Origin of the sequence: Synechococcus sp. R55.4, assembly GCF_047461935.1 — a bacterium.
GTDB lineage: Bacteria > Cyanobacteriota > Cyanobacteriia > Thermostichales > Thermostichaceae > Thermostichus.
Genome location: NZ_JANSIF010000009.1, coordinates 1 through 56707, shown reverse-complemented (window position 1 = coordinate 56707; position 56707 = coordinate 1). Strand labels below are relative to the sequence as shown.

Annotated in this window: 54 protein-coding genes, 1 tRNA gene and 1 riboswitch (1 of these 56 cut by a window edge); of the genes, 32 read left to right on the top strand and 23 right to left on the bottom strand. The window is 58.8% G+C overall.

All coding sequences use genetic code 11. The annotated features are described in order from the left end of the window. Window positions 1–844 carry the beginning of a diguanylate cyclase domain-containing protein gene (locus tag NW842_RS03750; RefSeq protein WP_414417504.1) on the bottom strand. It extends 1172 nt beyond the left edge of the window, so 844 of the gene's 2016 nt are visible here — the first part of the coding sequence; it begins with the start codon at window positions 842–844; its stop codon lies beyond the left edge, outside the window. Between the two features lie 675 nt (window positions 845–1519). Here NW842_RS03750 and NW842_RS03745 point away from each other — a divergent pair. The 4 genes from NW842_RS03745 to NW842_RS03730 all read left to right on the top strand — a co-directional run bounded on the left by NW842_RS03745 (window position 1520) and on the right by NW842_RS03730 (window position 5553). Further along, window positions 1520–1879, top strand: a complete 360-nt coding sequence (locus tag NW842_RS03745; RefSeq protein WP_011433745.1) for a hypothetical protein — start codon at window positions 1520–1522, stop codon at window positions 1877–1879. Between the two features lie 259 nt (window positions 1880–2138). After that, window positions 2139–3059 (top strand): L-lactate dehydrogenase, encoded by a 921-nt coding sequence (locus NW842_RS03740; protein WP_011433746.1) that lies wholly within the window; start codon window positions 2139–2141, stop codon window positions 3057–3059. A 92-nt stretch (window positions 3060–3151) separates the two neighbouring features. Next, window positions 3152–3871: a tRNA (guanosine(46)-N7)-methyltransferase TrmB gene (gene trmB, locus NW842_RS03735; protein WP_414417503.1), complete on the top strand. Its 720-nt coding sequence runs from the start codon at window positions 3152–3154 to the stop codon at window positions 3869–3871. A gap of 98 nt (window positions 3872–3969) precedes the next feature. Beyond that, window positions 3970–5553 (top strand): type II CAAX prenyl endopeptidase Rce1 family protein, encoded by a 1584-nt coding sequence (locus NW842_RS03730; RefSeq protein ID WP_414417502.1) that lies wholly within the window; start codon window positions 3970–3972, stop codon window positions 5551–5553. 12 nt (window positions 5554–5565) lie between these two features. Here the strand turns inward: NW842_RS03730 and NW842_RS03725 are convergent, their stop codons facing one another. The 3 genes from NW842_RS03725 to NW842_RS03715 all read right to left on the bottom strand — a co-directional run bounded on the left by NW842_RS03725 (window position 5566) and on the right by NW842_RS03715 (window position 8473). Further along, window positions 5566–6627 (bottom strand): DnaJ domain-containing protein, encoded by a 1062-nt coding sequence (locus NW842_RS03725; RefSeq protein WP_414417501.1) that lies wholly within the window; start codon window positions 6625–6627, stop codon window positions 5566–5568. Continuing rightward, window positions 6585–7442, bottom strand: a complete 858-nt coding sequence (locus tag NW842_RS03720) for an ABC transporter substrate-binding protein (RefSeq protein WP_414374838.1) — start codon at window positions 7440–7442, stop codon at window positions 6585–6587. Before NW842_RS03720 ends, NW842_RS03725 begins: the two co-directional genes overlap by 43 nt. A 158-nt stretch (window positions 7443–7600) precedes the next feature. Then, window positions 7601–8473 carry an inositol monophosphatase family protein gene (locus NW842_RS03715; protein ID WP_414332096.1) on the bottom strand — a complete coding sequence of 291 codons (873 nt, stop codon included), beginning with the start codon at window positions 8471–8473 and terminating at the stop codon, window positions 7601–7603. Between the two features lie 276 nt (window positions 8474–8749). Here NW842_RS03715 and NW842_RS03710 point away from each other — a divergent pair, with 276 nt between their 5' ends. The 3 genes from NW842_RS03710 (at window position 8750) to NW842_RS03700 (ending at window position 11144) form a co-directional block, all read left to right on the top strand. Next, window positions 8750–9307: an FHA domain-containing protein gene (locus NW842_RS03710; protein WP_414356749.1), complete on the top strand. Its 558-nt coding sequence runs from the start codon at window positions 8750–8752 to the stop codon at window positions 9305–9307. 72 nt (window positions 9308–9379) lie between these two features. Further along, a tRNA-Gln gene (locus NW842_RS03705) sits at window positions 9380–9451 on the top strand. 217 nt (window positions 9452–9668) lie between these two features. After that, on the top strand, window positions 9669–11144 hold the full coding sequence (locus NW842_RS03700) for a cobyric acid synthase (protein WP_414356784.1): 1476 nt from the start codon (window positions 9669–9671) through the stop codon (window positions 11142–11144). 84 nt (window positions 11145–11228) lie between these two features. On the opposite strand, the gene NW842_RS03695 is transcribed toward NW842_RS03700, so the two are convergent. After that, on the bottom strand, window positions 11229–12605 hold the full coding sequence (locus NW842_RS03695; protein WP_414374836.1) for a (Fe-S)-binding protein: 1377 nt from the start codon (window positions 12603–12605) through the stop codon (window positions 11229–11231). Window positions 12606–12778: 173 nt separating this feature from the next. Between NW842_RS03695 and NW842_RS03690 the strand changes: the two genes are divergently transcribed. Then, entirely contained in the window at window positions 12779–13123 is a 345-nt protein-coding gene (locus NW842_RS03690; RefSeq protein ID WP_414356744.1) for a hypothetical protein, read from the top strand. Window positions 13124–13136: 13 nt separating this feature from the next. Here NW842_RS03690 and NW842_RS03685 read toward each other — a convergent pair whose 3' ends face one another. After that, a complete protein-coding gene (locus NW842_RS03685; RefSeq protein ID WP_414374835.1) occupies window positions 13137–15017 on the bottom strand; it encodes an AMP-dependent synthetase/ligase in 1881 nt (626 codons plus the stop codon). A 510-nt stretch (window positions 15018–15527) separates the two neighbouring features. On the opposite strand from NW842_RS03685, the gene NW842_RS03680 reads away from it, so the two are divergent. Next, entirely contained in the window at window positions 15528–16262 is a 735-nt protein-coding gene (locus tag NW842_RS03680) for a protein-L-isoaspartate(D-aspartate) O-methyltransferase (RefSeq protein WP_011433763.1), read from the top strand. Here NW842_RS03680 and NW842_RS03675 read toward each other — a convergent pair. Further along, complete coding sequence (locus tag NW842_RS03675; protein ID WP_414332228.1) at window positions 16259–16999, bottom strand: glycerophosphodiester phosphodiesterase; 741 nt, start codon at window positions 16997–16999, stop codon at window positions 16259–16261. The genes NW842_RS03680 and NW842_RS03675 overlap by 4 nt on opposite strands. Before the next feature lie 144 nt (window positions 17000–17143). Between NW842_RS03675 and NW842_RS03670 the strand changes: the two genes are divergently transcribed. Then, window positions 17144–17329, top strand: a complete 186-nt coding sequence (locus NW842_RS03670) for a hypothetical protein (protein ID WP_414344512.1) — start codon at window positions 17144–17146, stop codon at window positions 17327–17329. 4 nt (window positions 17330–17333) lie between these two features. On the opposite strand, the gene NW842_RS03665 is transcribed toward NW842_RS03670, so the two are convergent. From NW842_RS03665 to NW842_RS03645, 5 genes are all read right to left on the bottom strand, one after another. Further along, the gene (locus NW842_RS03665; RefSeq protein ID WP_414417500.1) at window positions 17334–17819 is read right to left on the bottom strand and encodes a peroxiredoxin; all 486 of its coding nucleotides are present in this window, start codon (window positions 17817–17819) and stop codon (window positions 17334–17336) included. A gap of 215 nt (window positions 17820–18034) precedes the next feature. Continuing rightward, entirely contained in the window at window positions 18035–18571 is a 537-nt protein-coding gene (locus NW842_RS03660) for an N-acetyltransferase family protein (RefSeq protein WP_414417499.1), read from the bottom strand. 246 nt (window positions 18572–18817) lie between these two features. Further along, window positions 18818–18976 carry a hypothetical protein gene (locus NW842_RS03655; protein ID WP_414329361.1) on the bottom strand — a complete coding sequence of 53 codons (159 nt, stop codon included), beginning with the start codon at window positions 18974–18976 and terminating at the stop codon, window positions 18818–18820. An 825-nt stretch (window positions 18977–19801) separates the two neighbouring features. Next, window positions 19802–20557: a precorrin-2 C(20)-methyltransferase gene (locus NW842_RS03650; protein WP_414417498.1), complete on the bottom strand. Its 756-nt coding sequence runs from the start codon at window positions 20555–20557 to the stop codon at window positions 19802–19804. Window positions 20558–20569: 12 nt separating this feature from the next. After that, the gene (locus NW842_RS03645) at window positions 20570–20983 is read right to left on the bottom strand and encodes an STAS domain-containing protein (RefSeq protein WP_011433770.1); all 414 of its coding nucleotides are present in this window, start codon (window positions 20981–20983) and stop codon (window positions 20570–20572) included. A 296-nt stretch (window positions 20984–21279) separates the two neighbouring features. Here NW842_RS03645 and NW842_RS03640 point away from each other — a divergent pair, with 296 nt between their 5' ends. Further along, entirely contained in the window at window positions 21280–26133 is a 4854-nt protein-coding gene (locus NW842_RS03640; protein ID WP_414417497.1) for a translocation/assembly module TamB domain-containing protein, read from the top strand. Here NW842_RS03640 and NW842_RS03635 read toward each other — a convergent pair. The 3 genes from NW842_RS03635 to cobU are packed head-to-tail and all read right to left on the bottom strand — an operon-like array spanning window position 26102 to window position 27766. After that, a complete protein-coding gene (locus NW842_RS03635) occupies window positions 26102–26695 on the bottom strand; it encodes a hypothetical protein (protein ID WP_414417496.1) in 594 nt (197 codons plus the stop codon). The two genes, NW842_RS03640 and NW842_RS03635, sit on opposite strands and share 32 nt — an antisense overlap. After that, complete coding sequence (locus tag NW842_RS03630) at window positions 26692–27171, bottom strand: CRR6 family NdhI maturation factor (protein ID WP_414417495.1); 480 nt, start codon at window positions 27169–27171, stop codon at window positions 26692–26694. Before NW842_RS03630 ends, NW842_RS03635 begins: the two co-directional genes overlap by 4 nt. 37 nt (window positions 27172–27208) lie before the next feature. Continuing rightward, on the bottom strand, window positions 27209–27766 hold the full coding sequence (gene cobU / locus NW842_RS03625) for a bifunctional adenosylcobinamide kinase/adenosylcobinamide-phosphate guanylyltransferase (RefSeq protein ID WP_414417494.1): 558 nt from the start codon (window positions 27764–27766) through the stop codon (window positions 27209–27211). 102 nt (window positions 27767–27868) lie between these two features. On the opposite strand from cobU, the gene NW842_RS03620 reads away from it, so the two are divergent. The 10 genes from NW842_RS03620 to NW842_RS03575 all read left to right on the top strand — a co-directional run bounded on the left by NW842_RS03620 (window position 27869) and on the right by NW842_RS03575 (window position 35194). Then, complete coding sequence (locus NW842_RS03620) at window positions 27869–28492, top strand: CatB-related O-acetyltransferase (RefSeq protein ID WP_414417493.1); 624 nt, start codon at window positions 27869–27871, stop codon at window positions 28490–28492. Window positions 28493–28593: 101 nt separating this feature from the next. Then, window positions 28594–28872 (top strand): hypothetical protein, encoded by a 279-nt coding sequence (locus tag NW842_RS03615; RefSeq protein ID WP_041436124.1) that lies wholly within the window; start codon window positions 28594–28596, stop codon window positions 28870–28872. A gap of 144 nt (window positions 28873–29016) precedes the next feature. Continuing rightward, window positions 29017–29721, top strand: coding sequence for a hypothetical protein (locus tag NW842_RS03610; protein WP_414417492.1), 705 nt, complete (start codon window positions 29017–29019; stop codon window positions 29719–29721). 106 nt (window positions 29722–29827) lie between these two features. Then, the gene (gene ubiE / locus NW842_RS03605) at window positions 29828–30553 is read left to right on the top strand and encodes a bifunctional demethylmenaquinone methyltransferase/2-methoxy-6-polyprenyl-1,4-benzoquinol methylase UbiE (RefSeq protein ID WP_414417491.1); all 726 of its coding nucleotides are present in this window, start codon (window positions 29828–29830) and stop codon (window positions 30551–30553) included. Window positions 30554–30657: 104 nt separating this feature from the next. Beyond that, window positions 30658–30996, top strand: coding sequence for a Grx4 family monothiol glutaredoxin (grxD, locus tag NW842_RS03600; protein WP_041437553.1), 339 nt, complete (start codon window positions 30658–30660; stop codon window positions 30994–30996). A gap of 29 nt (window positions 30997–31025) precedes the next feature. Next, entirely contained in the window at window positions 31026–31316 is a 291-nt protein-coding gene (locus NW842_RS03595; protein WP_414417490.1) for a BolA family protein, read from the top strand. Between the two features lie 44 nt (window positions 31317–31360). After that, on the top strand, window positions 31361–31717 hold the full coding sequence (locus NW842_RS03590) for a phage holin family protein (protein ID WP_414350501.1): 357 nt from the start codon (window positions 31361–31363) through the stop codon (window positions 31715–31717). A gap of 458 nt (window positions 31718–32175) precedes the next feature. After that, on the top strand, window positions 32176–33732 hold the full coding sequence (locus NW842_RS03585; protein ID WP_414417489.1) for a B12-binding domain-containing radical SAM protein: 1557 nt from the start codon (window positions 32176–32178) through the stop codon (window positions 33730–33732). A gap of 42 nt (window positions 33733–33774) precedes the next feature. Beyond that, window positions 33775–34944, top strand: coding sequence for a SpoIID/LytB domain-containing protein (locus NW842_RS03580; RefSeq protein WP_414417488.1), 1170 nt, complete (start codon window positions 33775–33777; stop codon window positions 34942–34944). Between the two features lie 37 nt (window positions 34945–34981). Next, window positions 34982–35194 carry a hypothetical protein gene (locus NW842_RS03575; protein ID WP_414417487.1) on the top strand — a complete coding sequence of 71 codons (213 nt, stop codon included), beginning with the start codon at window positions 34982–34984 and terminating at the stop codon, window positions 35192–35194. A 49-nt stretch (window positions 35195–35243) separates the two neighbouring features. On the opposite strand, the gene topA is transcribed toward NW842_RS03575, so the two are convergent. After that, a complete protein-coding gene (gene topA / locus NW842_RS03570) occupies window positions 35244–38045 on the bottom strand; it encodes a type I DNA topoisomerase (protein ID WP_414417486.1) in 2802 nt (933 codons plus the stop codon). A gap of 195 nt (window positions 38046–38240) precedes the next feature. On the opposite strand from topA, the gene NW842_RS03565 reads away from it, so the two are divergent. From NW842_RS03565 to NW842_RS03555, 3 genes are all read left to right on the top strand, one after another. Further along, window positions 38241–38690 (top strand): VOC family protein, encoded by a 450-nt coding sequence (locus tag NW842_RS03565; protein WP_414342591.1) that lies wholly within the window; start codon window positions 38241–38243, stop codon window positions 38688–38690. Between the two features lie 179 nt (window positions 38691–38869). Further along, complete coding sequence (locus NW842_RS03560; RefSeq protein ID WP_414417485.1) at window positions 38870–39838, top strand: CobW family GTP-binding protein; 969 nt, start codon at window positions 38870–38872, stop codon at window positions 39836–39838. Window positions 39839–39882: 44 nt separating this feature from the next. After that, window positions 39883–40755 (top strand): hypothetical protein, encoded by an 873-nt coding sequence (locus NW842_RS03555; RefSeq protein ID WP_414342595.1) that lies wholly within the window; start codon window positions 39883–39885, stop codon window positions 40753–40755. Window positions 40756–40965: 210 nt separating this feature from the next. Here the strand turns inward: NW842_RS03555 and NW842_RS03550 are convergent, their stop codons facing one another. Next, the gene (locus NW842_RS03550) at window positions 40966–41934 is read right to left on the bottom strand and encodes a 30S ribosomal protein S1 (RefSeq protein WP_414350512.1); all 969 of its coding nucleotides are present in this window, start codon (window positions 41932–41934) and stop codon (window positions 40966–40968) included. Window positions 41935–42129: 195 nt separating this feature from the next. Here NW842_RS03550 and obgE point away from each other — a divergent pair, with 195 nt between their 5' ends. Genes obgE through NW842_RS03530 form a run of 4 tightly spaced genes read left to right on the top strand, consistent with a single transcriptional unit; the run spans window position 42130 to window position 45013 of the window. Beyond that, on the top strand, window positions 42130–43173 hold the full coding sequence (obgE, locus tag NW842_RS03545; protein ID WP_414342608.1) for a GTPase ObgE: 1044 nt from the start codon (window positions 42130–42132) through the stop codon (window positions 43171–43173). Window positions 43174–43233: 60 nt separating this feature from the next. Continuing rightward, the gene (locus NW842_RS03540; RefSeq protein ID WP_414357583.1) at window positions 43234–43608 is read left to right on the top strand and encodes a hypothetical protein; all 375 of its coding nucleotides are present in this window, start codon (window positions 43234–43236) and stop codon (window positions 43606–43608) included. Between the two features lie 18 nt (window positions 43609–43626). Then, on the top strand, window positions 43627–44340 hold the full coding sequence (locus NW842_RS03535; protein ID WP_414374128.1) for an L-threonylcarbamoyladenylate synthase: 714 nt from the start codon (window positions 43627–43629) through the stop codon (window positions 44338–44340). 55 nt (window positions 44341–44395) lie between these two features. After that, the gene (locus NW842_RS03530) at window positions 44396–45013 is read left to right on the top strand and encodes a PAP/fibrillin family protein (RefSeq protein ID WP_414357585.1); all 618 of its coding nucleotides are present in this window, start codon (window positions 44396–44398) and stop codon (window positions 45011–45013) included. An 8-nt stretch (window positions 45014–45021) separates the two neighbouring features. Here NW842_RS03530 and NW842_RS03525 read toward each other — a convergent pair whose 3' ends face one another. From NW842_RS03525 to trpC, 6 genes are all read right to left on the bottom strand, one after another. Beyond that, window positions 45022–45918 carry a hypothetical protein gene (locus NW842_RS03525; protein WP_414374126.1) on the bottom strand — a complete coding sequence of 299 codons (897 nt, stop codon included), beginning with the start codon at window positions 45916–45918 and terminating at the stop codon, window positions 45022–45024. A gap of 97 nt (window positions 45919–46015) precedes the next feature. Further along, complete coding sequence (locus NW842_RS03520; protein WP_414374148.1) at window positions 46016–47056, bottom strand: sirohydrochlorin chelatase; 1041 nt, start codon at window positions 47054–47056, stop codon at window positions 46016–46018. 32 nt (window positions 47057–47088) lie between these two features. Beyond that, a riboswitch (cobalamin riboswitch) is annotated at window positions 47089–47225 on the bottom strand. 127 nt (window positions 47226–47352) lie between these two features. After that, window positions 47353–49668 (bottom strand): heavy metal translocating P-type ATPase, encoded by a 2316-nt coding sequence (locus tag NW842_RS03515; protein WP_414374124.1) that lies wholly within the window; start codon window positions 49666–49668, stop codon window positions 47353–47355. A gap of 112 nt (window positions 49669–49780) precedes the next feature. Beyond that, a complete protein-coding gene (locus NW842_RS03510) occupies window positions 49781–49975 on the bottom strand; it encodes a heavy-metal-associated domain-containing protein (RefSeq protein WP_414357588.1) in 195 nt (64 codons plus the stop codon). 64 nt (window positions 49976–50039) lie between these two features. Next, window positions 50040–50279 carry a DUF5340 domain-containing protein gene (locus tag NW842_RS03505; RefSeq protein WP_414357589.1) on the bottom strand — a complete coding sequence of 80 codons (240 nt, stop codon included), beginning with the start codon at window positions 50277–50279 and terminating at the stop codon, window positions 50040–50042. A gap of 65 nt (window positions 50280–50344) precedes the next feature. Further along, window positions 50345–51265, bottom strand: coding sequence for an indole-3-glycerol phosphate synthase TrpC (trpC, locus tag NW842_RS03500; RefSeq protein WP_414357590.1), 921 nt, complete (start codon window positions 51263–51265; stop codon window positions 50345–50347). Window positions 51266–51548: 283 nt separating this feature from the next. Here trpC and hmpF point away from each other — a divergent pair, with 283 nt between their 5' ends. From hmpF to fabD, 4 genes are all read left to right on the top strand, one after another. After that, window positions 51549–53282, top strand: a complete 1734-nt coding sequence (gene hmpF, locus NW842_RS03495) for a pilus motility taxis protein HmpF (protein WP_414374122.1) — start codon at window positions 51549–51551, stop codon at window positions 53280–53282. A gap of 360 nt (window positions 53283–53642) precedes the next feature. Next, a complete protein-coding gene (gene plsX, locus NW842_RS03490) occupies window positions 53643–54740 on the top strand; it encodes a phosphate acyltransferase PlsX (RefSeq protein WP_414357597.1) in 1098 nt (365 codons plus the stop codon). Next, entirely contained in the window at window positions 54740–55747 is a 1008-nt protein-coding gene (locus NW842_RS03485) for a beta-ketoacyl-ACP synthase III (protein ID WP_414374120.1), read from the top strand. Before plsX ends, NW842_RS03485 begins: the two co-directional genes overlap by 1 nt. A 4-nt stretch (window positions 55748–55751) precedes the next feature. Beyond that, window positions 55752–56618, top strand: coding sequence for an ACP S-malonyltransferase (gene fabD / locus NW842_RS03480; RefSeq protein WP_414342607.1), 867 nt, complete (start codon window positions 55752–55754; stop codon window positions 56616–56618). The last annotated feature ends 89 nt before the right edge of the window (window positions 56619–56707 follow it).

Genomic DNA, 56707 nt, shown 5'->3' with positions numbered 1-56707 from the left:
CAGCAATGGTGCGCTCTTGCTCCAGGGCTTGAAAATAACGGGGATAGTCTTTGGCCCAGATCTCCGCCCCTTGAGTATGGGATCCCTCGGGGTTGTCTGGGGTGATCTCGAATTGATTGATGCAGCGAATGCTGGAGCGCTCCGACGTGTAGAGCCAGACCCCCACCCGTGCCACCCCCAGGGTATGGGCGGCTGTAGTACAAATCTGTTGCAGAGCAGCTTGTAAGTCTCCTTGGCTGAGGGCTTTGTGCCGGGTGAGCTCCATCAGAGCCCGGTTGTGCTCCAACAGTTGCTTTTGGCTGCGCTGTAGCTGCCACTCCACTTGCTTGCGTGCTGTGATGTCCTGACAGGAGCCGACAATTCGGCTGATTGGCTTGTTCTCCTCAACTACTGGAGAAAGGGTAACGATTAGAACACGGGTCGACTCTGGGTCGGGAGCGGCAGAGGCCGTTAGGCTCAGCTCGAAGCTCACTTGCCGGCCATGGCTGAGGCAGTGTTCGGTGTGCAGTTGAATCTGCGCAGCCAGAGAAGGCGGTAGACAACTCTGGAGCTCTTCTCCCTCGATAGGTCGAGAGGAGAGAAAAAACATCCTGCAAAAAGCCGGGTTACCCACCAAAAACCGACAGCGCGGTTGAGGTGAGCCTCTTTCTGGCTCCGGGGGCAGACACTCAAGGACAAACAACCCATCGCTGACGCTCTCGAACATGGTGCGCAGCACAGCCCGTCCCCGAGCCTGTACCGGGCGCCCACGGTACATGACCTGGGGATTCCACAGATCGGCCCGCGTCAGCGCATCATAAACGCTGCCAGCCTGGTCTGGCCCAGCAGTCCCCCTTTCAACCATAGGCTAGGAACACCCAGTAGACGCTCGGGCAACGGGGAGGGCAAGCCGAAAAAAACAGCTATGAATTCACGCTGTCTCTGCCATTCTACGGTCATCCTATGGAATTGTTGGGGGAGTTTGTGTGTCTCTCGATACAAAAGATCCCCGGGCTGGCACGGGCTTTTGGGTGCTCCGGAGGGGATATTCTTTGAAGCAACTCTTGAGGTTAATTAAAAGAATTATTAAAAAGCCTGTCCTGCCGACGTGAAGGGCTATGCGTCGCCGTTTTCAAGGTTAAACCGCTTCTGGCTCCCGAACTTGTTCTACCCGTACATCGACACGCTTGGGAAGGAACCAGGCTCCTATTAGTTAGAACTGCTCTCATTAGAAAGAACCTCAGCTAGCCCTGGAAAAGGGATCCCTGCCAGACCCAGGATGGCTAATTCCGCGGGCGTGGGATCCCCGATGCATCCAAGGCAAGAGAGGAAGACTGATGGATACAACTCCACCACTCAACCGAGTAACAGCATAGCTCTATTGAGATTAGCTTTCAATAGCGTGCCGGCAAAGTAGGGATCCTCTTTGATAAAGACTTGCATTAAGCTTGAGGAGTCTGGTAGAGTGCTTACCCAAGTAGCAATTGCTAAAGATTTGCAGTTAAGTCTTCTCAGGAGAACAAGCTGCGGAGTGGCAAGCATGGCATGGCAACAGGTTCAGGCGGGGGTGTGGTGTAGGCAGTTGGGGCAATTGGCGCCTCAGTGGTGGTTGGGCTGGAGTCTGGAGCAGGGCTTTCGGCTCTACCGCAAAGAAGTTTCCTCTGCTCTGCCTTCTCTCTCTGCTTTGAGGATTCGCTACCAAGAGCGAGATGGCTGGCTGGACGTGTTTCTGGGAGAAGCGGAGCAATGTAACCGACGACGGCGCAGCCTTTTGGATCCGGCAGCGCGGGTAGCCTTGCACTACATGCCGGAAGATTTAGCTCAGATTCAGTCCCTAAAGTGTCCTCACGAGCGCATTCCTCCGCAGCTTTGGCAGCGGCTAACCCAGCAGCCGGGTTGAGGACTGTTGAAGGTTAGAGGGCTATTTATTGTTTTTATTGTTTCAGATTGTTTCAGATGGATCCAGTCCGCTGCGGCAACCGATCCTGCCTCTTCTCGCCTTTCCAGTTCTTCTGGAGAGCGGTAGCCTGTTTTTTTCTTCCTCTAGGCAGGCTTAAGCTGGAGAACGAAGAGTAGCGGCTGCAGCCATGACTGTTTCTAAGCACCAACCCAAGCAGCGCTCCCAGCAGCAGGTCGAGGGGCTGACTTCTCGCCGCCTTTTGAAGGGATCCATCATCGGCGCCGGCCAGGTAGGCATGGCCTGTGCCTACTCGATGGTAATCCAGAACACTCTGGATGAGCTGGTCCTTCACGACATCGACCGCAACAAGCTGGAAGGGGAAGTGATGGATCTGGTGCACGGGATCCCCTTTGTGGAGCCGACGCGGATACGGGCAGGGGAGCTGGCGGATTGTGCCGGATCAGACGTGGTGATTTTGACGGCAGGGGCTAAGCAGCGGCCTGGAGAAACCCGTTTGGATTTGGTGCAGCGCAACGTCGAGATCTTCAAAGGCTTGATCCCGGCCTTGATGGCCCATTGCCCTGACACACTCCTCTTGGTGGTGAGCAATCCCGTTGACATCATGACTTACGTTTCCCTGAAGTTGTCGGGGTTGCCGGCAGGGCAGGTAATTGGGTCGGGGACGGTTTTGGACACAGCCCGCTTTCGCTATCTTTTGGCGGAGCGCCTGGGGGTGGATCCGCGTAGCCTGCACGCCTACATCATCGGCGAACATGGAGATAGCGAGGTGGCCGTTTGGAGCAAGGTGAACATCGCCGGCACCCCAATTGGGGAACTCTCGCCGGACTGGGATCCCGCCTATTTGGGGGATATCTTCGAGCAGGTGCGCAACGCTGCCTACGAGATCATCCGTCGCAAAGGGGCCACCAGCTACGCCATCGGGTTAGGGGTGACGCAAATTGTCCAAGCCCTGCTGCGGGATCAACACCGCGTTTTAACCGTGAGCAGCCTCACCCAAGGGGAGTACGATCTGCCAGAGGTCTGTCTCAGCTTGCCCAGAGTGGTCGGGCGGCAGGGGGTGGAACGCACGCTGGCCATGTCCCTCACCGAGAGCGAGCGCAAGCAGCTGCACCGCTCGGCCCAGATCTTGCGGCAAGTCATCGACAGCATCCGGTGGTAGCCTAGATCTCCTGGACTTTTGTCGCTCCCCTCCAAGCTGGGGGATCCCTTGGTCAGTGGGCGAGGGCCGCAGCTGGCGGCAGGAGGTGGTCTATGGAAGCAGAGGTGCAACAGGGGCAGCAATCGCCTGAGGGCCAACTGGAGAAGCGCCCCCCTTCTCCGCCTTGGGCCGGGATCCCCTTACAGAGGGGCCTCGGTCACCGGGTACGGCAGCACGTCAATCCCCTGCAGGCGCAGTATCAGCAGCCCACCCCCCCACCCCACTGGGAGCGGGTATACCGACGGCTGGGGCAGCCCTTTCATCTGGATATCGGCACAGGGAGCGGACGATTTCTGCTGCGCCTCGCTCAGGAGCAGCCCGACTGGAACTTCCTAGGGGTAGAGATTCGGCAGGCGCTGGTGGAGCGGGCCAATGCCTGGCGGGACGAGCTGGGGCTGGATAACGTCCATTTTCTGTTTGCCAACATCAACATCTCTCTGCGGCATCTGTTTGCGCCGGGGGATCTCAGCCGGGTGACCATCCTATTTCCGGATCCCTGGTTCAAAAAGCGCCATCACAAACGGCGGATTGTCCAACCCCAACTGGTGGCGGATCTGGCTCTGCTGCTGCGACCGGGCAGCCCCGTCTTCCTGCAATCGGATATCCAAGAGGTGGCCGAAGAAATGGCAGCTCGATTTTTAGAGCATCCGCAGTTTTGGGATCCCCACCAGGGACCTTTGGACTCCAATCCCCTCGGCATCCCCACGGAGCGGGAGTGGCACTGCCTACAACTGGGCCTGCCCATCTATCGCTATTGGCTGGAGCGCCGGTGACAACAGGACAAATCCGTAATGCAGTAATAACAACTCCATTCCGCCAAGACAATACAGAAGATAGGATATAACCCGCTTGAGTTGGATCCGTCGCCGCAATGTCTCACTCTGAAACCACGGCCTCTGCCGACCCCTCCTCTGCTTGGTTTTCTGTTCGCCGTGGGATCCTCAACCTGCTGAGCCTATTGGCCATTGTGATTGTCGGGCTTTCTCTTTCCAGCAGTTGGTTTCAGCCGCCGCCCCAAACGCAGTTGGATTTGTTGCAAACCGATCTCGCCCTGCAAGCTTCCCGCACCCTCGATGATCCCCGCTATCAGGATCTGGCACGGGCACTTTTGGGTCAGGATGTGTTCAAGGTGGCCCAAAATCGCTATCAGCAGACCGCCGATAACTACGCCGAACGCCTGAAACGTTTGAAACGGCTGGCCCGTTTAACTCCTGCTGGCGAATCTGAGGCGGCCAGCCCAGAACTGGCCCAATCTCCAGAGGTGGATCCCGCCCTTTTGGCCTCCATGCAAGATTTGCAGACGGAGCTGGATGCGCTTTGGCTGCGCCTTGGCTTGCTCTATGCCTACCAAGAAGATCTGGAAGCTGCTCGGCAGCAATGGCAGCAGATCATCGACCTGGAACGTCCCGTGGAGCTGGAATCGAGCCAAAAGGGGGCAGCGCGGGTTTTGCAAGGGCTGTGGGGAACACCGCGGCGCATCTTGCCAGAGGCGGAGGTGCAGATTCGCAATCATCTGGATGGTTGGTTTGAGGCGGTGGCTCTGCAACAGCTTTACCGACTGCAGCAGCGCAGCGATAGCCTAAATGCCCTCAACCAACAGCAGGAAAAATTGGCCTTGGCGGCTCTATTTCGACTGGCGGTGGTGGGCGGGATCCCCGTGCTGGGGGCGCTGCTGGGGTTGATGCTCTTGTTGGGCTGGCTGGGCTGGAGCCTTTGGCGCAAACGTCCGCTCCTGGGCCCTGCTTGGGAAGTGCCTTGGCCGGGGATCGGGGCGCAAGCGGTGCTGACCGGCTGGTTTTTGGGGTTTATCGCCCTCAACGCTTTGGTGCCTCGACTTTACATCATCATCCTCGGCCTGGGGGCACGGCAGCTCAGCCCTTGGCAGCAGGCGGTAGCCCTGTTTCTCACCTACAATTCCGGCGCTGTGCTGGGGGCAGGGTTATTGTACCGTCTCTTGCACGCCTACCCCGGCTGGCAGAGGGTGCTGCAGGTGCGGTTGTGGGGTCCTTGGCTGCTGTGGGGCTTGTGTGGCTACTGGGTGGCCTTGCCTTTGGTGGTGCTGGCAGCGGCGCTCTCGCAATTGCTGCTACCGCAGGCGGGGGGTGGGAATCCCATTTTGCCCCTGCTGCTGGATAGCCATGGTTGGGGGGCGCGGTTGGTGTTTTTGGCCGTGGTGTCTGTCTGTGCCCCTGTTTTTGAGGAGGTGCTGTTCCGAGGCTTTTGGCTGCCTACTCTAAGCCGCTACCTGCCTATGGGGGCCGCCATTGTGCTCAGCGCCTTCACCTTTGCCCTTGCCCACCTCAACCTCTCTGATCTGCTGCCTCTGACCATGCTGGGGGTGGTGCTGGGGGTGGTGTACAGCCACAGCCGCAACCTGCTGGCTCCCATCCTACTGCACAGCCTCTGGAATACGGGATCCCTGGTCACGCTGCTGGTGCTAGGGGGTGCGCGTTAAGGGGGGCTCTGCCTACTTTTTCCTGCCGAAGAGGCGGCTCAAGAACCCGCCGTTGTCTTCTTTGCGGGGAGGCGGCACCACTTTCTGAGCCTGTGACGTTTGACGGCTGGCCACTCGCGTTGGCGGGACGGAGTCCTTGGGGACGGGAACGGGCTGTTGAGTGGTGACTTGCTGCATCCAACGGCGCACTTCTGCCATCAACTCGGCGTTGGCAGGTTCTAGGCGACTGGCTTGCATAAAGTCTGCTTTGGCCATGCCAGCATTCCCCTGCTTCAGGTGGGCAATGCCCCGGTGCAGGTAGTAGCGGGCCACGTTGGGCTCAGCGCTGATGGCAAAGTTCAGATACTGCACCGCATCCCGGTATTGCTTGCGCTCGATCATGTCCAAGGCTTGGATAAAGCGGGTTTCCGCAGGGCTGAGCTTGGGAGCCGGAGGTGGGGTGGGAACGGGCTGAACAGGGGGACGGCTGGGCGGAGCAACGACGGGGGAGGCTGGGATCCCACCCACAGTGGTACGGCTGGGGGAAGGGGTTGGGATCCCGGTCGCGGTAGTGGTTCTAGAGGCAGGGGCTAGGCTCCCCTGGTAGCCGGCCTTGAGCAACAAATAGGCCAGGTTCAGCTCGCTCAATTGCTCGGTTTTCTCGAGCAGGGTTTCCATGGAGCTGTATTGCTCTTTGGCCAGCTTCTCCACCCGTCTGACATACTCTTCCTGCCAATGGGGGTGCTCGGCCAAGCCCTTGACGGCTTCCCCAGAGGGCCAAAGATCCGGGGGGGGCGTCTCCAAAAGGCGTTTGATCCGCATTTTGAGCACCGTTTCATATTCCCCTCGCTCCCGCTCTTTGGTCAGCACTTCGTTGGCCGGGTTGACCAGCTTGGCAAAGAGGATGTTGGCGCGCTCTGCACCTTCGGGATCCCCCACAAACCGATCCGGGTGGAGGGCCTTGGCCGCCTGCAGGTAGCCGCGCCGGATCCCCTTGGAGTCGGCGGTAAGGGGCACGCCTAAGATGGCGAAATGGTCAGTCTCGTAGCGGGCTAGTCCTCGGTTGAGGCGGGGGACATTAGAGTTGGATCCCATAGTTGCCACTTCTCTAAAATCTGCTGCAAGGTTCCGTTTTCGATCAGGCTGGAAATCGCCCCATCCACAGCTTCCTTCAGGGAAGGATGCTGAGAGGATACTACTCCCACCAGAGGCATGGGGAACAGGGGCGGCCCCACCAGGCGCAGCCGGGATCCAGCTTGGCGCAGGTTTAGGGCGGCAACAGGCTGATCAACCAGCACGGCATCCAACTGGCCAGCCTGTAGCTGAGCAAACAAGCGCTCAGGGTTGCTGGTGGCAAAGAGACGAATGGCGTTGCCCCTCCTCTCGTTATAAGCCTCCAGTAGGGCTGCCCCTGTACTATTGACTACGATGCCCACTTTGCGGCCAAATAATTGCGACAGTGTCTCGATGGCCGGTTCCTCTGGCCCGGAGGCGGGGAAGGGATCCCGTACCACCAAGCGCTGCGGGCTGAGATAGTAGGGCCGGGTGGCCAGAAACTGCTCCGGATCCAAGCCCAAAGCTTCCCGCGCCCCCCAGATCAAGTCCACCTCATCCGCTTGCAAAGCTGCCAACTGTTCGCTCCAGGCCACATAGATGGGATCCACCTGCACCTGAAGGGTTTGGGCAAGCGCCTCCAGGATATCCCACTCGAAGCCGGCGTAGGTTTGTTGCTCCAAGTCGGTATAGAGATAGGCCGGCCCCAGACTGGGATCCAAGCCAACCCGAATGCGCCCCCGGGCCTGGATCTCGGCCCAACGGGAATCGAGGGGCTGTGCCTGCTCGGTGGGGGCGACTTTCCCTTGTGCCGGCTGAGGGTAACCGGGGCCAGCAGTGGCAACCCCAAGGGCCATCGCTCCCAAGAGGAGAGCCAGGCCGAACTGTGCCGCCCGGCAGCGATGTCGCTGTTTTCCGGGGAGTCCGCTAACCCATCTCCTATCTACCCTGCCCAACATAGGGTTCTTGGAATCTTCTTGATTATTCCTCGATTATTCGTCAGCTACTTCTGTCTTCAATTCAACTCAACTGGGGAGCTTTCCCGGTTCTGATAGGCTGGGCGTGGATCCCGCCGCATGGGAAAGGAGACCGGCAAAGGCTGTACTTGGGCCAATTCTTCTTGCAGAGCAGCGTGTAACCAGCCATTGCTGGCCAACAGTCGGCCACTGTAAACATCCACCGGGCCGCCATCGTAAGCAGTCACCTTGCCACCCGCCTCTCGCACCAGGACGATCCCTGCGGCAATGTCCCAAGGGGAGAGGCCCCGCTCCCAGTAGCCATCCAACTGACCGGTGGCCACATAGGCCAAATCCAGAGCTGCAGATCCGCCCCGCCGCACTCCTTGGGTGAGATGGGTAAAGTGGCAAAACTCGGCGTAGTTGTTGTCAGGGGTTTCGCGACGATCATAGGCAAAGCCGGTCACCAGCAGGCTCCGAGACAATTCAGCCGTTGTGGAGACTCGAATGGGTTGGCGGTTGCGGGTAGCCCCCATCCCTTGGACGGCGCGAAACAGATCCCCGCGAAAAACATCACAAACAACCCCCAAAACTGGCTCCCGCCCCTGCAGCAAACCAATGGAGACGGCAGCGAAAGGGTAACCGTGGGCAAAGTTGGTGGTGCCATCCAGGGGATCGATCATCCAAGCGTAGGCGCCCTCCGGAGATCCCTGCTGGCCTGATTCCTCGGTCAAGATGACATCTTCGGGGAAGTGCCGCCTCAAGATTTTCAAGATGAGATCCTCGGAAGCGCGATCCGCCGCAGTCACCAAGTCGCCCGGACGTTTCTCCTCAATGGCAAGGGTGCCCCCCACATAACTGCGCAGCAAAGCTCCTGCCTCCAGGGCAGCTTCTGTGGCCACATCCAACCGACGCAGCAGGGCCTCCGTCACACCCTCACCTCAAGGTTAAAAACCTGCTACTCAGAATAGCCCGCCTGAGGCTGTGGCTCCCAAGGGATCCCTGAAAGCCAAAATAGGCCCAACCTGAGCCCAAGCCCAGTTTCCGGGGAAAGGGGGTATCTCCAAGGCTGCCTATGGTGTATAGTACAGTACACTGGGGCTTGTGGGTTTTCCGGCAGCCCGCCAAGACCAGAGTTCCTTTGAAAGCAGTAGGGTTTTGGGGAACTATAGATAAGACTTTGAATTTGGAAAGCCAAGCTGCTGTAAATGGCGTTGAGCGTTGAGGGGGGAAGACCTTTGCCACATAGCTACGACGATTTTTTCACCTCCATCACAGAGGTTGGCGGGAAAAGTCCTCTTCCCAGCCAGGGCTTTGATCTGCCGGCGGATTTGTTCGATCAAGTCCCTGAACGGCCGGTGTCCCATCCGGAGTTCACCCTGTCCATCTGCCATCCTGTCCGGCCCTGCAGCTACATCCTGCGGGAGAGTATCTATACGCTTGGACGGGATCCCTCCAACGCCATCCAGATCGTCAATCGGTTTGTCTCGCGTCGCCATGCTTACCTGGTGCGGGTGCCCACCAAGTCCAACCGGACAGGGTTTACCTATTGCCTGATCGACGGCAACCGCAAGGGCCAGTCCAGTACCAATGGGGTGTTTGTCAACGGCACGCGGGTGGCTACTCACTACCTGAGGAGCGGAGATGTCATCTATTTCGGGCCGGAGATCCGCGCCTATTTCTTTGAGGTAGCCCGCACTCTCCCCGTGACTCCTCTTGACATTGGCCCTGACCTTGGCGAAGAGCTTCAGCTTCCCCACGCATAGGAGCTCACTGCAACTGTTGACAGACCCGAAGCTGCATCGCTAGATTAATTAAGCTGGTTAAGCAATGTGAATTGGGGCATCGCCAAGCGGTAAGGCAGCGGGTTTTGGTCCCGCCATTCGGTGGTTCGAATCCATCTGCCCCAGCTCAAAATCCTGTCGAAAGCACAAAGCGCAAGCCCCTGGGATCCCGTGCAGACCGGAGGGTGCGGCTCTGGGCATCAGCAGGGCGGTTAACTAGGGGATTGCAGAGTCGCTTTTGCCAACGGAGGCCCTGGCTTGGCGACGCTGGCCGCGGGGAGAATGGCAACAACCAGAAACCAAGGGCGAGGGATCCGGGGTGAGCTGTTCAGGTCGATCCTTGATGGTGGTGGGAACTTCTTCCCACGTGGGCAAAACCCTGCTGGTAACAGCCCTTTGTCGCATTCTCAAGAAAGCGGGAAAAAGGGTTGCCCCTTTCAAAGCTCAGAACATGTCCCTCAACGCCTATGTCACCCCAGAGGGCAAAGAGATCGCCTACGCGCAGGCTCTGCAAGCTTGGGCTGCCGGGATTCCCCCTGCGGTGGAGATGAACCCAATCCTTCTGAAGCCCCAGGGCAACCTGACTTCCCAGATCGTCTTGAACGGAGTAGCGGTGGGCACCTACCGCGCCGGAGAGTATTACGAGCGCTGGTTTGCGCCGGCCTGGCAAGCGGTCAAAGAAGCCCTTGCTCGCCTACAACAGCAGTACGACTGGATCCTTTGCGAGGGGGCAGGTAGCCCAGCAGAGGTGAACCTCAAACATCGGGACTTGGCAAATATGCGGGTTGCCTTGCATTTGGGATCCCCCACTTGGCTGGTGGCAGACATCGACCGAGGTGGGGCGCTGGCCCATGTGGTGGGCACGCTCCAACTGCTGGAACCTGAAGAGCGGGCCTTGATCCGGGGCATTGTCATCAACAAGTTTCGGGGCTCGCGGGAACTGTTGCAGCCCGGCCTGGATTGGCTGGAAAACTACACCGGGATCCCAGTTGTCGGGGTCTTGCCTTGGGTGGACTGGGTTCTGCCCCAAGAGGATTCGATGGGAATTGCAGCCAACCCCCTGCTTTGGGAAGATCGCCGCGACCGGGCCGGTCGCCAAGCCCTGAGGGAAGGGCGCCTGGAGATTGCTGTGGTGCGTTTGCCCCAGGTGGCCAATTTCTCGGATTTTGACCCCTTGTTGGCGGAGCCCACCGTCCATCTGCGCTGGGTTCACCTTGGCCAAAGTTTGGGATCCCCGGATGTGGTCATCCTGCCCGGCAGCAAAACCACCCTCAACGATCTGTTCGCGTTGCAAAAGACCGGCCTGGCCGATCAACTGCGCCAATACTCCGGCCATATCATCGGCATTTGCGGTGGGCTGCAAATGTTGGGAGAGACCATCGCCGATCCCGAAGGCTGGGAGGGGATCGCCGGCACCTACCCAGGGCTGGGCTTTCTCCCTTTGACCACCGTTTTACAACCCACCAAGGTCACCCAGCAGGTGCAGACCCAAAGCCGATGGCCTGCCCTGGCCCCCATTCAGGGGTACGAAATTCATCAGGGATCCACCCAGGCGGATCCCTCTGGCTGTCTGCCGGTGTTCGACCGGGAGAACCTGGGCTGGCGGGATCCCACGGGTCGGATTTGGGGCAGCTATCTGCATGGCCTGTTTGACAACCACCTGTGGCGGCGACAATGGCTGAACTGGCTGCGCCGACAAAAAGGCTGGGATCCCTTGCCGGATCTGGAGGGCCACTATGCTCAGCAGCGGGAGCAATTGCTGGAGCGCCTGGCCGATCTGTGGCAGCCTCACCTGGACTTGGGCCTGTTGATGGAATAGCCCATCGGCGATGGGGGAGAGAAGTGGGGTGGGAGGCTATGTTGCGCCAGGTTACGCCAGCGCGACCGGAAATCCAGGATCCACTCAACCGGTTGCCTCGGCTACCTCTGCCTGACCCGAAGAAGTCCCTGTAGCTTGTTCGGGAAAGCGTCGCAGAGCGGCGAGGGCGCGATCCAACAATTCCATCGGGTGATAGATGGGGATCCCGGCTTTGCCCTGTAGGCGCAGATGTTTCTGGATTTGTAGGCGGCAGCCGATATTGGCAGAGACAATCCCCTGAGCACCGGTGTTAAGCAAGTTCGTCACCTTCTGGGCTCCCAGCTCGTCCGCCACCTGGGGTTGCAACAGGTTATAGACGCCGGAGCTACCACAGCAGAGGGCCGCATCGACGGGATCCCGCAGCTCCAGCCCTGGGATTTGCCGCAGCAGGTGTCGGGGTTCCTGGCTGAGCCGCTGCCCATGCAGCATGTGACAGGCATCCTGGTAGACCAGCACCAGGGGTTCCGGCTGTAGCGGATGTAGAGGAGCCGTTAACCCCACCTGGGCGAGAAACTCCTGAATATCCCTGACTTGAGTGGCAAATCGGGCTGCTTTCTCCTTGTAGTCGGGATCCCTGGCCAACAGGTGGCCATACTCCTTCAGGGTATGCCCGCAGCCAGAAGCGTTGATCAGAATGGCATCCAACTCGTAATCGGCAAAGGCATCGATCATCTGGCGGGCCAGGGTTTCCGCCTGGCGCAGTTGCCCTTGATGGTGGGGCAAGGCCGCGCAACAGCCCTGGACAGGCGGGATCACCACCTCACAGCCGTTGTGGGTCAAGACGCGAATGCTGGCCTCATTCACCTGCGGGGCAAACAGGCGCTGCACGCAGCCCAAAATGAGTCCCACCCGAAAACGGCGTTCTCCCACCGCCGGGATCCGCTCAGGGTAACGCTTGGGCAGCAGTTGCTCCACCTCCAGGGGGGGCATCAGGGATTCCATAGCTGCCAAACGCGGGGAGACCTTTTCCAGCCCTTTTCGGATCCAGGTGCCGATCCCCATTTTTTGGTACAGCCAGAGAGGCCACAGCAGCGGTCGCAGCCGTGTCGGGTAAGGAAACACCGAGAAGATGAACTGGCGGTAAAGCCGATCCCAAAAACTGCGGGAGTAGTTGCGCTCAATCTGCGGGCGGGTGGCGGCAATTAAGCGGTCATATTGCACCCCCGATGGACAGGCCGTAACACAGGCCAAACAGCCCAAGCAACTGTCGAAGTGGGAAACCGTAGCCGCAGAAAGGGCGATCTGCCCCTGGTTGAGGGCATCCATCTGATAGATCCGCCCCCGCGGCGAGTCCGTCTCTTTGCCGATGACACGGTAGCTGGGGCAGGTGGTCAGGCAAAACCCGCAATGCACACAGGCATCGATCAGCTTCGGATCCGGGGGATCCATTCCATCAAAACTCGGCCCCTGGGATAAACTCATCGGCTCTGACCTATCGTGCTCTCAGCCTTACATGGCCATGCGGGGAGACAATTAGCGGCTGGCGATCCCGCCCTCTTCTGCTCCCTTGATTCCTCTGCATCTTAGTCCCAGATCCGAGGAAGTTTGTCTACATCCAGACGCTCTCTTAGCTCGTACTACCCTAGAGAGAGGACTTGCCAACCCTTCCTTTGAAAGCCATGAACTTGCAACACCTCTTCACTCCTGTCTTTTGGACAGCGGCCCTCTCCAGCTTGAGCTTGGCCGGAGCGGCTTTGGCCCAGGCCAACCTGCGGGAACTCCCTCCAGACTTGGCAGAACAGCTCACCACAGAGCAAATTTTGCAAGCCTGCGCCAACAACCAAGCAGATACTTTGCCCAGCCCCTTCCCGGATGTGGTGCCAACTGACTGGGCCTACAAGGCGGTGCTCACCCTCTACTACTGTGGGGCCTACCGAGGGGCCATTCCACCGGAGCAGTTCCGGCGGTACTTGGAGCAACAACGGGGATCCCAAACTTAGGCGGGCCTGCACCTCAAGCCGGATACATCTCTTGGATCAGATGGGCATAGCGCTCGGCCACCGGGTTGCGCTTGATCTTCAGGGTCTGGGTCATGAGGCCGTTTTCCACGCTCAGCGGCTCCGGCAAGAAGCGAAAGTCGCTGACCTGCTCGTCGGGCCGGTAGCCAGGGCGTTCTTGGATGCGGCGGCGCACCTCCTGCAAAATCAAGGTGCGGGTCTGGGGCTGGGCCAGCAGCTCGGCATCCTCAGCCGGGATCCCTTGCTCGGCAGCCCAGGCTTTGAGGGCATCGAGGTTGGGGTAGATGAGGGCAGCCAATTTCTTTTGGTCTTGCCCGACGATCACGATCTGACTGATGTAAGGAGACTGCAGACAAGCATCTTCCAGCGGCTGGGGCTCGATGTTCTCCCCATTGAGTAGGACAATGACATCCTTGGCTCTGCCGGTGATCACCAGTTGCCCGTCGGGGGTGAGCCAGCCCAGATCCCCGGTTTCAAACCAGCCGTCGGAGCTGAGCACCTTGGCAGTGGCTTCCGGGTTGTTGTAGTAGCCCATCATCACCTGCGGGCCACGGGCCAGGATCAACCCTTTTTCTTGTGGCGGCAGCGGCTGTCGAGTTTCAGGATCCACAATGCGAAACTCCGTCCCCGGCAGAGGGGGGCCAGCCGTACCGCGCACATTGTTGTCTGGACGCCGCGCGCACAACACCGGCGAAGTTTCGGTGAGGCCGTAGCCATTCAAGATGGAAATGCCCACCACCTCGTAGAACAGATCCAAGTAGGCAGGCAGGGATCCACCGCCGCTGATGGCATGTTGAAAATTGGGGCCCAACGCCCGTCGTACCTTGCGGTAGATCAGCACATCGGCCAATCGGTGCAGGGGCCAGAGCAGCCAATGTTGCAGGCGAGCCTGCAGGCGCACCCAGGGGCTGACTCCGTAATGCAAAATCGACTGGTTGCGAGCTATCCGTCCAGAGAGCACATACCTCTCACTCACGGCCATCAGAGCGCGGATCAGCCGCTGCATCAGGGGGCTTTTCTCTTTGAATTGCCGTTGGATCCCTTCATAAACGGTTTCCCAAATCCGCGGCACTGCCACCAGAAAATGGGGGTGCTCCTGTTGGAAATCTTGTTTGATAAAGCGAGGGCTGGTATAGACCAGCATGCAGGCACGGCTGAGGAGAAAATACTCGCAAGCCCGCTCATAAGAGTGCCAAGTGGGCAGAATGGTCAACACCTTATTCCCCGGTTGTGGCTGTACGACCACGCCCAAGTTCTCCACCTGGTGCATCAGGTTGCCGTGGCTGAGCATCACCCCCTTGGGCCGACCGGAGGTGCCGGAGGTGTAGATGATGGTGGCCAGTTGGGATCGCTCCAGCTTTGGGGGTTGGTAGGTGTGTTCCCGACCCTTTTGCAGCCATTGGGAAAAGTTCAGCACCCCTGCTTCCTGCTCATCGGAAAGCAACAGCAGCCGTTCCAGGCCCAGCTCCTGCACATCCGGCCGGATCCGCCTCAGGGTCTTCAGATCCTGAGCAATCAGGGCCGTGCTACCGGAGTGGCGCAAGATGTAGCCCAGCTCACTGGGATCCGCCACAGCGCTGCGGGGCACATTCACAGCTCCCGTGAACATCGTGGCCAGATCGGCCATCAGCCAGCGGGGGGAGTTATCGGCAAAAATGGCCACCCGATCCCCCGGGCAAATGCCCAAAGCCTGCAGGCCAGCCGCCAGGGTTTGAATGCGGCGAAACAGCTCTCCATAAGACATCTCGAAAACTGGCTGCGCGTGGGGATCCCGTAGGGCAACCTGACCGGCAAACTCTTCCGCCAGCACTTGCCAAACGTTCAGCAGCGTCGTCTCAGGGGCAGTGGGAGTAGCAGAAGCGGCAGCAGTTGTCATAGATCTGTACCGTAAATTACGTTTACAGTCTATTAAACCCAGCCTCTCTCCCCAGGTGTCGCTAGGACAGTTCCCAGCCTGTCACCCCATTCACCATCTTCCCCTTGCGGGGAAAAGGTAGGGATCAACACTATAAAATCTTGCGCTGGCAGAACCAGGGTGGTGATTGCTCGCCCCGGCAGATTGCGCACAAAACTTTACAATTTTGATCAAACCGGATCCCATATCTCCCATGGGGATCCCGGCTGTAAGCTTCATGTAAACTACCCGACACCGACCGCTAGGCGGTACGAAGCGGGCTTTTAGTAGCCCTGCAGTTAGCAAGCCAACCGCGAGCCTCTGGGGTGGTTTACTGCACCCCCAATCGACCGTTACCAGTGCCCTAAACAGCTGTTTCTGGTGCCCGCAGTACCATTATAGCATTCCTCCCGACACTGACCCTACGGGTACCGTACGGGGCTCCTGCGATTTCTAGCTGAGCAGCTCATCGTTTCTGGAGGTTGTGTATCGGTGATCAACCCATTCTCATCCTTCCGGTGGAGACATTCTTCTCGCTCTCCAGCTGGGATCCCAGAAGTTGAACCTCAGCCCCCAGACGCTTCCGATCCTTTTGCTTCCCAACGGGAGCAGATGGTCAAGAAACAGCTCATCAAACGAGGGATCCGAGATCCACGGGTACTGGAAGCCATGGGAAAAGTGCCGCGTCACCTTTTTGTCCCCTCTGATCTGCGGGATCGGGCCTACAGGGATTGCCCTCTGCCCATCGGCTATGGCCAGACCATTTCTCAGCCCTATATTGTTGCTTTTATGACAGAAGCTGCTCGCCTCACGCCTGAATCGGTGGTGTTGGAAATCGGCACCGGCTCCGGCTATCAGGCGGCTGTTTTGGCAGAGCTGGCCCGGCAAGTGTATAGCCTGGAGCGTCTGTCCCCATTGGCTGCTCAAGCTCAACAAACCCTCGCTGCCCTGGGCTATCGCAACGTGGAAGTGCGTCAGGGGGATGGCTACCAAGGTTGGCCAGAGCATGCTCCCTACGATGCCATTCTGGTGACGGCAGCGCCCCCAACTGTGCCCATGGTGCTGCTGGATCAACTGGCGGTGGGGGGCACCTTGGTGGTGCCGGTGGGAGAAAGCCCTTCGGACTCCGGTGCCCAGGGATCCCAGTCCTTGCTGATCCTCTGCAAAACAGCCCAAGGATGGGTTCAAAAAGGGGCTTTTCCGGTGCAGTTTGTGCCCATGGTCTAGGGTTTTGCCCCCTCTACTCCTGCCAAAAGGTGGGCGCGAATTTGCAAAGCCAATTGGGGACGGTCGGTAATCAACCCTTGAACAACGGGATTTTGTCCTACTGAGCCGGCAAATGGCTGCAAGCACAACTTCATCACTTCAGGATCGTTCACCGTCCAAACGTACAGAGGGATCCCGGCCTGTTCAGCTTCAGCCAAGAACTGCAAGTTCACCCAACTGTAGTGGGGGGCCAGAAAATCCGCTCCCAACTCCCGGCAACGGGTAAGTAAAGATCCCTTGGCTTGCTCCTCAGCCTTTGCCTCGATCAACAGGCCAACCTTGGGTTGCGGGGACAAAAGCGTTTTAACCCGCTGCACCACCTGAGGCAAAAAAGAGGTGATCACAAATTCTTCGGGGGTCAAAATATCGCTAACGAGGGCAAGGACTTGTTCCTCATAGCCTGCTTCTTTGAGTTCGATATCGAGGGTGATTTTGCCCTTGATATGTGACAGGGTCTCTTCAAGAGTGGGAATCGTGGGTTTGCGGGCCCGAATCTCGGCCCAAGTTAATGCGGCCAAAGGCTGTCCATCCAAATCGGCATCGTGAACAACGAGCGGGATCCCATCTCGGCTACAGCGCACATCCAGCTCAATTTGCTCGGCCCCCACCTCAATAGCGGCAGCAAAAGCGGCCAACGTGTTTTCCTCGGCGTGGGTGTGCTCCCCACGGTGGGCGACAATCTGGGTGTAGGGGAGCATGTCAGCACCTCTGAAGCGGGGTTGAGTGCCAGGTTGCGCAGCTCTATTATGATTGGCTCTCGGTGGTTCAGAAAGGGATCCCAGCAGGCGACACTCCCCCAGCGGAAGCGATAAGCTAGGAGAGTCAATTAGGTCTCTGAAGCTATGGACGCCGCCGAAATTGCCGCCTTGAAAGAGCGCATCAAGCTAATCCGCGAACGCCGGCCAGCGGTAGCCAAGCTGTTGGAAAAGCCAGACTTGGGCAGCTTGCGCGTGGATGTCAACCAAGCGCTGGAGGAGATCGACGAGTTGCTCTACGAGTTCGAGCAGACTTTTGGCCCGGAAAGCTAGAGGGCTAGTTCCTGATAAGCTGCTGCAACTGGGCCAGAACCTCAGCGCTGTGGCGGCTGGGGTTTACAATTGGGTCGATTTCTCGCAAAATCCCCTCGGGGTCGATCAAGAACGTATTGCGCAGGGCAACATCGCCCATCCAGGATCCGTAGGCTCGACTGACCGTGCCGTCGGGATCCGACAGCAAAGGAAACTGTAGCCCCTCTGCCGAGCAAAAGCGCTTGTGGGAGTCCACCGAGTCGGCGCTCACGCCCACAACCTGTGCCCCCATGGCCCGGAACTTGGGCAAATCTTGCTGAAAGCGGCGGGCCTCAATCGTACAGCCGGAAGTGAAGTCGCGGGGGTAAAAATACAACACCACCCACTCCCCCCGAAAATCCGCCAGCCGCCGTATTTGCCCGGCTTGATCTGGCAATGCGAACTCCGGTGCCGGAGAACCTATTGGCGGGAGAGGAGTAGTTCCCCACTGGGCCCAGGCAGGCTGAGTCATCCCAAAGCCCACAAGCAGGCCCACAACCAATCCCATGAAAACCCTGCCCAATTCCCTCACTGCCCCTCCGAGACCTCTCTAGAACCCATCTCTAGTTTACATAACTTTATATGAGTCCAGGAACTCGCCTCACTGCGCAGAAGCAAGCCAGCGGGGTGGGAAGCATCTCCACTCTGCCAGCTCAATGTTGCCGCTTTGCCAATTCCTTTGCCAATTCAAGGTAACCACTTGCAGAGCAAAAGCTGCGGAGGGATCCCCAACCATCGCCAGAGTTGAGAGGTGCGTTCGATGGGGGTGTAGCGCAGTTGGGCGTACAGTTGCCGCGCGGGGAGATTGTCTTCCAACACGTGCAGATGCAAACAGCGGTAGCCCCACCCTTTCGCCACCCCTTCAGCACTGAGCAAAAGCAGACGAGCAATTCCTCGCCGCCGCCAGCCGGGCAGCACCGCCAAGTTGGAGAGGTAGGGATACTTCCCGTGGGCTGTGACCCGCAAAGAGATCTCGGCAGTGCCCACCACTTCGGATCCCACCGCAGCCGCCAGACAGCAGTAGTGGGGATCCCTTGCGGCCAGCCTGAGGCGCAACTCTTCGCGAATGCCCAGCTTGCAAATCGGGTGGATCCAGCGTTGCAGGCCTGAGGGCGGATAAAAAACCTGCGCCAGAACTTCGGCCAAGGGATCCAGATCGCCCGGTGTAGCCGGGTAAACCACAGGGGAAGGCAACACAGGTTGAGATAGGGCAACCGCAAGCATTCTCCTTATTTTCCCAAACAACTTGCAAACAACAAAACAATAAGTGGTGACCCCCACGGGGAGCCACCACTGAACCGGTAGAACTTGGCCACAGGGAGGAAAACCACCCCTGCCGACGCGGACTAACCGCATCCAAGACTTAACTAAGACTTATTCAGTTGTCTTAACTTGTAGCTTTCCAATTTCCTTTCCAATTTCTAGGCCAGCGCCAGTGGCCGCTCCGACACCAGAATCCGACTCTGAGGTTTACGATGAGATCTCCAGATCGCTAAAATGGCAGGCTGAGCCGTTGATGCGATAGATATCATCCGTGATGGGCTGGTAACCCACTTCCACCAGATCGGACTTGGCAGGAGCAAATATGCGGATAATTGCTCTAGCAATCTTTGAGAGAAAGGTAAACATAGCAACCTCCTGAAAGTGAGAGTGAAACTATGAACTGAGAGAACCTCGAATTGCTAAAGCCCGCAGTCCTTGTCCCACTGAGCGCTGGTTCCGACTCGCAGAGCTTGCAGGTTGAGAGCACCTGAACCTGATCACCGATTTTCCCACCCTGACTCGCTCATGAATGGAGACTCAAAATAGCCGGCTGAGCCTGTTGATCTGGCAAAACCACTTTTATTCGAGGATTATTTGAGGAACACCTAGAGCGCTCTCTCACTTTCCCAGTGGCTTGTGCAGCAAGCCCAACTGCTATCTGCTTAACTCCCTTGTTCTGCTTCGAGGAAAACCTGTCGTAGGTACCAGGTGCTCTGCTGAGCGAGACAACCACTTCTCAGGAGAGTCTGCCGAAGCAACGGATCGGAAGCTTGGATCAAAGCGTTGACCGACAGAGAATTTTGGACTTGAATTTTGGATTTGATTCAATCGAGAAGCGGTGCCTCGCGTTTGGGATGGGGATGAGATATTATCCTCCTCGCCTGAATCACCACATCCATAATCTAACCTATAGCCGATCTCTCCACCAAGGGCGGCAACCATTCTTAACAGGCTGGATCATTCCTTTAACTTGGTCTTTTCATCTCTTTTTGGTTCAGGTCAATGAGGGATCCCAGCATTCTGGATTCGGATTCCTCAGCCTCTTTCCGTCACAGGACACCTGATTTTTTGGGGAAACAAGCTGGCTCGGCGCGAGCCTTGAGCTAAACAGAAATAAACGCAAAAAAACAACGACCAACCCCTGCTTCGGGCTTAATCGCCGGAAGGAACTCATTCCCTATCCTAGAAAACTCATTCCAGCTGTAGCTCGTTTTCCAGGTTAAGAGAATCTTGATTTCGGGGCCGAGAACGCAGGATCAGCAGGGAAAAGTAGGGGGGCTGGTAGTCGGCCAGTCCTTCCAGGGTGGGGAAGAGGGTTTGCTGGGGCCAGCCGGCCCAGACCACCAAGCTGGCTTGTTGCAGCCAACCTCTTTCGGCCAGCCACTGCCAAACCTGAGGGTAGACAGAGGCCACTTTCATGAGGACGACTACCTCAGCCCAGGCGCAAGCCTGCTCCAGTTCCGAGAGGGCAAACAGAGCCGGTAAAATCGCCAATTTCTCGGAGCCGAGCACCAAGGGGGATCCCAGGGCAGCAGCAGCAGCTAAGGGAGAGCACACCCCCGGTATGGCCTGGATGGGCAAGGCGGGGATCCGCTGCCGCAGGGCTTGGGCCATGTAGGCAAAGGTGCTGTAGAGGCCCACGTCTCCCTCACAGATAAAGGCAACATCTTCTCCCCTTTCTAGGAGTGGGGCCAGTTGCTGGGCAGCCACTCGCCAGGCAGCTTGCAGGACTTCCGACCGGGTGACAAACGGCAGATGAAGAGGCAGCAGGGTTTGTTCCGGTCGCAGCCAAGGGCGCACAATTTGGTAGGCCAAGCCCGGCTGGCCGGCAGCATTTTGGGGACAGGCCACCCAGTTGACCGTGCTGAGGATGCGGGCTGCTTTGACCGTTATCCAGTCGGGATCCCCTGCTCCAGCACTGATCCCCCAAAAGGTTCCCAGACCCATACTTATTACGTATCAGGCGGTCTCTGTACTGCCCGTACTTCCTTCCTTCAGGCGATCCAAGGCTTCCTGCAAGGAGTTGCGCAAAGATAGGAACTTCTCCAGGCGCACCAGTTTCACCGTTTGGGTAATGCGGGGGTTGCTCACCACCTGAAAGATACCTGCGCGGCCCTGCACCAGCTTGGCCAATTGCACCAGGGCGCCGACGCCAGAGCTGTCGATGAAGTCGATCCCTGTCAAATCCAGGATCAGGTTAGGGGATCCCTCTTCCAGGTATTTGGTGACCACCTTAACAAAGACCGGCTCGGAAAAGGCATCCAGAAGGCCAGTCAGGTGAAAGACCTGGCAGTTTTCCAGCGCCTCGCGGCTGCCGCGCAAGCTGACCGTCAGAGATAGGGGTTCCGGAATGGCTCTTCTCCTTTCAACCATCTCGACAGAAGGGAACACCTGAGAGAGGCCCCAGGGTGGGTTCAATCTCGGGTGTGGAGATAGCTTAGCATCCCCGTTCTCCGCGGGAGACGGTATTTTTCCGCGGGGTCTTCGGGGGAATTACGCCTGGGAGCAGGGATCTCTTCTTTCTGTTCCCTCGTGGCAAGCCAGGAGTCCTTGGGTAGGATGGGGGCAACTGTGCCGGCAAGGTCGGCCCGCAGTGCACGAATGGCTTTTGGGAGCCTGTCAGGTTTTTAAGGGGTAGGCGGTTGGGAGAGGATCACCAAGATCCAAAGATGCAGCAGCAACGATTCAACCTTTCCCCCATCACTCTAGCTGGGGTGGGTTTGGGCTTGACGGCTGCCGCCTTTGGTGCCGCCTGGGGAACAGGGATCTACCTTCAAGATCACGTGCTGCCGCAGGTGGAAGCAACCCTCTCGCAAGCGATGCGCCGGCGCGTGGAATTGGGGGAGGTGAGGTTTCTGGCCCCCTGGCAGGTGAGCTTGGGAGAAAGCCGCGTTGAACATCTGGCCAGTATCGGCTCCATCGACCTCAGCCCTGATTTCTGGACTTGGCTGCAGACGGGTCAGTGGGTGCTGAATGTTACCCTAAACCAGCCGCAACTGCTGCTGATGGAAACGCTGGATCGCGGCTGGGCGGATGTGCAGTTTCAACTGCCCGAAGGGGAGGGATCCCTGCCCTTGCATGGGCTGAACATCCGTTTGCGCCAGGGATCCCTGACGGCCATCCCTTTGGTGGGGGAGCGACGCCAGTTTGATCGGCTGCAGGGCCAGGTGCAGGTGTGGCTGACTCACAATGCCCCGCCAGGAGAGGAGGATCTTTTCGGGGGGCGGGCCAGTTTCCAGGCGACGGCACGGTTGCTCCCTCGGGAGGGGGAGGGGGGGTACCCCCTGCAGCTCAGGGGGGTGGCGGATTTTGCCCAGGCTTCCGGTTCGGTGACGCTTTCTGCGGCTCGTCTGCCTTTGGATCTCTTGCCCAGTGTGGTGCCGGCGGCCCCTTTTGCGGAGGTGCAGGGGGAAACTGGCTTGGATCTCCAGGTGCTCTGGCGGCGGGATCAACCGCTGGAGTTGACGGGGCAGGCCCAGGTTCAACAGGCTCGGCTAGATCTGGAGAGGTTGCCCCATCCTTTTGAAGAGGTGAAGGGCTCCGTTCGCTTTACCTTGCAGGGGTTGGAGCTGGAGGGGGTGAGCGGTCGCTTTGGTCAGCTTTCCTTTGCCGAGCTAAAAGGCCCGGTGGTCTGGGAGCAAGGACAGGGGTTTGGTTTGCAGGCGGAAGTAGCGCCGGCCCGCCTGCAGCAGATCCAAGAGACGTTTGACGTGACTGGCCTGCCGGTGGCGGTGGAGGGGGTGGTGGGGGGATCCGTAACGGTCACCGGCCCCTTGGATCGGCCACAGATTCGGGGACAGTTGCGGGGGCTTTCGCCGGGGCGGGTGGATCGCCTGCCGGTGTCGGAGTATGCCTTTGGCTTCCACTTTGCGGATCAAACCTTGACTTTTGAGGCAATCGACCTAAGGGCGGCGGGGGGTCGCATTCAGGGATCCGGCCAATTGCAATGGGCTGCTGGCTTGGCGGGCCAGTTCCAACTGCAGGTGACGGGGATGGATGCGGAGCAGGTGCTGGCTTTCTACGGGGGAGACTTGCCGCGCCGGGGCGCTCTTCCTTGGGTGGGGCCGGTTTCCGCGCAAGTGCAGGTGACGCTGACGGGATCCCAACCGCGGGCGGAGGCCAGCTGGGAAAGTCTTGGGGGAGAGATTGCCGGAAGAGGGCAGCTGCAGGTTTTGCCGGAGGGTCGGGACTGGGTGGTGCAGGTGCCGCAGGCGGTGCTGGACGTGGGCGGAGGCCGGGTGGCGGTGGCGGGGCGGTGGGCGGGGGGACAGCTCCAGACGCAGTTGGCTCCTCAGGAGGTGCCGCTGGCCTTTTTCAACCCCCAATGGCCGGGATCCCTCTCTGGCGAGCTGACGGCGCAGCTGGACAGGGCGGCAGCAGAAGTGGGCTTCCTGGGGGCGTTGCGGGCGCAAGGGTCGCTGGCTTTGTTGCAGCCTTTGGGAGCGAGGGGACGGCAGTGGGTTGAGGGCATCCGCGGCCAGGTGACTTGGGAGGGATCCGGACTGCATATCCAGGAGGCGGAGGTGTTGGCAGGTGGCACTCGCCTGGCCAGGGTCGAAGGGCAGATCCCCTTGGATCCCCAGACGCTGCAGGTGGGATCCCTGGATCTGAGCTTTACCACCGACGGGATTACGCTGGCAGAAGTACCCGGCCTGCCGCCGCTGGTGAAAGGAGTGCTGCAGGGATCCGGCCAGATCCGCGGACCTCTGGACACCTTGCAGGTGACTGGCAAGGCGCAGTTGCGGGGCTTGCAGGTGGGAGATGTGGCCTTTGAAGACTTGGCCGGGCCCTTTCAGGGGTCTGTTCAGGGGACGGAAGTGGATCTGCGGGGGAAGCGGGATCGACTGGCGCTGCAGTTGGATCCCCAGTTGCAGCCTTTGCAATTTCAAGTCCGGCGAGGGGAGGCGGAGGCAGTAGGTCAACGACAGCAGGAACAGCTCCAGGTGACGGTGAATCGGCTGCCGCTGGCTTTGCTGGGGGGCTTAGCTGCCGGCCCGTGGGCCAGCCTACAGGGGAACCTCGATGGGGAGGTGGCAGTTGACCTGGCGAGTGGTGCTGCCCAAGGACGGGCTGCGGTAGCGGATCTGCAGTGGGGAGGGATGAAAGTGCAGGGCTTCTCGGTGGATTTTGACTACCAGACTGCGGGCGACTCCGGCTCTCCCCGGCTGACCATTGCTCAAGCCCAACTGGATTTGTTCGAGAGCACCTATACGGCTAGGGGCACCTTAGAGCTGCCTGCAACTCTTCTGCAAGCCGGTTTGGATCCCACCTTGGCGGCTCTCGCTCCCCAAATTGACCTAGAGATCAGCACCCATCAAGGTCGGCTAGAAGATATCATCTCCGCCTTCAAGTGGCGGCAGTGGCGCGACCTCACCACCCGGGGTTTCCAATTGCCCCCCTTGGGCCCTGCCTCGGTGTTGGAGACCGATCCGGTTGGTTTGCCCAACCATCCTCTCCTGGAGCAGCTAGAGTACTATGCCCAGATCCTGGCTGTCCACCTGGAGACCTTGGCCAGCCGCATGGATCCGCTGTTCGCGTCAGCGGTGCGGAGCACTTTCCCGCCGCCCACAAGTCTGCGAGGGGAATTCCAAGCCAGCGTTAGCCTGGTCGGCAGCCTCAACCGGCCTAGCGTCAGCTTTTACCTTGAGGGCCAGAATTGGCAGGCAGAGGAGTTTGGCATCGAAAGCCTTACTGCCAGGGGCAGCCTGGCTGGAGATGCAGTGGTATTGGAGCCGCTGCGGTTGCGCAGTGGCGAACGTCAAGCCCTTTTTGTGGGCAAGCTGGGCCTAGAGGAACAGTCGGGATCCCTGCAAATTCAAGGATTTCCTCTGGCTTTGCTGGATCGCTTCTTGCCGGAGGAGCTGGAGCTGCAGGGGGATCTCAACCTGGATGTGGAGCTGGCCGGCAACCTGCGGGATCCCCGTGCCACCGGATCCCTGACGGTGGTCAACGCCCAGATTAACCAAGTGCCCCTGCGGGAGGTGGCGGGACAATTCGACTACCAACAAGGACAACTGCGCTTGAAGAGCACTCTTCTCGCCAACGGCGACGAGCCAATCCGCATTGCCGGCTTGGTGCCCTACACCTTGCCCTTCGCCGAAGTTCAAGCCAAAGAGGATCAGATCGACCTGAGCTTACAGGCTGAGAACGGCGGCCTGCGCTTGATCAATCTCCTCACCGACCAAGTGCGCTGGGAAGGCGGCCAAAGCCAACTGGAGCTGGCCATCCGCGGCACCTTGCGAGAGCCCAGCCTGCAGGGGAACTTGAGCGTCAACTCGGGGATCCTCAAGCTGGCAGCCCTGCCGGAGCCCATTACCGACCTGACAGGCCAGATTGCTTTTAACCTCAATCAACTGCAAGTCCAGGAGCTGCGCGGACAGTTGGGGGAGGGATCCCTGGTGGCCAGAGGCGTTTTGCCCATCAACTCTCGCGGAGCTTTGCAAGAAGGAGAAGCTCTGCAGCCGCTGAGTCTGCAGCTCCAAGGGATCCGCCTGAACTTGCCCAATCTCTACACGGGCCGCCTGGAAGGAGAAGTGGTGGTGGGGGGGCTGCTCCTGCGACCGTTGATTGAAGGTCGTTTAGAGGTTTCCGAGGGGATTGTGGATGTAAGCCCTCGCCCTGAGCCACCCACCGCAACAGAGGCGGCTGAGGACTCTGCACCGCCGACGTTCGCGACAGCCCTACCCTTTTGGCAGCCGCGGTTGAATGGGCTGGAGCTGGCCTTGGGATCCCGGATCCGGGTGCAGCGGCCTAACTTGTTTGAATTCAATGCTTCCGGCACCTTGCGCCTTTTCGGCACCCCCCAAGATCCGCGCCCGGCAGGCACCATCACTCTGGAGCGAGGCCGGGTCAGCCTGCCCATCGCCAACTTTCGCTTGGATCGCTCCCGCCCCAACACCGCCACCTTCGACTTGGACAACCCCTTCGATCCCTTCCTGAACCTGCGCTTGATGACCCAAGCCTTCGAGGTGTACCGCTTCCCCCAAGATCTTTCCCCCTTCGACACCAACCGCAACCTGCCGGGATCCCAGCAGAGCATCGATATTTTTGCCACGGTCAACGGGCGGGCCAGCCAACTTGCCGAGGCGGATCCCCGCAATGGAGTTCTGTCCCTTTCCAGCAGCCCCAGCCGCTCCCCGGAAGAGATCGTCGCCCTGTTGGGGGGAACGGCTTTGGCCCAACTCAATCCAGAGGCAGGGGTGGCCGGGCTGGCGGGAACGGCCCTGCTCAGCGAGCTGCAGGAAGCTCTGCGGGATACCCTTGGCCTGGATGAAATTCGCCTCAGCCCCATCCCCCAGATCGATACCCGCGCTCCCAACCGTTCTTCAGTGGGGCTGGCCTTGGAGGTGGCCCGAGATCTGGGGCCGGCCACTTCCCTCTCGCTGCAGCGGAACTTGACGGATCCCTTCCAGCCCACCCGCTACAGCGCCCGCTACCGCTTCAACGAGCAAACCCTCACCCGCGCCAGTACCGATTTTGAGGGCAACAATGTCATTTCCATCGAGTTTGAGACCCGCTTCTAGCAGGATCCGCTCCGGCCAGATTGAAAATGGTTTTACCAGCATTGCAGAGCAGCAGGGCATCTGGATCCCAAAGGATCTGCCCATCAAGAGCCATTCTCCCCAACACCGGCATTCCTACTTGGGCTTCCAGGCGCGGGATCAAAGTTGCATCCAGCTTTTCCAAGGCTTGGGGATCCCCAGTTTCGGTCAGGGATCCAATCAGCACCCATCCCAAACCACGGGCCCTGGCTTGGCGTAACAGGGCGGCAAAAGCAGCACCTTGGCTCAGGGCGGCCTCCCGTTGCAACGTCAACAGCAAGCTCAACCCCCACGCATGGGCTAGATCCGCCCAAGTTTGGCCTGGCCCCAGGGGATCGGCAACGCTGCCCGGCAAAACCAGTAGGGGATCTTTTTCTCCTGCCCACTCGGAGATTTGTTGCCAGAGGGCCTTTAGCTGAGCTTCCGAAGGGGTGGGATCCACACTGAGCCGGCCCCAAGGGCGTTGAACCACCTGCTGCCAAGCGTCGGCCACTGCCGTAGCTCCCGGGATCCCTGGCCAGGTGTCGGCCACCATCACCTTCATGGCTCTGCCTCCCACAGGGCGAGAAACTCCGGCTGGATCTCGAAGCCAAACACCAAAGCCATATCCCGCAGCATAGAGGCGGATCCCAGGTTCTGCTGCTTGAACCACCGCATCAACACAAAGATCTTCTGATAGACGAAGATCTCCAACGCTTCTGGGTTGTAAACAATGCCCTCCCGAGGGTTGAATTGGTGGGGCACCATCATAGCCGCGTAACGGGCCAGTTCTCCTTGACGCCAACTGAGGAAGTAGGGCATCCAGGGGTAGACCGTATCCCACCGAATAAACCACAGGCGCACCTCCGGGATCTCGGACAGCTCCCGTGGATCCTCAGGGCTGCGCGGCCAATCGATGGCGCATTGCACCTGCTGGGCAGCACGCACGGGATCGGCCATCAAGGTTTTCACCAGCTCATGGCCGGGGGTGAGATCCAGAGTTTGAATGGCCTTGGCAGGAAGGTAGAGGGTAATCGGCACAGCAACACAGCTATCTGGCTTGCAAATGCAGCTTATCTCAGCTCTGCTCTGTCTTGCTCGCCACTGGGATCCCTAGACGGGTGAGATCCAGGGCAAAACCTGCCGTTACCAAAAACACTTGGTCGGCCAGGGGAGCCAGCCTTTGGGTCAGTTCCCCCATCCGATCCCGAAAGCGCCGCCCCATAGGATAGGCGGGCACCACCCCCCAGCCCACCTCTTCAGACACCAGGAGGATCTCCCCTCTATGGCTTTGCAAGGTTGCCAAGAAGGATTGCACCAAGGGATCCCATTCTGAAGAGGGACAGTCTAGGCCCTGCGCCACCCATCCCCCCAGCGAATCCACCAGCGCACAACAGGGCTGGGGCAACTTTTGCAGTTCTGCCCCCAAGTCCCTCCCGGTTTCCCAAGTCTGCCAACTGGAAGGCCGCCGTTGCCGGTGCTGTTGAACGCGCTCTGCCCATTCTGGATCCGTCTTGGGATCGGGTTTCGGCCCGGTAGCCAGGTAGATAACCGGCAAGCCCGAAGCCGCAGCCAAACCCTCTGCCAGCCGGCTTTTGCCAGAGCGCACAGGGCCGCAGATCAGCACAATCGCCATTGGGTAGAATGGAAATCCACTGACGTTTGAGTCTAACCTCGACAACAGCCTGCTGAAGTCCTCAGCCGAGTGGTACCCGGTCAATCCTGAGGCTGAATCTCTATGCCCATCCGAATCGAGCACGCTGCCCAGCTGGAAGAGAAAACCTATTTTGCTCACGTCGGTTTAGAGCCTTTTCCTCTGCTCACGATTGGCTCCCTAAGCTACGGATATGAGTTTTTCCTTCATTGGATGGGAGAGTCATCCCGCGTCAAGATTGGACGTTGCACTTCGATTGCAGGAGGGGTGCATTTTTTCGTAGGGTACGAGCACCATACTGACTGGGTTACTACTTACCCTTTCACCCATTTACCTGATTCCTGGCGAGAGCTTCGTGCTTTGAAAGGGCACCCTGTAACTCGCGGAGATATTGTTGTTGGCCATGATGTTTGGATTGGCTATGGCGCTAAGATTCGCTCGGGGGTAACCATTGGAAATGGAGCAGTTGTTGGAATGGGTGCTGTGGTAACTCGAGATGTCCCCCCTTATGCCATTGTTGCGGGCGTGCCAGCGAGGGTGGTTCGCTACCGTTTTGCACCTGAAGTGATCGAGTGGCTTATCCAACTTGCTTGGTGGGATTGGCCCCTTGAAGCCATACGCCAGGCAGCACCTCTTCTCTGTCGGCCACTAGATCAGGAAGCAATGTCAGGGCTTTCTCAGATCAAGCAAAGCCTTCTTGCTGTTTGAAACTACTTGAGAAATTCCCCGCAGGCTAAGATGAGAGTTGGTTACGCTTGAAAAAACAATCTCGAATAACCTGACTGTACTTCAGGCTCAAAAGCTCGACCATGACAGATCCCAAGCCAATATCTCCGCCTGAACAAAAGGCTGCTTCGGCCTCTTTTCGATCTGCTCAACCGCTCTGGCTCAGCCTAGCGCTGGGGATCACCACTGCTCCCGTTTTGTTGGGCTTGGTCTTGGCAGATCGGGCCGGGAAATGGCTGGGATCCCTGAGCTGGGAAGATCCGGGTTGGTGGCTGGGGGAGCGGCTGCCCAACTTAGACAGCGCCCCGCTACAGGCCCATGAGCAACAGCGCAAAAACTCTGCCCCGGTCGAGAACCCCTAGCTTCTCTGTCACTTTCGTATCATAGGAAAGCGAACTAGCAGCAGGAGTTAACAGCCTTTGCGTAGACTGGCCAAACCGTCTCAGGAGTTCGCCTCCACATTCTCGGGGGTGCTGTTCTGGCTGAGCGCGTTTCTCTTCACAACGGTGTTGAGTGCTTGTCTGGGCTACCTATTTGGTCAGCGAGCTCTATCGGGGGTTTCTTCTCCCGTCACCGGCGCCGGTCGGGCTTCTCCTTCCCGCGAAGTTCGGGATCCCCGTACTGTGCCTTTGCTGAACGAGGCTGAGGTAATTGCAGCAGCCGAAGCCAGCCTTCGTCCGTCCCCAACTCCCACCCCCCTCTTTACCCCAGCACCCACGCCGGTTGCAACACCCACCCCCAGATTGTCTCCTGAATTGGCGGCGGCCCCGTCGCCAACTCCTCGCCCCGCCACTCCATCTCCTCCACCTCCCCGTCCGCGTCAGCAGGACGGAGTTCCTGCCCCGCCGGCGCCCACACCACCTCCGCCCCCCCTACCAATTGCCGCCGGTGGACAGGTCTCTATGCAGGTGCTTTCGGTTCGTCGCGAGGGAAGCCAAGTGGTTCTGAATGTAGCTATGCAAAACAACTCGGCAGAGACGGTGCGCTTTCTCTATAGCTTCCTGAACATTACTGACGACAATGGACGGTCAATCAACGCGCTCACCCAGGGTTTGCCGGGGGAGCTGCCCCCCAATAGCCAAGTCTTCCAGGGAACCATCCGCATCCCAGCCTCGAGCCTAGCCGGATCCCGATCCCTGTCCCTGAGTTTGGCTGATTACCCCAGCCGCCGCCACCGAGTGGGAGCCAGTGGGATCCCAGTGCCGCCGTAACACCCCTCTTCCTTTAGCTTCAGACCACAGATCCGGTCACGTAGCGTTGCGGAGCAACAGGAGCAACAAAGTTTGTACGGGGAACATGAGGTGGAGTTGAGAAGAGGTGCCTAGCCCAACCTTTGAACAGCCTGAGGAAATCCGAGCGCTTTTTGACCGCATTGCTCCCCACTATGACTCCCTCAACCAAACCTTGAGCCTGGGCCTCCATCAGGTTTGGAAGCGTATGGCCGTGCGTTGGTCGGGCGCCAGCTCAGGAGGATATGTGCTGGATCTGTGCTGTGGAACCGGTGATCTGGCTCTGCAGTTGGCCCGCCGAGTAGGACGAAGGGGACATGTGGTGGGCCTAGATTTCTCTCCCGCCATGCTGGCGATTGCCCGGCGTCGCTCCCGGCTCTTCCCTGGCTACTCCCTGGAGTGGGTTTTGGGAGATGCCTTGGCCTTACCTTTTCCCGACAGTAGCTTCGATGCCATTACAATGGGCTACGGCTTGCGCAATGTAACCGATATTCCCCAAGCCTTGCGAGAGATTAGGCGAGTACTGAAGCCAGGACGTCGTGCCGCCATTTTGGATTTTCACCGCCCCACAGGGATCCCTCTTTGCGAACAATTTCAGCGCTGGTACTTGAACACTCAGGTGGTTGCCCAGGCCAAAACTTTGGGACTAGGATCCGAATATGCCTACATTGATCCCAGCCTAGATCGCTTTCCCTCTGGAGAAGAGCAACGACAAATGGCCCTGCAGGCAGGGTTTGCCAGTGCCAAGTTCTACCCCCTAGCGTGGGGCATGATGGGGGTACTGGTGATTGCGAAAAAGAATCCCTCGGCCTAGCCGTGGGGAGAGTGCCAAGTATGTTAGAAGTGAACGAAAATGAGATCTCGATAGGATGTCGGTTTGCCTATCGGCTGTTGTCGCTATAGTGGTTGAACACCATGCTGGATCCCCTTTTGGAAGAGAAAATCCGTGAGCAAATCCGCACCCACAAGGTGCTCATCTACATGAAGGGCACCCCGGAAATGCCCCAATGTGGGTTTTCCTATGCCGCCGTTCGTGTGCTGGATAGTTTGGGCTTCCCCTACACGGCGATTAACGTACTCGAGGATCCTGAGATCCGCCAGGGGATTAAAGAGTTTTCCAACTGGCCTACTATCCCGCAGATCTATATTGATGGAGAGTTTGTGGGCGGTTGCGACATCATCCAAGAGATGCACGCCCGCAACGAGCTGCGTCCGCTGGTCGAGGCAGCCTTTGCTAAGGCCACGGCTCAATCTTAAGGGATCCCATCTCATCCAGAAGGGTTGCCATGCTTACCCCCGAATACCTTCGGCAGCACCTGACTGAGAAGCTGCAGGCTCTTCATGTGCAGGTGGAGGATGAGTCCCACCTTCACATCGGCCACGGGGGCGGGACAGGAGGGCACTACCGAGTTCAAGTAGTGTCGCCTTCGTTTGTCGGCAAAACGACCCTACAGCGACATCGCCTGGTGTATGCCGCTCTGGCGGAACACATGGGGCGGAGCATTCATGCTTTGGCCCTGCAAACTTACAGCCCTGAAGAGGTTTCTGCGCAAGGGATCCCTGAGCAGATCGGCTAGCATAGAGGGCAAAATCGCGGCCCCATCAGGGCAGAGGAGGGAGCATGGCAACTCTTTTGGCCACCTGGCTGATGTCAGCCTTGAGTGTAATGATCCTGGCTTGGCTTTTGCCCGGAATCCACGTCTCTGGATTCGGGGGTGCTTTGGTGGCGGCTCTGGCCATTGGTCTGGTCAATGGTTTGGTCAGGCCGATTCTCCGGTTGATCACCCTGCCGATTACAATTCTTACCCTGGGCTTGTTTTGGCTAATTTTGAACGGCATCTGCTTGGTCATTGCCGATAAGCTGGCCGGGAACGCTTTCAATATCGATAACTTCGGTTGGGCGTTCGTCGGCGCGATTGTACTTTCCATCGTCAGTGGCTTGGTTCAGCAGGTTTTCGAGCAAGGTGTGCAGAACTGACTCTGTCTGGAGCTGCCAAGGGCCAGGGTTGATATTGCTGTTCTCGAAAGAATTGCGGCAACACTTTATTCAGTTATTCAGTGAGCAATCTCTTCAGTAACTTTTAAGGCTCAGCTCAGATCCTTGGTTAGATAGTCATCCAGAGAGGCTTCCTGAAGAGTAGGCTGGGAGAACGTCAATACGCTACCCGGTGGCAGCCGTCCTTTGAAGTCATCGGCAACTGCACTCTCTTGGCCCTACCTGCTCAATCGCTGCTCAAGAATCACAAGCTTCTCCATAGGAAACCTGCACAAAACCTGTAAACTACTAACCCAAAGAAGGTACTACGGGTAAGCATACCGAAAAGTTTTTACAGCAGCTTTATTCAAGGCCACTTGTAGGATTGCCTAATCAATAAAAACGAATGGGAAAAAGGCGAGGATGAAATCAATTACGCTGGGATTTAGGAGCTGGTCGGTATGAAGGCATTGCTGCTCTATCCGCGTTTTCCTCAATCGTTCTGGTCTTACAATCGCACCATCGAGATGGTGGGACTAAAAGCGCTAATGCCACCTCTGGGCTTGATCACCGTTGCTGCTCTGCTACCCCAACACTGGGAGATTCGCTTTGTGGATCGCAATGTAGCTGATGAAACAGAAGCCGATTGGCAGTGGTGCGATCTAGTGATCTTGTCAGCCATGTTGGTGCAGAAGCAGGATTTCCACGCCCTCATTCGCAAAGCGGTGCAGTTGGGCAAAAAAGTAGCGGTGGGCGGACCCTATCCAACTTCTGTGCCACAGGATGCCCTGGAATCCGGTGCTCACTATTTGGTTTTGGATGAAGGGGAAGTGACCATACCGGCCTTTGTCAAGGCTCTAGAAGCTGGGCAAGAGTCGGGCATTTTTCGGGCTGCGGAAAAACCGGATGTAACCCAAAGTCCTTTGCCGAGGTTTGATCTGCTGCGTATGGATCAATACTTCATGATGTCAGTCCAGTTTTCACGAGGTTGCCCCTTCAATTGCGAGTTTTGCGACATCATCTCTCTTTACGGACGCAAGCCGAGAACCAAAGAGCCAAGTCAAATGCTAGCCGAGCTGCAAGCTCTCTATGACTTGGGTTGGCGGGGTTCGGTATTTGTGGTGGATGACAATTTTATCGGCAATCAGCGCAACGTCAAGCGATTTTTACGAGAGCTGATCCCTTGGAGCCAAAAGCGCAACTATCCATTTACCTTTATGACAGAGGCTTCAGTCAACCTGGCGGAAGACGAAGAGCTGATGAGGTTGATGGTAGAAGCGGGGTTCTATGCTGTCTTTTTGGGCATTGAGACCCCAGACCAAGACAGCTTACAGATGACTCAAAAGCTACAAAATACCCGTCACCCTTTGGTGGAAGCCTGTCGCAAGATCAACGAGGCCGGACTGCTGATCTACGCTGGGTTTATTCTAGGCTTTGATGGAGAGCGGCCAGGAGCAGGGGATCGCATCCAGGCTTTTGTCGAGCAAACCGGTATTCCTCAGCCGATGTTAGGCATTTTACAGGCTTTGCCAAACACGCAACTCTGGAATCGCTTGAAGAAGGAGGAACGTTTGCTGGAAGGGATCGGCGTTACTGAGTTCGGCGATCAAAATACGCTGATGAATTTCATTCCCACCCGTTCTCTATCGGAGATTGCCCGAGAGTATCTGGAAAGTTTTTGGAAACTGTATGATCCTGCACGATATTTGTCTCGCTGCCTGCAACAGTGCCTGAATATCGGCATCAAAGATGGCCGACGGCAAATGATGAAGCTGCCCCTCCGCAAAGGGATCCATCTGCTTCTACAACTCATCTGGCGGCAAGGGATCCTTCATCCCGAAATCCGCGCCCAATTTTGGCGGCAGCTATGGACGATTTGGCGACAGAAACCGAGCCTGCTGAACCTATATTTGGGCCTCTGCGCTGCAGGAGAACACTTTTGGGAATATCGGGAATTGGCCCGCGCCCGGCTTACCCAGCAACTGGGATACGATCCTTTGCTGGCCAGCTCATCTTGACAGTATTTCTGGGGGAATGGTCTATCGATAGAGGATGCCCGGATGGGGCCTATGCGGCGACGACAGTTGGGGGCGATGGTGCTGGGATCCCTGTGGGCTGTTTGGGGAGGCTCTCGGCAGGCCCAAACGTCCGGGCGCGGAGATTGGCTGGCCGTGGAGCTGTTCAGCCGCTGGAGTGCGGATCCCTTGGCCGAGTTGGAGCTGGTTGGCCCTTTTGTTTTGAATCAGCAGCCTTTTCCAACAGGTGCCTGGAAGTTACAGGTGCGCCGCCAAGAGCTCCTGCTGACCGGGCCGGGACAGCCTCGTCGCTACCAGGGATCCCTTTGGCTACAGGGGGGAGCCCTGCGCCCCTTCGCAGGGGAGGAGCGTCGCTATCGGGGTTGGGTACAGATTTGCCCGGAGGGTTCAGGTCGCCTGCATCTGGTGAACTGGGTCAAGTTGGAAGACTATCTGCTGGCTTTGGTGCCCAGCGAAATGCCTGCCGATTGGCCAGCCGCCGCCTTGCAGGCGCAAGCCATCTTGGCCCGCACTTTGGCCATTCCCCATCTGCACCCCGGCCCCAGAAGAGAATGGCCCTCTACCTCGATAAGGCTATTGCAGGATTCCACCGCCCACCAGTTTTATGGTGGCCTGGCCTATGAAACGGCGGCGACCACTGCTGCGGTGCAGGCAACCCGAGGGCAGATCCTAACCCATGCCGGCCAGCCGATAGAGGTTCTGTTTCACTCCACCTGCGGCGGTCACACCAGCGCCAATCAGGATATTTTTGCCCCACCCGCCCGCCCCTACCTACAAGGGGTGATCTGTGACGGGTGTCGTGCCTCTCCTTTCTATGGCCCTCACAGCGTCCGACTCAGCCGACGGGAGTTGGAGCAAGCCTTGGGCAACGGCGATCTGGAGATTGTGCAGTCGGATCCCTGGGGTCGCCCTGTGCGCATCCGCGTTGGATCCCAACTGTTGACTGGCCAAGAGTTTGTGCTGCGCCTTGGCCAAACCCTGGGTTGGGGGATCCTCCCCAGCAACCGCTTCACGTGGGAACGTCTCCAGCCAAAGGCCGGCCAGCAGGAAGTGTACCTTTTTACCTATCGCGGAGCCGGGCATGGGGTGGGACTGTGTCAGTGGGGATCCCGCGGCTTGGCCGAGCAGGGCTACACAGCGCCGCAAATCCTCAATCACTACTTCCCCGGCACCCAGGTGATAACGTTGAGCTGAAGGCTGTTGGCCCCGACTCCAACTCTCATTTACTCCCGTGTCCCTTGCACACCCCCATCGTCGCCATCCTGCCTACTGCTACTGCAGTGAGCTGGAACACGCCCAGATTCCCAAGCGCCAGCAGCAGGATCCCTTGCCGTTTGCAGAAGCGATGCGGGTGCATTGCCAATCGGGAAGCCGCTGTGGCCGCTGCTTGCGGCCCTTGGAGCAGTTGTTTCGTCAGCAAAGCTGCTACATAGCCGATCCCTGAGCCACCTTGAGCAGGCGACCTTGGGCCATCGCACCCCAAGAAGCTGACCTCAGGCGGGGGCTTTGGGGGTGATCTTCACAATGGTGGGACGGGATCCCACCTGGGCTGACCCATTCGCTTGGGCTTGCGGCTCTTTGGCCATCCCGCTGCCGGTGGAAGTGGTTTGCGCTTTACGCCGCTTCTGCGGCACAGCATTTCCGGCCTGCTGGGCTGTATGGCTGCTGGAGGCAGTTTTGGCTTGGGTTTTACTGACCGAGGAGCCCGCTTTGCCGGTCGAGCGGCTTTTCCCCTTGACCTCTGCAGAAGAGACTTCTTTTTCAGCCAGCACCTGCAGGGCCATTTCCAGGGTAACCGCTTCGGCAGGGATCCCTTTGGGCAAAGAGGCATTGACCTTGCCATGTTTGACATACAGCCCGTAGGGGCCGTCGTGCAGATTGACCGGCTCACCATCCTCAGGATGGGATCCCAGCTCCCGCAGCGGCTTGGCCGAGGCGCGCCCACGGCCTTTCTTGGGCTGGGCCAGCAGCTCCAGCGCCCGCTCCAGGCTGATGGTCAGCACATCCTCATCGGCGGGCAGAGAGCGGAAATCGCCATCGCAGACCACGTAGGGGCCGAAGCGGCCAATGCCGGCCTGCACCTTTTTCCCCGATTCCGGGTGTTCCCCCAAGGTGCGGGGCAAGCTCAGCAACCCCAAGGCAATCTCTGGCGTAACCTGATCCGGTTTCAGCCCTTTGGGCAGAGAGGTGCGCTTGGGTTTTTTGTTGTCCTCAGAAACTTCCCCCAACTGCACATAGGGGCCATAGGGGCCCTGCGGGATCACGTAGATGGGCTCTTGGGTTTCCGGGTGAAAGGCAATGGGCTTGGGGCCTTCCTGCTTCCGCTGGATTAGCTCCGCAATGTGTTCTGGGCTCAGATCGGCGGGGGGAATATCCTCCGGCAGGTTGGCGCGCACCTCTCCGGACTCAGTTTCAACTGCTACATAGGGGCCATAGGGGCCAATGCCGATCTTGACAGGCAGGTTCTCCAGATGGATGGAGCGGGCCAGGCCGGAATCAATTTCCAGCTCGCGCGCCTTCACCTGTCCCTCGAGACCCTGCTCGCCCAAGAAGAAATGGCGCAGATAGGGCAGCCACTCCGCCTGTCCAGAAGCAATGTCGTCCAGCGTTTGCTCCATCTCGGCGGTGAAGCGGGTATTCACCAGGTTGGGAAAGTATTTTTCCAGCAGCTCGGTGACTGCAAAAGCTGTGTAGGTGGGCACGAGGGCATTCCCCATCGACCTGACGTAGCCACGGCTCATGATCGTATTCAAGATGGTGGCGTAGGTGCTGGGGCGGCCAATACCCTCACTTTCCAACACCTTGACCAAGGAGGCTTCCGTATATCGGGCTGGAGGCTGGGTTTCGTGGGCAACGGGTTCCAGCTTCCGGCAGCGGAGGGGATCCCCCTGCCGCAACAGAGGCAGATGCACCTCCCGATCTTCCAAAGCCGCCTCTGGGTCGTCGGATCCCTCCACATAGGCGCGGAAAAAGCCGGGAAAATCGATGCGCTTGCCGCTGGCCCGGAACACCGCATCGTCTACGGCGATGAGTACGATGGTGTGGGTCTGCCGCGCCTCAGCCATTTGGCTGGCGACGGTGCGCTTCCAGATCAGGTCGTAGAGGGCCAGCTCCTGGCCGGAGAGGGGGGTTTGGCTGGGCAGGCGAAACTCCGATCCGGCAGGACGAATGGCCTCGTGGGCTTCTTGCGCCCCTTTGGTTTTGGTGGTGTACTGACGGGGCTCGGGGCTGAGATATTCTCTGCCGTACATCGACTCCACGCAGGCGCGGGCAGCGCGGATGGCCTGCTCCGACAGGTGGACCGAATCGGTGCGCATGTAGGTGATGTAGCCCTCTTCGTAGAGCTTTTGGGCAATGCGCATCGTCTGCTGGGCCGACAGGTGCAGCTTGCGGTTGGCCTCCTGCTGCAGGGTGGAGGTGGTAAAGGGAGGGGCAGGTTTGCGGGTGGAGGGGCGCTCTTCCACAGAGCTGACGATCCAGGCTTTTCCCAGCAAGCGATCCCGCAGGGCCTCGGCCTGGGCCTGATCCAACAACACCACATCCCGCCCGGCAATGAGCTGGCCGGTGCTGGGATCGAAGTCTTGCCCATTGGCCAGGCGTTTGCCACCCAAGCTCACCAGCTCTGCTGGAAAGACAGCCTGCTGGCCGGCGACGGTCGTTTTGGGCTGCAGCTCCGCTTTGAGATCCCAGTAGGAGGCTTTTCTGAAGGCGCGCCGCTCCCGCTCTCGATCCACCAAAAGCTTGACCGCCACCGACTGCACCCGCCCTGCCGAGAGTTTGGGGGCAATTTTTTTCCACAGCAGCGGCGACAGGGTATAGCCCACCAGGCGATCCAAGATGCGGCGGGTCTCCTGGGCACGCACCAGTTGTTCATCCACCTCACGGCAGTTTTGCAGCGCCTCCTGAATGGCCTCGCGGGTAATCTCGTGGAACACCATGCGGCGGGTGGGCACTTTGGGTTGCAGCACCTGCTGCAAGTGCCAGCTAATGCTTTCCCCTTCGCGGTCTTCGTCGGTGGCCAGGATCAGCTCGTCCGCCTTCTTGAGCGCTTCCTTCAGCTCCTTGACCACCTTTCTTTTGTCCTTGGGGATGACGTAGAGGGGCTCGAAGTCGGCGTGGACATTGACCCCCAGGCGGCTCCACTCTTCTCCTTTCAATTCTTCTGGAATTTCAGATGCCGAATCGGGAAGATCCCGCACATGTCCCATCGAGGCCTGAACCTCATACCCCGCAGGCAAGAACCCACGGATGGTACGGGCTTTGGTGGGAGATTCGACAATGACCAGCTTAGGCATAATTGAGGTTGGCAGCAATCGGCTTAGGTTGTCGCATTTCCCGCCCCAAGGATTGGGCGGGCCAGCATACACTGCAAGAGGTGCTTAAGATAGACAGCCTACTTTTCTGGAGCGTAGCAAGTCTACCTGCGCTTGACCAGCCGTCATCGGCGATGATCCGAGCGGTCTGGCCCCATCTGGCTGCTTTGCAGGACGATGAAACTACACCATTTTTCCATTCGCACCGCCGATATCTTCCGCTCCATCGCTTTTTACGAGGGGCTGGGCTTTGCGGTGGAAGAACGCTTTACTGCCGGGATCACGCTGGCCTGCTGGATGCGCGGCCCCTGGGGGCGTTTGGAGCTGATGCAAGTGCCGCAGCCCCATCCTGCCCCGGATCCCTTTGGGGATCCCCACTATGTGGGCTACTATCACCCCGCTTTTGAGGTGGGCCCCGAATGGGGATCCCTGGCCAACTACCTAGAACATTTGCGAGCGCAAGTGCCCCTTACCCTGCTGCTGCCGCCCCAGCTCCAGCAAATTGGGGGCCAGGTCTATGAAGTGGCGTTCATCGCCGATCCCGATGGCCTGCCGATCGAGCTCATTCGTCCCCAGGGATCCTCAGGAGAGAGTCTGCCCCAACGCCCAGAGGACATTAATAAATAAATAATATAAATAAATAGTTGGATAACTAGTTGATGGGTTAGAGGATCTAATTTGGGTGGGAGCGGTCGTTTCCCCTTGTCCAGATCCTGGAGAGCCAACCCTAAAGCTAAGCTAGTAGAGCTTCTGGGGAACTTAAGAGAAGGGTTTGTTGGCCGCTTGTCAGTTCAGCCTCACCTGATATGAAAGCTCAGCTTCCGGTGACGATTTTGACAGGTTTTTTGGGCAGTGGCAAAACCACGCTGCTCAAGCGCATCTTGGAAGAGGAGCATGGGTTGCGCATTGGGGTTATCCTCAACGAGTTTGGCGAGATTTCCATCGATGGCGAGTTGGTCAACATGCCCGAGGGGGGGCTGATGCAGCTCAACAATGGTTGCCTCTGCTGCACGGTGCGAGAAGATTTTGAACAGGCAGCCCGAGAGCTGCTGCAGCGTGCCCAGGCGTTGGATTACCTGGTGGTGGAAACCAGTGGGGTAGCGGATCCCAGGCAGGTGACCGAGCTATTTGTGCAGAGGGTCTTTCATGAGGAGTTGCGCCTGGATGGCGTGGTGACCTTGGTTGACGGTGCCGAATACTGGCGCAATTTCCAGCGCTCGCAAACCGCCGCCCACCAGATCGGCAGTGCCGACATTGTGTTGCTCAATAAGGTGGATTTGATCGACGAAGCCGAACGAGAGCGGATCCTTCTGGATCTGCGCCGCTACAACCCCGCTGCCCCTTGCCTGCTCACCACCCATGCCCAGGTGCCCTTGGCCCGCATCTTGGATGTGCATGCCTTTCGTCCGGAATTGTGGGATCCCAGGCTCCCCAATGCAGAGACTGAGGCCCACCATAGCCATCACCTCGAGGAAGACGGGATCCAATCGGTGAGCTTTCAACTGCAGCAGCCGCTGGATTTGGCGGCTTTTCGCGATTGGCTACAAGACATGCCCGAGACCCTTTTTCGCGCCAAGGGGGTGCTGTGGGTTGTGGATGAGCCGCAGCGGGTTATCTTTCATCAGGTGGGCCAGCGGCAAACCCTTTTTCTGGAACGGGACTGGGATCCCGATGAGCCCCGCCTGTCCAAAATTGTGTTGATCGGCAAGGGGCTGGAGCGGGAGCAGCTGGCTGCCGGCCTCAGCCGGGTGTGCGGGGCAACCGCCGCTGGCTAAGGATCCTCTTCAGTTTTTTCGGTTTTTGGATTGGGTGATCTGGGATGGCTCGCAGCAAACTTTCAGAGCAAGAACAACAGCAAATTGTTAGCGCCTACCGCGGCTCAGCAGCGACCGCCGTCGAATTGGCGGAGCAATTTCAGGTGAGCATCACCACCATCACCCGCGTGTTGAAGGAAAATATCGCTGCCGATGAGTATCAGCGGTTGATCCATCTCAAACGCTCGGCTGCCCGCCGCAAAGACATGGGGGAAAAAGTTGCTGTTGGCAGGATCCCAGCCCCAGAGCAGCAGATTTTGCCGCTGGAGCCGGAGCTGCCTTTTTCATCTCCCTCGCTGCAGCCGAACGCAAACGACGAAGGCGAGGATAACACCGCTGGAACAGAGTCTCTGCCAAAACTGCCCCCAGAAGAACTGCAGTTGGCGGCTGAGCTTCAGGAAGATGTGGAGGATGTCGGGGAAGAGGATGAGGAAGAGACCGAAGAAGACCGTGACCTCGAAGACGAGGATGAGGACGACCCTGACTATCTCCTAGAAGATGAAGATGGGCCAGAAGAGGATCCCCTCACCGATCCCAGCTATCAAATTCAGGTATTACCCCTGGAAGAGCTCACCCTACCGGAAACCTGCTATGTCGTTGTTGACCGCTACCAAGAACTGACCACCCGCCCTCTCAAAGAATTCTTTGGCTCGGGATCCCTGCCCATCGAAGGGATGGATAACGCCAATACGCTGCCGATTTTCGACAGCCACAAGGTGGCCCGCCGCTTTTCCGAAATGAGCCGTCGGGGCAGCAACACCTACCCACCCTACCGGGTAATCCAGTTTCCCGGCTACATTCTGGAGATTGTGCGCACCCAACTGCAAAAGAAAGGCATCACCCATCTGCTCATGGATGGGCAGATCTACAGTCTTTGACCAGCTCCTCAAGCTCAGGAGCGGGGGATTCCCGTTACTGGCGCAGGTTTGCAGCCCTGCGTGAGCGCCGTCGGCCTACTTCGCCACAGCAGCAGTACCCGTCTCCCTAGGAGCCTGGGCTGCCCCGCTCCCACGAGCCACCCACGCCAACGGAGCTGAAGGCTCCTAACCTCAGTCTCATCGCAGGCAGAGATGGCGCCAAGCTTGCCCTCATTCCACAGCCGCCGCCGCGTATTCCAGCTCCTCTTCCACCACTTCCGGTGGGGCCTCTGCCGCTTGTCCTTGCTTAGCGGCCAACAGTTGCTCGCGGTACTTGGCTGCCATTTCCTCAGCCTTCTCGTAAACCAGCTTGGGATCCCGAATCATGTCGCCGGGATTGGGCTCCAGTTGCTTGGTGGACAGCGAGATCCGCCCCCGCTCCGCATCTAGATCGATGATCATCACCTTCACTTCGTCGTTGACGTTGAAGACGCTGTGGGGCGTGTCAACATGATCGTGGGAGATCTCGGAAATGTGCAGCAGGCCGGAGACGCCGCCAATATCGATAAAGGCACCATAGGGCTTGATGCCCCGCACCGTGCCGACCACCACCTCGCCCACTTCCAGCTTGTTCATCTTCCGCTCCACCAAGGCGCGGCGATGGCTCAACACCAGGCGGTTGCGGTCTTCGTCCACCTCCAGAAACTTCAGGGGCAGCTCTTCGCCCACCAGCTCTTCTTTTGGCTTGCGGGTGCTGATGTGGGATCCGGGGATAAAGCCCCGCAGCCCCTCAATCCGCACCAGGGCTCCACCTCGGTTGGTGGCAAAAATGGTTGAGCGAACGGTGGCATCTTCTTTCTGGAGCTGCCGTACCCGTTCCCAGGCCCGCATGTACTCGATGCGACGGATGGAAAGAGTGAGTTGTCCCTCTTCGTTTTCTTCGGTGAGGATAAAAAACTCGCGGGTTTCTCCCGGCTGCAGCATCTCGTGCGGGTCTTCCAGGCGGCTAATCGACATCTCCTGGAGCGGCAGAAAGGCAGCCGTTTTGGCCCCAATATCGATCAAAGCACCGCGTGGCTCCACCGAGAATACTGTACCCGCCACAATTTCGCCAGGGCTGAAGTGATAGTCGTACTTATCCAGAAGGGCGGCAAAGTCTTCAGTGGTAAAACCTACATCGGCAGCAGTGAATCGACTCATAGGGGTGCAGTAACAGATCAGTTGCGCGGGATAAAGGGTAGAAGGCCAATCGAGTTTGGCAGGATCCCACTTCCACTTTCCCACCTGGGGAGGATGTGGCTGGGAAATACCATCGTAGCTTAGAGGAGCGTCTTTTGTGGCAAGTTTCCCGGCATCTTGCCAAGCTGGAAGATAGAAGATTTGGGAGAAGAACGATTGCACTTTATCGACCAAGCCGAAATTGAAGTGCAAGGGGGGAATGGCGGGGATGGCATCGTTGCCTTCCGCCGTGAAAAGTATGTGCCGGCTGGGGGGCCATCCGGCGGCAATGGCGGGCGGGGCGGCTCGGTGATCTTGGTGGCCGATCCCGGCCTGCAAACTCTGTTGGATTTTCGCTTTCAACCGGTGATCAAGGCGGAACACGGGGCCAAAGGGGGGCCCAACCATCGCAGCGGGGCCAGTGGTGCGGATCGGCTGGTGCGGGTGCCCTGCGGTACTGTGGTGTTCAATGCGGAGACGGGGGAATTGTTGGGCGATCTGGTGGGCAAGGGGGATCAATTGCTGGTAGCCCGTGGGGGCAAAGGCGGCTTAGGCAATGCCCATTTTTTGAGCAACCACAATCGCGCCCCCCGCCAATTCACCAAGGGCGAAGCGGGAGAACGGGTGCGCCTGCGCCTGGAGCTGAAGTTGATTGCCGAGGTGGGCATTGTCGGCCTGCCCAATGCGGGCAAGTCCACTCTGATTTCGGTGGTCTCCTCTGCCCGCCCCAAGATTGCTGACTACCCCTTCACCACGTTGCAGCCCAATTTGGGGGTGGTGCCCCATCCATCGGGAGATGGGGTGGTGTTTGCCGATATTCCGGGGCTGATCGAGGGGGCGCACTTGGGGGTGGGGCTGGGCCATGAGTTTTTGCGCCATGTGGAGCGTACCAGGGTACTGATTCATTTGGTGGATGGCACGGCGGCGGATCCCGTCAAGGATTACCAGGTTATTCAGCAGGAGCTGCGCGCCTACGGCCACGGGTTAATCGATAAGCCACAAATCCTGGTTTTGAACAAGATCGATGTTCTGGATCCCCAGCAGGTTGCCGAGCGCGCCCAGAGGCTGTCTGCTGCTGCCGGCACTTCGGTGGTGACCATTTCTGCGATTGCCAAGCAGGGGCTGGATGCCCTCTTGCAGCGGGTGTGGCAGTGCCTGGGTCGGGGATCCCAACAGCCTGCGCAGTTGGATCTTGTGGGGGCAAAATCCATCCAGTCCTAGGGCAGAAGAATCTTAGAATGGGAAAGCCCCTGCCTTCCCAGAACCCAGAGACGAGTGGCCATGTATATCTCGGCGGAGGATCTGCCACCGGATTTGCGTCAGATTATGTTGGCCGTTGAACAGGCGGCTCAGGCGAGGGCGGGAGCGTGTGTGGAGCTGCTGATGCTCCTGCGGCTGCTGGAGGAGTTGCACCGCGCGATCCTGGAAGGTGCCTTTCGGGAGTCTTTGCCCAACACCCGTCAAGCTCTGTATCGGGTGCTTCAGGATTTGGAAGAAGCCGGCGACTGGCCCTATCTGCCCCGTCTGCACATCCAAGCCCTGATGCAACAACTGAAGGACTGGCCCGAATCTCAGGGATCCCTGCCGGTGTCGGTGCCACCGACCCCCCGCCCTCTTGTGGAAAACCCTTTGGGGGGGAGCTGCTCCGAGTCTTGACCTCTTTCCACCTGCCCGATGGCCGAGTATTTTAAGCTGCATCCTCAACAGCCCCAGGCCCGTTCCATCCGGCGGATCGCGGCGGCTTTGCGGGAGGGGGCGGTGATGCTTTACCCCACCGATACAGTCTATGCCATTGGCTGCGATGTGACCCACAAACAAGCAGTGGAGCGGGTACGCCGTATCAAGCAGCTCTCCAACGACAAGCCTCTTACCTTTTTGTGCCCTTCTCTCTCACGCATTGCCCACTATGCCCAGGTAACCGATTCGGCCTATCGGCTGATGCGGCGGCTGATCCCGGGCCCGTTTACGTTTCTGTTGCCGGCCACCAAGCTGGTGCCCAAGTTGGTGATGGAGCCCAAACGGAAAACCACCGGCATCCGCGTGCCCGACTCGGCCATTTGTCAGGCTTTGCTGGAAGAGTTGGGCAATCCAATTGTCTCCACCTCTGCCAAGCTGGGGGGGGATCCCGTCGGATCCCTGGGCTTAAGTTTTGGGCAAACCTGGGAATGGGAGAGCGATCCCTGGGATGAGGGTGGGATCTTTGCGGCTGAGGAAATGCGGCAGTTGGAAAAACAGGTGGATCTGGTGCTGGATGACGATGCCCCCCGCCGGGCCAAGGTCTCTACGGTAATCGATTTGACCGGATCCGAGCCGCTGGTGGTGCGGGCCGGGCTAGGGTATGAGCAGGTGGCAGATCTGAACCTGAAACTGGTGGGAGAAGACGGTTAAGGGCAGAGGGATCCCGCGTTCTCTAAAATAGGGTCAGTGCCTTCGGAGTGTGCCCATGTCTGAGGCCCTGGCTCAGCAAAAATCGGCTCTGCTGCACCTACTGGAGGCGACCGACCGGGGCCGGAAAGTTTCCCCTGACCAAAAAGCCCAGATTTTGTCTCAAATTGCCGTCCTAGAAGCGCTCAACCCCACCCCCAAGCCAACATCGGCTCCTGAAGGGTTGGAGGGGAACTGGCTCACCCTATTTACCACGAGCACAGCTCTGCTGCGGCTGGCACAGTTGCCTTTTTTGACCACCGGCGAGATCTACCAGTGTATTCGGGCCAAGGCTGGACGGGTCTTCAACGTGGCGGAGATCCAGGGATCCGGCTGGCTGGGGGCTTGGGTGCCACGGGGAATCTTGGCGGTATCGGCACGCTTTTACCCCGAATCGGAGCGTCGGGTGAGGGTGATTTTCGAGCGATTGGTGTTCGGATCCCAAGCTTTGATGAGCTACGAGATCGAGAGTTTTCTCTATTTGCTCGAGCGGGCTCCGGAGCGGATCCCGGCTATTCAAATCGATATTCGCCGCCGCGAGCCAACGGGCTGGCTGGATATCACCTATTTGGATGAAGATTTGCGGATGGGCCGGGGCAGCGAGGGGAGTGTATTTGTCCTGAAACGGGTGAGTTGAGACTTCGGCTAGCCGGAGGGCTTAGAGGGTTCCGTTTCGGCTATTTTGTGAGATAGGTTTTGGGTTAGGGTGAAGCCTATTTCCTGGAGAACTTGCAAGGCGCGGTAGGACTCCCGCAAAGCTTGCAGCTCTTGCTGAGTTTGCTCCAGTTGCCGGGCTTTTTGCTCCTGTAAGAAGCGCAGCCTTTGATTTTCGGACGCCGTGCGACGCAGAACGTGCTTGAGTTTCTGCTTCTGCTGCTGAAGCCGAGTCCGCCTCACCTCCAACTGCTGCAGTTGGATTTCTTGGAGTTCCAGTTCTATTTTCAGAGTGGCGACCTGCATCTGGAGTTGGCGAAGTTTTTGGTTGAGCTCTGGCTCTGGTGTGGGTTTTGCCGACTCAGGGCTTGGGGAAGAAGGTGATGACAATTCTTGTAGGGGCTGCAACTGTTGGGCCTTGGCCTGCGAAGCTTGATCCTGGTGCTGCTCGCCCTGCAGTCTTACTTGAGTGTGTTCGCTTACTTCGGTTTCAGTTTCCGTCTGCTGCTCAGCTTGATCAAGAATTTGTCGATCGCGGATCTGGGTTTGAGGATCCTCGTCAACCGACTGCAAAGGGAGAGAATCCTCCTCGGGTTGCCGAGGGTTGCCGCCATAATCGGCGGGATCAAAGGGAGACAGAGCCGCTACCAGCGAGGCCCGAAAATCAGTCCAGGAGCCCGACTGCAGACCCATCTGAACCACCCGCCAGGCCCCATAGGAGGCCCCAGCGGCAGCCAGGATCCCAGGGATCCCGGCCAAGGATAAGGAAACCCTGGGCAGGGTTGGCAGGATCTGATCCAACAGCCCCACCACCAGAGCGAAGACGAAAATCCCGCTCCCCGCAGCAGCGGCACCCGAGACCCAAGAGGAGCGGGAAAACATCGTCATTGGCTTTTCGTTATCACAATCGCTAGAGCGGGAAAACCAGGTTCAAAAATGGCCTGTCTGCACTCAGTTTATCCCGCCAGCAGCCTCTGTTTCCCTCTCAGGGCACCTGCCAAGCCCGTTGGTGGTAGCCCTCTAATTGGGCCCAGGGATCCCCAGCCGCTGCGTGGGTATGGCCGTGGTCGTGGTGAGGGTGGGAATGAGGATGGTGATGGGATCCGTGCCCGTGATGGTGGTGATGATGCTCGTGAGGATGGTGATGGGTATGCCCAGCTCTGACCTCTGCGCTCACGGCCAGGCGAAACTTGCACAGGTGGCAGTTCATTTGGGTTTGGCCCTGTAGGGCTTCCTGCTCCAGTTGCTGCAGGCTGTGCAGCACCGTGTCCACAAGGCCCAATTCCGGCAGCATGAGCCAGTCGATTTCCGACTGTCGTTGTCGTTGTTGTTCCACTGCCGCCTCAATTTTTTTCACCAGCACTCCGGTAAACAGGAAGTAGGGCAGCACGATCACCCGGCGCGGATGCCAGGACAAGGCCCGCTCCAATCCCACGGGCAGGCGGGGATGGGTAATGCCGATAAAGCAAGTTTCCACAGCGGCAAACCCAGATCCTTCCCAAAGCAACCGGGCCAGTTTACAGGCTTCGGCATTGGCCTCGGGATCGCTGGAGCCGCGACCCACAAACAGGAGCACGGTTTCTGCTTCTGGGATCCGCTGCGGTTGGGCGGCCATCAAAGCGGCCAATCGGTCTCGCAGCAGTTGCAGGATCTCGATGCGGATCCCCAGCGGCCCACCGTAACGAATGCGCAACTGGGGATAGAGGGCCTGCAGGCGATCCAGTTCCATCGTCACATCGAACTTGTTGTGGCGGGCCCCAAACAGCAACAGCGGCAGGGCCACGATCTCCTGCCACCCTTGGGCCAAGCACTGCTCTACCCCCTGGGCAATGGTTGGCTGGGTCAGCTCCAGAAAGCAGGGGATCACCGGTCGATGGGGGGTGAGAGCTTGGTAAGCCTGGGCTAGCTCCAGAAAGGCTTGCTGCCCTTGGGGGTCGCGGGATCCGTGGCCGATGAGCAACAGGGGCAGGGGGACAACAGGAGACTGCCCAACCGCAAGCGGAGGGGAAACACTGAGGGTATTCAACACAAAAAACTCCGTTCCTTGTGAATCGCAAGGGGTACAGGACAACGGCAGGTGGGTGTTCTGGCTGAGGGAGGGATCCCATCACAGTTGCGTCACAGTGGCGGACTTGCACCGCGCTTTCCCCAGTCTGCCTGAGCCTTTTAGGTTAGCTTGCCGCTTGTCGTTCACCAAGCCCCCTGGGGGGATGTCCTTGTCTGCCAGAAGATAGCCCTGAGGCATGAGCGGTACGGCAGACTCATGCTCAAAGGGCAGCAAAACTGTTGCCGCGCTAATCCCCCTTGCCCCTGGGAGAGGGCCTAACGCCGGCCCGCTGGTCTGGGGGGCTGAAAGTGTCGCAGGCGCAGGGCATTGGCGACCACCGAAACGGAACTCAGGGCCATGGCTGCCCCCGCCAGCATAGGGTTGAGCAACCAGCCTGTAAAGGGATAGAGCGCCCCAGCGGCAATCGGGATCCCCAGCGTATTGTAGATAAAGGCGAAGAAGAGGTTCTGGCGGATGTTGTTGAGGGTGGCCCGGCTGAGTTGAATGGCAGTGGCGACTCCGCGCAGATCTCCCGACATGAGGGTTATATCGCTGGCGGCCATCGCCACATCCGTACCCGTACCGATGGCGATCCCCACATCGGCTTCTGCCAGAGCCGGAGCATCGTTAATGCCATCTCCCACCATCGCCACCCGCCGTCGCGGTTGTCTTAGGCTGCGTATGTAAGCTGCCTTCTGATCCGGACGGACTTGGGCAATTACCCGCTGAATGCCTGCTTGCCGAGCAACCGCTTGGGCCGTGGTGGGGTTATCCCCGGTTAGCAGGATCACCTCTAGACCCATCTGTTGCAGCTGTTGCACTGCCTCAGGAGAGGTGGGTTTGAGCGGATCGGCAATGGCCAACAGCCCCACCAGGCTCTGGGATTGGGCTACGCCGATCACCGTTTTGCCCTGGCTTTCCCAATTCTGAACCCGCTCTGACCAAGAGGGATCCCAGGGGATCCCCATCTCCTGTAGCCAGCTCAGCCGACCGATGCGAATCCACTGATCTTCCACCCAAGCTTCTGCCCCACTGCCTACCCTTGCCTGAAAGTGCCAGGCAGGAGGGATCACAATTTTTTCGGCTTCGGCTTTCTGCACCACCGCCTGGGCCAAAGGATGTTCCGAGTGCCGCTCCACCGCCGCTGCCAGGCGCAACACCGCCAGGGGAGAGGAGCCGTGGGCCCAAATATCGGTGACGGTAGGGCGACCTTCGGTCAGGGTGCCAGTTTTGTCCAAGACCACCGTGCGCAAGTGGTGGGCCAATTCCAGGCTGTCGGCACTTTTCACCAGGATCCCCAATTCTGCCCCTCGTCCCGTGGCCACCAGGATCGAGGTGGGGGTTGCCAACCCCAGCGCACAAGGGCAGGCGATGATCAGCACCCCAATCGTGTTCACCAAGGCCAGCGTCAGGTTGTCCGCCAACACCCACCAGAGCACGAAAGTTAGAACTGCCACCCCGATCACTGCCGGCACAAACCAGGCAGTCACCCGATCCGCCACCTGTTGAATTGGGGCTTTGGATCCCTGAGCTTCCTGCACCAGGCGCACGATCTGGGCCAGAACCGTGTCTTTGCCCACCCGCCGCGCCTCCATCACAAAGCTGCCCGTCTGATTCAGCGTTGCCCCAATCACCTCATCCCCCGCCGACTTGAGTACAGGCAGGCTCTCGCCGGTCACCATGGACTCGTCGAGGCTGGAGGATCCCTCTAGAATGACCCCATCCACCGGCACCTTCTCTCCGGGGCGCACCCGGATCCAATCCCCCACCTGCACTTCCCGAATCGGAATATCCTGCTCCACCCCATGGCGAATTACCCTTGCCGTTTTCGGTTGCAGCCCGATCAGCTTGCGAATGGCTTCGGAGGTTTGCCCCTTAGCCCGTTGCTCCATCCACTTGCCCACCAGAATCAGGGTGGTGACCACCGCCGACACCTCATAATAGACATCCGGGTGCAGTCCCTGCCGATGGAAAGAGTCGGGGAAAACCGTTGGGAAAATGGAATAGAAGAAAGCCGCGCTCGTCCCTAAGGCCACCAGCGTGTTCATATCCGCTGAACGCCGTTGCCAAGCAGCCCAGGCTCCCCGGTAAAAATGCCTGCCCACCCAAAACTGCACCGGAGCCGTCAGCAGCAACTGCAACCCAGGATTGTGCAGCCACATGGGAAAGCCCGGGATTTCCATTCCCAGCATCATCGGCAGGGATCCGATCACCAGCACCGTGCTGATGCCCACCCCTATCGCCACCTTGAGCTTCAGTTCCCGTTCTGCGGCCCGTTGGGCGATCCGCTCTGGATCCGACAGATCGTCCAGTTGCCAATCCTCCTGGATAAGGCGCGCCCGATACCCCGCCCGCTCCACCGCCCGAATCAGCGCCTGCGGATCCACCAGCCGGGGATCCCCTTTGACGGTGGCCTGCTCACTGGCAAAATTCACGGATCCGGAGGATACTCCCTGCACCTGAGTGAGGGCCTGTTCGATGCTGCGGGTGCAGGAGGCACAGCTCATCCCTTGCAGGGCCAACTGCCAAGTGCCCTCAGGAGAAGGCGCAGAGGCCGATAGTGCACCCGATGACCCTTTATGGGCAGACATGGCAACACCTTGTTGATGAAACGACAGCTACTCTCCACCCTGGGCAGGGCGAAGGCAGCCATCTGTACAGAAATTCAAAACAGACGCCCGACCGTTCCCGGCCCAAAATTGACTAGGCCGGGGGATATCCCACCTGGGTGAGGGCCTGCCGCAAATCGCTCACAGACCGCCCAGAAGTAATCCGCACCTGTTTGGTTTTGGGATCCCCTTCCACCTGGGCCTGGGGATCCAGTTGCCGCACCGCTTGCGCAATGGTGTCCACGCAAGCCGCACAGGCCAGCTTGGGCACTGTCAAAACAACCTGCATCTTGGGAAACCTCCCCAACCCAATGCCACTGAAAGGATGCTAAACCTTACAGTGGACTGGAAGGTCAAGGGGGAGTCTGAGGCTCGTCCATATTCCAGCGGTAGTCCACCTGATAGCCCCGCTGTCGCCAGTCTTCTTCCAGTTGCACCTGTTGGGTGAGGGCTTTGCGCAGAGAGTTGATCAGCTCTTGTGTGCGGGCTCGGTTGCCGAAATCCTGTTCTTCCACTGCCGGAAAGGTTTGCCGCTCCAATACCCGCAGCAGAAATTCGTAGTGGATGTGAGCCGGCACAGGAATACGTTTCATCGGTCTGAGCAATCCTTAGAGATCCATTGTTCTTAACAGAGATCCATATGATGGAGGGTTCTCATTCACTGAGATGACAACAGGTGGCGCACAGCTTGGCCGGGATCCGGCTGTCTCACCAGAGCTTCCCCCACGAGCACAGAGCGCACCCCCCAGGCCCGCAACTGCTGCAAATCGGCAGGGGTATGGATGCCGGACTCGCTGACAATGGGCAGCTCGCCGAGGAGATCCGAGTGGGCGGCCAACAGGTCGCGCGTTGTGTTTAAGTCCACCGCAAAGGTTCTCAGATCGCGATTGTTGATGCCAATGAGCACCTGCCCTCTGGACTCTTGCAGTTGGGGCAAACGCAGCACCCGCTGCAACTCTTGGGAGGTGTGCACCTCCAGCAGAGCCGCCATGCCCAATTGCCGAATCAGCTTGAGAAAGTAGCCCAAATCCGCATCGGAGAGAATGGCGGCAATCAAGAGCACTGCATCCGCCCCCAAGGCGCGGGCCCAGAGGATTTGGTAGGGGTAGAGAATGAACTCCTTGCACAGGATGGGGATCCCTGCCGCTTGACGGATCTGCCGCAGATACTCGCCACTGCCCTGAAAGAACCGCTCATCCGTCAGCACCGAGAGACAACTGGCCCCACCGGCCTCATAGCTCTGGGCAATGGCCACCGGGTCAAAGGGATCCCGGAGAACGCCGCGGCTGGGGGAGGCTTTTTTGACCTCGGCAATCAAGGAAACAGGGTGAGGAGACTGGGTAAGAGCCGCCACAAAATCCCGCACCGGCGGGGCTTGATCCAGTTGCCGTTGCAATTGCTTCAGGGGAAGCTGCTCCCGTTGGCGCTCCACCTCCTGTTCTTTGTGCCAGACGATCTCTTCCAAAATGTGGCGCGGCTTGGCTTCCGGCGCTGTTGTCTGGTACACCTGAGAGGCTACGACCACCGGCGGGGCAGGAGAACGCCGACGAATAGAAAGCGGCTCACCTTGCAGCTCCATACAAACCCTGAGCAGAACCCTACACCACACCCTAGACTACCTTAGTGCTCCGCCACCGGTTTGAATAGCTACCCCGGACATCCCCAAAACTCATCTGGCGAAGGTGCTTTTTTTAGCCTATGGTTGAGTCTAGAGCGGTAAGGTATAGAGTCTGATGCCATCTTTTGCGCCTTGGGGAGCCCTACTCCGGCAGCCGTTCATTGTTCCCCAGCCAGGGGCGAGGGCTCGGTGGGGTTAGGGTTTGGGATTGGCGTTGTCCATGCTGTTTTGAAGGAGTTCAGGCGTGCTGTACCTGGCAGAGCTATCCAAGCCGATTGGGTTTGCTAAGTCGTCTCTACAATTGCTGGCCAAGCAGCAGCAGGACAATACCTGGGTGGCCGTGAACGAAGAATCGATTACCCTGGAAGGCCGCATTGCCCAGGAGGCCGGGCGTTTCAAGGATGGGTCGCTGGTGCTGGCGGAAATCTCCGGCAGCCGTCAGGTCGCCCGCATCAGCGAAGCTGCTCGCCAACTGGTGACTTACCTGCAAAACTTCAGCCAACTTCAGCTCAAAGCCCGCAGCCAGGAAGAGGAGATCGAGGTTTGGAAACAGTCCCTCACCTTTCAGGCCCATGAGCTTAAACGCCGCGAGATGGATCTGGCAGCCCAAGAAGAAGAGGTGCAGCGGCTGTACGAGCAATACAAAGCCGTAGAGGAAGATCGCAAACTCCTGGACAGCCTCAAAGAGGAGCTGGCAGCCCAGCAAGCTTACTTGGCCGAACAACAGCGGCTGATCGGAGAACAGCGGGAAGCTCTGAATCGACAGCGGCAAGAGTTGGAAGCTCAATTGCAAGAAGCTCGCTCCAGCCGATTGGGGGAAGCAGAAGCAGCGCAGCTACAGGCTTTGGTGCAGCAGCTCCAGGAGACTCTACATCCGGCTGGGGATCCCTTGGCGCTTCTGCAGAGCTTGAAAAGCCACATTCAGCAGCAGCAGGAGCACTTGAATCAACAGATTGCCCAACTGGAAGCAGAACGTCAGCAGGCCCAGATCCGGCAAGACGAGCTGGATCGGGACTACCGCGCTTGGCAAGAACGCCGCGCCGCTTGGTGGGGATCCCGACAATCCCTGGAGCACAGCCAAGCAGAATGGCAAACTCGGCAGGGATCCCTGCGAGCCTATCAAGAACAACTGCAACAGATCACCCGCCACCTGCATTTGCAGGAAACTCTCCAGCAACAGACGTATCGCCTGGTTCAAGAGTACGACTTCATCATCGCCCATCACGACGGCAGGGCAGGATCCGCGGATCCTCCCATCTCGGTGGAAGAGCTAGTCGCTTTGGTCAGCCAACTGCGCCGAGATTACGAGCAGCGGGCGGCCCAGGTCAGCCAGCAGCGGGCCGAACTGGAGCAAAATCGCCAAGCCCTACGGGAGCTGCAAGAGCGTTTGGCCACTGCCTCTCCCGAAGAGCGGTTCGATATCGAAATGGATATTGACTACGCTCAGTCTGCTTGCAGCGCCCTCGAAGAAGCTCTGCTGCCTCAGGAGAAAAACCTACAGCGGGAATACGAAGAGTTGACCCGCCAAGAGGCCCGCCTCAGCCAGCTTCAAGGGCAGGCCGCTGCCGCCCCTACCTTGGTCGATATTGGCCCGATTCTGGATCAGATCGGCAGCCAAAAACAGGATCTCCTTCAAGAAAAAGGTCGCTTGCAGAGCCTCATCCAACAATTGGATTCTTCTTTACCTTCTCAACAAGAGCAGCTTGCCCGCCAACGGCAAGAGTTGGAGCAGCAGTGGCAACACCTGGAGCAAGAGGAGGGATCCCTGCGGGCGCGCGCCCAGGCCATGGCAGAAACCTGGGGTCGCCTGAATCACCTGCAGGCCACCCTCTACCCAGAGCGGGATCGGTGGGCAGCGTTGGCAGGAGAATTGGCGCAGTTGGAGACGGAGCTGGGCCAACACCAGGCCAGAAACTCCACTGCACACGCCCACGTCCAACAGGTACGCTCTCTCTTGGCTGCCCTCACGCAGGCGTGAGGAAGTCCACGTTTCCTATGCAGGGTGGGGAAGAAGCAGCGCAAACGGATCCCTTCGGGCTCGGTGCGGAACCTACGGCCTTGATTGAGGAAAACAAATCTGTTGACATACCCCCCGCTCTAGAGGGCAAGGATTCTGGTTTCTGGTTCTACGACAGCACTTACGAGGAACTGCGTAGCGGTAGGGCGGGGCTTTAGATCCAGTTTTTTGGTACAATTCGGTAGCATCCTGCAGCCATTAAGGCTCCCAATTTTCCGGCAGGGGGACTGCAGAGGTCGCTGCGCTTTCCCTGACGCTTGACTTGCAGTTGCCGAGGATATTCCAGTGTGAGGTCAGCTTGTGCGAATTGCGGTTGATGCGATGGGGGGCGACTACGCTCCCGAAGAGATCATCAAGGGCGCCTTGCTGGCCCATCGGCATCTGCGGGTCGGGATTGCGCTGGTCGGTCGTCCAGAGTCCCTCAAGCCCTTTTTGCCTCAGCCCTTGCCTGCTGGGATCACCATCGTGCCTGCCGAGGACGATGTGGGCATGGCGGAAGAGCCGTTGATGGTACGCAAAAAGCCCAAAGCCTCCATCAACGTCTCAATGCAACAGGTGCGCTCCAACCAAGCCGATGCTGTGGTGGCCGCCGGGAATACCGGAGCAGCGATGGCTGCGGCCTACCTTCATTTGGGCCGGCTGGCAGGGATCGATCGCCCGGCCATTGGTGCTCTTCTGCCCACTTTAAGAGGCAAGCCGGTGTTGCTTTTGGATGTGGGAGCCAATGTAGATTGCCGGCCCCGCTTTTTGGAGCAGTTTGCCCGTATGGGATCCCTCTACTGCCAGTGTGTACTGGGGGTCGAGCGTCCGCGGGTGGGCCTGCTCAACATCGGCGAGGAGCCCAACAAGGGAAACGATTTGGCTCTGGCCACCCACCAGCGCCTGGCCCAATTGCCAGGGATCCATTTTGCCGGCAATGCCGAGGGGCGGGATGTGCTGACCGGGGAGTTTGATGTGGTGGTGTGCGACGGCTTTGTGGGCAATGCCCTCCTCAAGTTTGCCGAGAGCGTCGGACAGGTGATCACCCAGGTGCTGCGGGAGGAGCTGCCCCGCGGTTGGCGCGGCAAGTTGGGCTGCTGGCTGCTCCGACCCAACCTAAAACAGGTGAAGCGGCGGATGGACTACGTGGAGTATGGCGGCGCTTTGCTGCTCGGAGTCAACGGCATCTGCGTGATTACCCACGGCAGCTCCAAGGCGGCGATGGTTTACCATGCCATTCGTTTGGCCAAAGAAGCGGCGGAGCAAAAAATCCTGCAGCGACTGCAGGCGGAGATGGCCGATCCTCGCGAGTCTAATCCCAGCTCTGAACGGCCTTTAAGGACTCCGTCCCGCTGTCGCGAACAGTCCGCCTCTGACTCCGTCCCGCTGTCGCGATCAGAGGTGCTGCCTCTGCGGCCCTTGGATTGCGTGGAAGGGTAGTGTCCATGCCCAGCAATGGCCTCCCGACCGTGCGGCTGGTGGGGGTGGGGGCTGCCCTGCCGGATCCCTGCTTGAGCAACGACGACCTCAGCCAGATCGTCGAAACTTCCGACGAATGGATCTGGCCCCGCACCGGCATTCGTCAGCGGCGCATTCTCCCCCCCCATCTGAGTTTGGTGGACTTGGCGGCTCAAGCGGCGAAGGCTGCTCTGGATCGGGCTGGGATCCCGCCACAAGATCTGGATTTGATCCTGCTGGCCACTTCCACCGGCGTCGATCGGTTTGGCTCGGCCCCTCAGGTGCAGGCAGCTCTGGGAGCAACGCGGGCGGTGGCCTTTGATCTGACGGCAGCCTGCACAGGCTTTGTCTTTGCGGTGGCCACGGCAGCACAGTTTTTGCAAACCGGGCTGTATCGGCGGGCCTTGGTGGTGGCGGCGGATGTGCTCTCCCGCACGGTGGACTGGGCGGATCGCACCACCTGTGTCTTGTTTGGAGATGGGGCTGGGGCAGTGGTTCTGGAGGCGGGGGAAACCGGCGGGATCCTCAGCATTGAGCTGCGCAGCGATGGCAGTGGCAGCCAGCTACTCAGCTTGTCCATGGCTACAGAGGCCAAGCCCCTGGTGGGATCCCTGCAGGTGGGGCAATACCGCTGCTGCCCCATCGCCATGAATGGCCGCGAGGTCTACAAGTTCGCCGTCCAGGCGGTGCCGGAGGTTATCGAGAAGGCTCTCTTCCGGGCCGGGATCCCGGCGGAGGCGGTGCAGGGGTATTTTATTCATCAGGCCAACCAGCGCATTCTCGATGCGGTAGCCAAGCGTTTGCAACTGGATCCGCAGCGGGTGGCCAGCGTCCTAGAGTATTACGGCAACACCTCGGGCGCTTCGGTGCCAATTGCCTTGGCCACTTGGATCGAGCAGGGACGCTTTGGCGCCGGCGATCTGGGGGTAATGGCAGGCTTTGGTGCCGGCCTCACCTGGGGGGCGATTGTGTTTCGTTGGGGGAAATGAATTGATGACTGTTGCCTGGATCTATCCCGGCCAGGGATCCCAAGCGGTAGGCATGGGAAGGGACTTGCGGAACTGGCAGGGAGCAGGCCAGAAGTTGGCTTTGGCCCGCCAGATGCTGGGATGGGATCCCTTAGCTCTGTCGGAAGACCAGATCCACCAGACCGGCTACACACAACCGGCTTTGTTCACCGTATCGGCCCTGTTGACGGACTATCTCTACGCCCAGGGACAGGCTCCTGCCTGCACTGCTGGCCACAGTCTGGGCGAATACAGCGCCCTCTACGCTGCCGGCGTGTTTGACTTCGAGACCGGCCTACGGCTGGTGGCGCTGCGGGGCCAACTGATGGAAGCCGCAGGGGATCCCCCGGGCAGCATGGCGGCAGTGATGGGGTTTGACCGCGACAAGCTGGAGCACCTGTGCCAGATGATCCCCGATGTCACCCTTGCCAACGACAACAGCCCGGATCAGGTGGTGATCAGCGGCTCAGTGGAGGGGGTGCAAGCCGTCTGTGAGCAGTTGCAGGCCAAGCGCACCGTTCCCCTCAAGGTAAGTGGCGCCTTTCACTCGCCCTTTATGCAGGCTGCTGCCGAGGAGTTTGCCCACACCTTGCGCGCTGTTGACTTTCAGCCGCCGCGAGTGCCCGTCTACAGCAACTGCACTGCCACCGCCAGCCGGGATCCGCAAGCCCTTAAGCAGGCGCTGCTGGCCCAGATGACTGCCCCTGTCCGCTGGCGAGAAACCGTGTTGCAGATGGCCGCCGACGGCATCCAAGAGGTGTGGGAAATCGGCCCCGGAAATGTTCTGACGGGCTTGGTGAGGCGAACGGTGCCGACCCTGACGCGGTGCAATTTCAGTAACCTCAGCAGCTAGGGGATCTGCTATGGAGCATGACTCTAGTCAATAATAAGCTCAACTATACTGAAAATAATGTATAATATGTTCAGTACGGATTACTACCA

Excerpts from the sequence above, each read along its gene's own strand:
- NW842_RS03745 (WP_011433745.1), top strand. The coding sequence starts at position 1,520 with ATGGCATGGCAACAGGTTCAGGCGGGGGTGTGGTGTAGGCAGTTGGGG.
- trmB (WP_414417503.1), top strand. The coding sequence starts at position 3,152 with ATGGAAGCAGAGGTGCAACAGGGGCAGCAATCGCCTGAGGGCCAACTG.
- NW842_RS03730 (WP_414417502.1), top strand. The coding sequence starts at position 3,970 with ATGTCTCACTCTGAAACCACGGCCTCTGCCGACCCCTCCTCTGCTTGG.
- NW842_RS03725 (WP_414417501.1), bottom strand. The coding sequence starts at position 6,627 with ATGGGATCCAACTCTAATGTCCCCCGCCTCAACCGAGGACTAGCCCGC.
- NW842_RS03720 (WP_414374838.1), bottom strand. The coding sequence starts at position 7,442 with ATGGCCCTTGGGGTTGCCACTGCTGGCCCCGGTTACCCTCAGCCGGCA.
- NW842_RS03710 (WP_414356749.1), top strand. The coding sequence starts at position 8,750 with ATGGCGTTGAGCGTTGAGGGGGGAAGACCTTTGCCACATAGCTACGAC.
- NW842_RS03700 (WP_414356784.1), top strand. The coding sequence starts at position 9,669 with ATGGTGGTGGGAACTTCTTCCCACGTGGGCAAAACCCTGCTGGTAACA.
- NW842_RS03695 (WP_414374836.1), bottom strand. The coding sequence starts at position 12,605 with ATGAGTTTATCCCAGGGGCCGAGTTTTGATGGAATGGATCCCCCGGAT.
- NW842_RS03685 (WP_414374835.1), bottom strand. The coding sequence starts at position 15,017 with ATGACAACTGCTGCCGCTTCTGCTACTCCCACTGCCCCTGAGACGACG.
- NW842_RS03675 (WP_414332228.1), bottom strand. The coding sequence starts at position 16,999 with ATGCTCCCCTACACCCAGATTGTCGCCCACCGTGGGGAGCACACCCAC.
- NW842_RS03670 (WP_414344512.1), top strand. The coding sequence starts at position 17,144 with ATGGACGCCGCCGAAATTGCCGCCTTGAAAGAGCGCATCAAGCTAATC.
- NW842_RS03665 (WP_414417500.1), bottom strand. The coding sequence starts at position 17,819 with ATGACTCAGCCTGCCTGGGCCCAGTGGGGAACTACTCCTCTCCCGCCA.
- NW842_RS03660 (WP_414417499.1), bottom strand. The coding sequence starts at position 18,571 with ATGCTTGCGGTTGCCCTATCTCAACCTGTGTTGCCTTCCCCTGTGGTT.
- NW842_RS03655 (WP_414329361.1), bottom strand. The coding sequence starts at position 18,976 with ATGTTTACCTTTCTCTCAAAGATTGCTAGAGCAATTATCCGCATATTT.
- NW842_RS03650 (WP_414417498.1), bottom strand. The coding sequence starts at position 20,557 with ATGGGTCTGGGAACCTTTTGGGGGATCAGTGCTGGAGCAGGGGATCCC.
- NW842_RS03645 (WP_011433770.1), bottom strand. The coding sequence starts at position 20,983 with ATGGTTGAAAGGAGAAGAGCCATTCCGGAACCCCTATCTCTGACGGTC.
- NW842_RS03640 (WP_414417497.1), top strand. The coding sequence starts at position 21,280 with ATGCAGCAGCAACGATTCAACCTTTCCCCCATCACTCTAGCTGGGGTG.
- NW842_RS03635 (WP_414417496.1), bottom strand. The coding sequence starts at position 26,695 with ATGAAGGTGATGGTGGCCGACACCTGGCCAGGGATCCCGGGAGCTACG.
- cobU (WP_414417494.1), bottom strand. The coding sequence starts at position 27,766 with ATGGCGATTGTGCTGATCTGCGGCCCTGTGCGCTCTGGCAAAAGCCGG.
- NW842_RS03620 (WP_414417493.1), top strand. The coding sequence starts at position 27,869 with ATGCCCATCCGAATCGAGCACGCTGCCCAGCTGGAAGAGAAAACCTAT.
- NW842_RS03615 (WP_041436124.1), top strand. The coding sequence starts at position 28,594 with ATGACAGATCCCAAGCCAATATCTCCGCCTGAACAAAAGGCTGCTTCG.
- NW842_RS03595 (WP_414417490.1), top strand. The coding sequence starts at position 31,026 with ATGCTTACCCCCGAATACCTTCGGCAGCACCTGACTGAGAAGCTGCAG.
- NW842_RS03590 (WP_414350501.1), top strand. The coding sequence starts at position 31,361 with ATGGCAACTCTTTTGGCCACCTGGCTGATGTCAGCCTTGAGTGTAATG.
- NW842_RS03585 (WP_414417489.1), top strand. The coding sequence starts at position 32,176 with ATGAAGGCATTGCTGCTCTATCCGCGTTTTCCTCAATCGTTCTGGTCT.
- NW842_RS03580 (WP_414417488.1), top strand. The coding sequence starts at position 33,775 with ATGGGGCCTATGCGGCGACGACAGTTGGGGGCGATGGTGCTGGGATCC.
- topA (WP_414417486.1), bottom strand. The coding sequence starts at position 38,045 with ATGCCTAAGCTGGTCATTGTCGAATCTCCCACCAAAGCCCGTACCATC.
- NW842_RS03565 (WP_414342591.1), top strand. The coding sequence starts at position 38,241 with ATGAAACTACACCATTTTTCCATTCGCACCGCCGATATCTTCCGCTCC.
- NW842_RS03560 (WP_414417485.1), top strand. The coding sequence starts at position 38,870 with ATGAAAGCTCAGCTTCCGGTGACGATTTTGACAGGTTTTTTGGGCAGT.
- NW842_RS03555 (WP_414342595.1), top strand. The coding sequence starts at position 39,883 with ATGGCTCGCAGCAAACTTTCAGAGCAAGAACAACAGCAAATTGTTAGC.
- NW842_RS03550 (WP_414350512.1), bottom strand. The coding sequence starts at position 41,934 with ATGAGTCGATTCACTGCTGCCGATGTAGGTTTTACCACTGAAGACTTT.
- NW842_RS03540 (WP_414357583.1), top strand. The coding sequence starts at position 43,234 with ATGTATATCTCGGCGGAGGATCTGCCACCGGATTTGCGTCAGATTATG.
- NW842_RS03535 (WP_414374128.1), top strand. The coding sequence starts at position 43,627 with ATGGCCGAGTATTTTAAGCTGCATCCTCAACAGCCCCAGGCCCGTTCC.
- NW842_RS03530 (WP_414357585.1), top strand. The coding sequence starts at position 44,396 with ATGTCTGAGGCCCTGGCTCAGCAAAAATCGGCTCTGCTGCACCTACTG.
- NW842_RS03525 (WP_414374126.1), bottom strand. The coding sequence starts at position 45,918 with ATGACGATGTTTTCCCGCTCCTCTTGGGTCTCGGGTGCCGCTGCTGCG.
- NW842_RS03515 (WP_414374124.1), bottom strand. The coding sequence starts at position 49,668 with ATGTCTGCCCATAAAGGGTCATCGGGTGCACTATCGGCCTCTGCGCCT.
- NW842_RS03510 (WP_414357588.1), bottom strand. The coding sequence starts at position 49,975 with ATGCAGGTTGTTTTGACAGTGCCCAAGCTGGCCTGTGCGGCTTGCGTG.
- NW842_RS03505 (WP_414357589.1), bottom strand. The coding sequence starts at position 50,279 with ATGAAACGTATTCCTGTGCCGGCTCACATCCACTACGAATTTCTGCTG.
- trpC (WP_414357590.1), bottom strand. The coding sequence starts at position 51,265 with ATGGAGCTGCAAGGTGAGCCGCTTTCTATTCGTCGGCGTTCTCCTGCC.
- plsX (WP_414357597.1), top strand. The coding sequence starts at position 53,643 with ATGGGGGGCGACTACGCTCCCGAAGAGATCATCAAGGGCGCCTTGCTG.
- fabD (WP_414342607.1), top strand. The coding sequence starts at position 55,752 with ATGACTGTTGCCTGGATCTATCCCGGCCAGGGATCCCAAGCGGTAGGC.